We start from the raw sequence: 55,964 nt of genomic DNA on the forward strand, positions 1-55,964 counted from the left end.
TCTCCAGCAGCGGCGCGATCGACTGCGGCGCGCGATCGGCCCACGGGTCACCCAGCTCGGCCAGCCGGGCGGGCACGGTGGCGATGGTCAGTTCGTCCGGCACGACGGTGTCCAATTCCGACCAGTCGATCGGCGTCGACACCTGGGCGCCGACCTTCGGCCGCACGCACCACGCGCCGAAAACCGTTTTGTGCGGCGCGTTTTGGTTGAAGTCGACGAACACGCGGTTGCCGCGCTCTTCCTTCCACCACTGCGCGGTGATCTGCTCGGGATGCCGGCGTTCCAGCTCCCTGGCCAGCGCAACCGACGCGGCGCGCACCTGGTAGCCGTCCCAGTTCGGTTCCAGCGCAACGTAAATGTGCAAACCGCGCGAACCCGAGGTCTTGATCCTGGACTCGATGCCCAACTCGGCGAACAGTTCTCGGGTGAGCACGGCGGCGTGCTTGAGGTCGTCGAAGGTGATGCCGGGGGAGGGATCGAGGTCGATGCGCAGCTCGTCGGCGATCTTCAGGTTGTCCGCCCGGTTCGGCCACACATGAAAACCCAAGCAGCCCTGGTTGACTGCCCACAGGATATGCGCGAGATCGTGCGCGACGAGCGCGTCCGCGGTGGTGCCGTTCGGCGTGGATACCTCGACGGTGTGCAGCCAGTCCGGCGCGGATTTCGGCACCCGCTTCTGGAACCAGGACTTTCCGGAGGCGCCGTCGGGATACCGTTCCAACAGCAGCGGCCTGCCGCCGACCACATTCAGGAACGGTTCGGCGACCGCCTGGTAGTAATGCACCAGATCGAGTTTCGTATCGCCGCGCTTGGTGAAATACACCTTGTCGGGATTGCTGATGGCGACGGTGCGCCCGTCCACCTCGATATCGACCGAAGGACTCACTTCGACTTCGCCTCACTGAAGATCGCGCTCAATTCCGCGGGCGGCGCCTCGTCGAGCTGAGCATAGGTACACGATTCCGGCGTGCGGTCGGTGCGGAAGCGGACCAGCCTGCCGCCGTGGCGCAGCCGCCCGGACTGCACGTGTTCGTAGCGCACCTCCGCGACCAGCTCGGTGCGCAGCGCCTCCCAGGACAGGTCTTTGCCGCCGGTCCAGCGGCTGACCCCGCCCGGCATCTTGCCGTCGGCCCTGGCCTGCGCCGCGGCGTCGGCCCATTCGCGCCACGGGTGGTTTTCCAGGGCGTTCTCCCGCAGCGGGGCCAGTTCGTCGACCAGTTCCTTGCGCCGGGCCGCGGTGAAGCTGCTCGCGACGCCCACGTGGTGCAGGCTGCCGTCGTCGTCGAACAGGCCGAGCAGCAGTGAGCCGACGCCCTCGCCGTCCTTGTGCCAGCGGAATCCGGCGACCACGCAGTCGGCGGTGCGTTCGTGTTTGACCTTGAGCATGACGCGCTTGTCCTGGAGATAGGCCAGGTCGTCGGCCTTGACCATGACCCCGTCGAAGCCGGCGCCCTCGAACCGGGTGAACCAGTCCTCGGCGACCGCGGGATCCTTGGTGATCGGGGTGAGATGCACGCGCGCCAGCTCGGTGTCCAGGATGGTCTCCAGCAGCCGCCTGCGTTCGGCGAACGGCTCCTCGGTCAGGTCCTTGTCGCCGAGGGCGAGCAGATCGAAGGCGACGAAGCTGGCCGGCGTCTCCACGGCCAGCTTGTTCACCCGGGAGGCGGCCGGATGCAGCCGGTTCTGCAGGGTGTCGAAGTCCAGGCCCTCGTCGGTGACGATGACGATCTCGCCGTCCACCACGCACCGCTGCGGCAGCGCCTGCTTCAGCAACTCGGCGACCTCGGGAAAGTACCTGGTCAACGGCCGGTCATTGCGCGAGCCGAGCTCGACCTCGTCCCCGTCGCGGAAGACGATGCAGCGGAATCCGTCCCATTTGGGCTCGTAACTCAGCCCGGCCTCGTGTGGCACCCCGGACGTGGTTTTGGCCAGCATCGGTTTGACGGGCGGCATCACCGGTAGGTCCACGCGATCCTCCTCGGATTCGGTTCTCACCGGTACCGACGGCCTGACCGCGCAGAACTCATCGGTACTCGCCGATGATCGTAAGCGCCGCATCCGACAACCTGGCGGATGCGGCGCGACGAGGATCGCTCAGGCGTCCAGCCAGCCGTGTTGCTCGGCGAAGACGGTGAGCCGATCGCGGATGGTGAGGATCTCGCCCGCGGTCAGCGCCGGGCTCGCGTCGAGGAGTAGCTCGGTGATCAGGCGTTTGTGTTCGGCGGCGGTGAGCTGGCCGGAGTTCGCCCGATGCTTGGACTTGTGCGGGGCCTGCGGCGGGGCGGGCTGACTGCCGACCACGCTCAGATTCACCGCCTTCGGCCCGCGATCACCCTCCGTCATGTCGAATTCGAACACCCTGCCCTGGCGCAACTCGTCTTCATCCAGGCCGATGTCGTTGACGTGCACGAATACGTCCGGCCCGCCGTCCTCCGGTCGAATGAACCCGAATCCCCGAGAGCTGTCGAACGACACCAATTTCCCGATGGACACCAACACCCGCTCCTCGCCGCGCCGTCACTACCCGGTCACCTTAGCCCGCGTTTTCGTTGTCGTTGGACGAAAGCGCCTTTTGCAGTGAATTGAAAACGGTGAGTCCCTGCCCGACCATTCCGTTGACGAGTTCGCTCACTCCGTCCGGCCCGTTGAGCACGGTCAGATTCGCACCCGCCAGTCCGTTCGAGGCCTGCTTGACGATTTCCGGAAGTTGTTCGATCAACAACTGGTCCAACGCGATCCGGTTGTTCGACGCGGCCGCGGCGGCCTGGATCCTGGTCCGGTCTGCCTCTGCCTCGGCCAGGATGCGCACCCGTTCCGCTTCTGCCTGAGCGGGTTTCACCACTTCGGTCTGCAGCTGCTGCTCGCGCAGCTCCGCGGTCTTGCGGGCCTGCTCGGCCTGCGCGGTCAGCACCTCCTGCAACGCCATCGCCTCGGCGAGCGGACCCGCCTGTGCCGCTTCGGCATTCGCCTTGTCGATGTCGCGCTGATACTGCGCGCGCAGGATCGCGGTCTCCCGCTGATACTCCGCCTGCCTGCGCAGCGACTCCTGCTCGGCCTGTGCGGACAGCTGCGCCGCCTGCGACTGGGCGATCTGCGCGTCGCGTTGCACGGTCGCGTTGTGCGGCGCGGCGAGCGCCTGGATGTATCCGAGATTGCCGTCGTCGATGGACTGGATCTGGAAGGAGTCCACCCAGAGCCCGATATTGCCCATCTCCACCTTCGAGGCGACCAGCACCTCGTCGGCCAGCTTCTGGCGTTCCCGGATGATCTCCTCGACCGTCATCGAGCCGACGATCGAGCGCAGGTGACCGGAGAAGATGCGCCCGGTGAGCACCGACATCTCCCGTTCCTGCTCGGACAGGAAGCGCTGCGCGGCATTGACGATCGAGGTGGTGTCGTTGGCGACCTTGAACGCGATCACCGCCCGAACCTCGAGCTGAATCGCCTGCTTGGTGACGCAGCGCTCCTTGATCTCGGCCTCGAACATGGCCAGCGACAGGTAGCTGACCTTGCGGAACAGCGGGACCACCCAGCTGCCGCGCCCGATCACCACCTTGAACGGCGCGTTGTCCTTGCTCTTGGCGCCGCTGATCAGCATCGCCTCGTCCGGGTCGGGTACGTGATAACCCAGCACGGTTGTCTCCCTTACTGTTTCAAATGGTTTCGGCCGCGGTCGACGGCAGCGCGATCCGGGGCACCACGTCGGCGATGCGTCCCGGATCGACGCCGATGACCAGCACTGTTGTCCCTGCCGGAATCGCTTCGACGGCACGTGCGATGTACAGCTCCGTCCCCCCTCGAATTGCCACCAGGACCTCCCCGAGCATCCCCGCTCCTCGGATCGGCGATGTGAGCGTACCTGTCGAACCGACCACGGGGTCGCTCATGACGCGGATCTCCTTCCGCTCGGGTCCAGGCCCGCCACACTACGTCTCGCACAGCACCATTCGGTATCGAACCGGCGTCGGTGCCGGTGACGCAATCGTTGGTAAGCCGGAACGCCCAGGTTGCGGGTGTGTGATCTGCTGGCATAGCCCACGGGTATGTTGCTTGCATGGGAGGACGACTCGCTTTGGTGGTCGGGTCCGAGTGTGTGGCGCTGGGGGAACTGGGGTTCACCGGCGAACTCGCGACGGGGTTGTACGGGAGCCTGACCGAGGCGGGCGGGTGGCGATCCGCGACCGAGGCGGACGGCCCGGTGTTGAATCCGACTGCGGCGCAGCTGGTCACGGCGGTGGACGAGGCCTTCGAGGCGGCCGGGCAGCGGCAGGCGACGCTGCTGCTGGCGTTCATCGGGCACGGGGTCGCGACCAGCCCGGAGGACTTCTATCTGCTCGGGCACGACTCGCCCGCAGTGCCGAACTCGCACAACGCGTTTCATCTCACCCAGGAGATCAGGGAGCGGCTGAACCAGTCGGCCGTCGACGGTTTGGTGGTGCTGGTGGACGCCTGTGAGACCGGGCAGGGGGTGATCGGCGCGGCGCGGCGGTGGACCGATCTGCTCGCGCAGTCGGCGGGTCGGATGGAGATGCTGGTCGCGGCGGGGGACGGGCCCGCGTTCTCCGGGTGCTTCACCCGGACCCTGCTGTCCACCTTCGACGGTGGGTTGCCGTTGCGCGGGGAGAACCTGCTGCCCGCGGACCTGGTCGATCCGATCGCCGGGGAATGCGTTCATCAACAGCCGCAATATCTTTCGTTCACCTCGGGCGCGGTGTCGGCGGCGCACGGCGCGGACCCGGGCCTGTGGCTGGTGCCGAATACCGCGCGGCATCGCGATGCCGTCAGTGGGCGCTCCGCCGCGGGATTCGTCGATCAGCTGACCCGCGGGCTGCTCGTGACGCCGGATGTGCGTGAGCATCTCGACGCGATCGTGGATGCGGGCGGCAATCGGCTGCGGGTGGTGATCGGGCCGGCCGGCGCGGGTAAATCGACCCTGCTGGCCATGCTGATCCGGCCGAGTCTGGTGGAGGGGTTGTCGGTGACCCCCGAATACATCACCGCGGCAGTGTTTCTCACCGCCGCCAGCTCGATCGAGGCGGTCGCGGCCGAACTGGCCGCGCAGCTGAGCGCCCGGTTGCCGGGTTTCGCCGAGGCGGCGCAGGCGGTGCACGCGCATCGAGCCAGGGACGAGTTCGACATCTTCGACCTGTCGGTGCGGCATCCGCTGGCGCGGTTGTCCACCTCGGGGCGCCGGGTGACGCTCGTGCTCGACGGATTGAACCAGCCGCAGGAGGGCACGCGGCGGTTGCTTGTCTCGGCGATCGCTGACCTGACCAGGCGGGATGATCTGCGGCACGTGCGGGTCATCGTCGGCATCCGGGACGGCACCGGGGTCGAGGACGCGCCCGCGCTCGCGCACATGTACCGGATCGAGGTGGGTGAGCCGGCCGCCGACGACATCGCCACCGCGGTCGGTTCCGCGCGGGGCAGCGGTGCGCCCTCGGATCCGGCGGACTGGGTGAACTGGATCCAGTCGCTGCTGAGCCAGACACCAACGGACGTCGAGGGATCCCACGTCGTCTCCGGCGGCTGGCTGCTGGCCAAGATGCTGCTCGAGGTGGCGTCGAGCATCACCGACGGTGCGGTGGCCGAGGGGATCGGGCTGGATCGGATCGTCGCCCTGCGGGTCGACGCGGCCTCGCGCGGGATGTACGCCGAAACGGCCTGTGCGACAGGCACGTTCCTCAGCATCATGGTCGCCGCCGGGGTCGGTCCGGTGCTGCCGATCGAGCTGCTCGATGCCGCGTTGACGGCGCGCGGGTTCGATCTGCACATCGCCCGAATCCGGGATATGACAGTCGCTTTGGGGGCGTTGGTCACGCGGAGCAGGCCCGGCACGCCGCGCGAGTCGCTCGGCGTGACGCACGGCGCGTTGCTGCCCGGTCTGCGCGCCGAATGCCGCAAGCTCGGTGTGGAGCTGGAGGACGCGCATCGGGCGATCGTGACCGCGATCAAGCAGAGCCCGAGTGATCGTGCGGCCGACTATGCCCGCGGATCCGCTGTGCGCCACTGTCTCGCGTATCGGGACTCGGCCAGCGCCCTGCACTTCCTGGAGCTGTTGCAGACCACCCGATCCGCCGATAACCGCGACCTCTGGGCGGCCTGGGTGCCCGCCTTCGTCGAGACCCTCGGTCCCGACCATCCCGATACGTTGACCACGCGCAGCCGCGAGGCCTACCACCGCGCCGAGAGTGGCGATCTGATCGGTGCGATCTCGGCCTTCGAACTGCTGCTCGCCGACCGGCTGCGCGTGCTCGGCCCCGATCACCCGAAAACCCTTGGCACGCGGACGAATCTGGCCACCTGCCGGGCCCGCTGCGGTGACTACATCGGCGCGCGCGCCGACTACAAGCGCCTGTTCGCCGACCAGCGCCGCCTGCTCGGACCCGACGCGCCCGACACCCTGCGCACCCGAAACGATCTGGCGTCCAACCGGGCCGATCTCGGCGACCTACCCGGTGCCATCGCGGATTTCGAACAGCTACGCCTGGATCGCACGCGTGTTCTCGGCGCCGACGATCCGCAGACCCTGCGCACCCGCAACAGCCTCGCCTACTGGCACGGCGAGAACGGCGATGTCGCCAGCGCCAGAACCGAATTCGAACAACTGCTCGCCGACAACCTGCGCATCTTCGGCCCCGACCACCCCTCCACCCTCGCCGCCCGCAACAGCCTGGCCGCCTTCCGTGCCCGCAGCGGCGACCTGGCCGGCGCCGCAACCGAATTCACCCACCTGCTCACCGACCGCCTCCGGGTGCTCGGCCCCGACCACCCCGACACCCTCACCACCCGAAGCACTCTCGCCGCCTATCACGCCGACACCGGCAACCTCGCCGACGCCATCGCCGAACTCGAACAACTCCTCGCCGACCGCCTCCGCGTCCTCGGCCCCGACCACCCCGACACCTTCGCCACCCGCAACGACCTGGCCTCCCGCCAGGCCGAAAACGGCGACCTCCCCGGCGCCATAGCCGACCTGGAAGTCCTCCTGGTAGCCGAACTCCGCGCCCTCGGCCCCACCCACTCCGCCACCATCCGCACCCAATCCACCCTCGCCCACTGGCGAGCCCAACTGGTCAAGTAGGTATTCGCGCGCAGGTTCGTCATGAGGGACGCGGGTATCGTGCTTGCATGGGAGGACGGCTGGCGCTGGTGGTGGGGTCGGAGTGTGCGGCGTTGGGGGAGTTGGGGTTCGCCGGGGAGCTGGCGGTCGAGTTGGAGGGGCAGCTGCGCGGGGCGGGGGAGTGGGGAGCGGCTACGGGAGCGGCGGGGGCGGTGGTCAATCCGACCGCGGCGCAATTGGTCAAGGCGATCGACGAGGCGTTTGCGACGGCCTCGGCGCAGCAGGCCACGCTGCTGGTCGCGTTCGTGGGGCACGGTGCGGCGATCGGGGATGGGGATTTCTTTCTGCTGGCGCATGATTCGCCTGCGGTGCCCAACTCGCAGAATGCGTTTCACTTGGCGCAGGGGATTCGGGAGCGGATCGGCACGTCGGCACTGGATGGGCTGATCGTGCTGATCGATGCGTGTGAGACGGGGCAGGGGGTGCAGGGGGCGGCGCGGCGGTGGGCGGATCTGCTCGCCCGGTCGTACGGGCGAATGGAGATGCTGGTCGCCGCGGACGAGGATGCGGCGTTCGGGGGGTGTTTTACCCGGACCCTGCTCGAGACGTTCGAGCGCGGGTTGCCGTTGCGGGGGGAGAATCTGCTGCCCGGGGATCTGATCGCACCGATCGCACACACGTGCCGGTATCAATTCCCGCAGCATCTGTCGTTCACGGCGGGCGTGCTCTCGACCGCTCCCGGCAGCGATCCCGGCCTCTGGTTGGTGCCGAACAATGCCCGCCGGCGGGACGCGTTGACCGGCCGTCCGGCGGCGGGGCTGGTGGATCAGCTCACGCGGAGTCTGCTGCTCACCGACACCATCAGGGAACGTCTGACCGACATCGTGGAGTCGGGTGGGCATCGGCTTCGAGCGGTCGTCGGCCCCGCGGGTTCCGGGAAATCGACGTTGATGGCGTTGCTGATTCGTCCGAGTTTGTCCGACGGGGTGCCGATCTCACCCGAATATGTCACGGCGGCAATCTTTCTCACCGCGCACAGTGCCATCGAGACGGTCGCCGCCGAGCTGGCGGCGCAACTGTGCGACCGGTTGCCCGGCTTCGCCGACGCCCGTGCCGCGGTCCGGCAGCGCGCCGACGCCGAGGGCAGGGAAGGCGATGTCTTCGATCTCGAGGTCTGCCTGCCGCTGGCGCAGGTGCGCCGGCCGGGAACCCGGGTCACCATCGTGGTCGATGGCCTGGACCAGCCCGAGGAAGGCAGCAGGTGGCTATTGGTCACCGCGATCCGAATCCTGACCTCTCGCGACGACCTCGGGCACGTGCGGGTCATCGCCGGAATCCGGGAGGGAACCGGCGTGGAGCGCGATCCCGGGCTCGCGCACATGCACCGCATCGCCCTTGCCGCGCCGACCGGTGCCGAGTTCGCGGCCATCGTCCAGGCCGGCCGGGTACGGCCGCCGTTCGGTTCGGCGGCGTGGGATGGCGACGTAGTCACTCTGGGGCCGGAGAACCGACCCGGCGTCGGCGCCGACGCGGGTGGCTGGCTGCTGGCCCGGCTGCTGGTCGAGAGCGAGGCGACCCTCGCCGAGGCGGCGCAGCCGTTCGACATGGAGCTGAATGCCGTTGTCGCGCGGCGGGTCCGGCACGCGATGGCGACACCGATCACCGAGGTCGCGAGCGCGATCGGTCCGCTGCTCGCCGTGCTGGTCGCCGCCGGGGCGGGCCCGGTGTTACCGCTCGAGCTGCTGTGCGGCGCGATGTCGTCGTTTCAGGAGGACCTGAGTGCGGCCCGCATTCGTGACATCGCGGTGAGCCTGGGCGCGCTGATCACCCGCAGCCGACCCGGCACGGCGCGGGAATCATTGGGCATCGCCCACAACGCGCTGCTTCCGGCACTGGCGACCGAGGTCGCCCGGTCCGGCGTCCGGCTGGCGGACGCGCACCGCGCGATCATCGCGGCAGCGACCGAGAGCACCGGCGCCGAGGCGGCCGAATACGCGCGCGGATCGCTCGCCCGCCATCAGCTCGAGTGCCGGGACGGCGGGTAGGCCGAGGAGCGTATCAAGCCGTCCACTTCCCCCGAACACCGTCGAAGACCTGCGCCGCCGGATCCGCGGTGATCTTGTCGGAATCCGTGTCGTAGTCGTACAACTCGGCATAGCGACCCCAGTCGATGGCGATATCCAGTTGCCGCCGAGCGTCTTCCGGGCCGAAGCCGCGGCGTAGCAGGTCGAGGAAGAAACCGGCGCGCAGGCTTCCGTCGGAGCTGCCGGCCAGACCCTTGCAGATGGTGCGGACCAGCGGTGCGCGGTGGCGGGCCTGCTCGGCGAAGATGCGCTTGCTCTCCTGGATATCGGCGGTGGTGAAGCGGATGCCGATGTCGGTGAGCAGCACGTCGCCGTCCTCGACGGTGATGAAGCCGAGCATCTCGGCGGCGTCGACGAGCGGGAGCAGGTCGTCGATCTCGAAGTTGAGTTCGTCGGCGATGTCGGGCAGGTCGGCCCGGCCGTCGGTGGTGTAGACGAGTTCGACGAGGCCGGCCAGGCCGCCGACGGAGGCATCGGGCAGCGGCTGGGCGGTGGGGGTCGCCTTGTCCGGTTCGGTGACGACGGGTTCGTCGTCGCGGCCGGTGAGCAGTCCGTAGATCTGGTCGACCATGGCCTCGAACCACGGTGCCCGCCGATCGCGCGGACGGGCTTGCGGGACAGGGATTTCGGCGATGATGCGGCCGGGGTTCGAGCCGAGTACGAGCACCCGGTCGGCCAGCTGCACGGCCTCCTCGATGTTGTGCGTGACGACGCAGATCGCCTTGGTGGGGAAACCGTCGGTGGCCCACAGGTTCACGAGTTCGGTGCGCAGGTTCTCCGCGGTGAGCACATCGAGCGCGGAGAACGGTTCATCCATCAGCAACAGGTCCGGTTCCAGAACCAGGGCGCGGGCGAAGCCGACCCGCTGGCGCATGCCGCCGGAAAGTTCCTTGGGATAGGCGGATTCGAAACCGTCGAGGCCGATCATGTCGATGGCGGCCAGCGCGCGCTGCTTCCGCTCGGCCGGCGCCACGTTGCGCGCGGCGAGGCCGAGCTCGACATTGTCCTGCACGGTGAGCCACGGCATCAGCGCGAACGACTGGAACACCAGCGCGGCACCGGGATTGCTGCCGTTGAGCGGGGTGCCGCGGTAGGTGACCTCGCCGTCGGACGGCGCGATGAGCCCGGCGATGATGCGCAGCAGGGTGGACTTGCCGGAGCCGGAACGGCCGAGCAGCGCGACGATCTCGCCGCTGCGCAGCTGCAGGTCGATGCCGTCGAGCACCCGTAGCTCGTCGCCGGCCGCGCCGGTGAATCGCTTGCCGACTCCCGAGATGTCCAGCAGCACATCGCGGTTGGCCTCGGTGGTGGTCACGGTCATGATCGGTCTCCCGTCGAACGAGTGGAGAAGGAGCGGGCGTTCACAGCGAGTACCGCCGTTCGGCCAGTGCGTAGAGCCGCCGCCAGAACAGCCGGTTGATGCCGACCACATAAATGCTCATGACCAGTACGCCGATCAGGATTCGTGGTGAGTCACCGACCGTGGTCGCCTCGTGGATGTAGGAGCCGAGCCCGGCCGCCACCAGCGTGGTCGAGCCGTAGTCGACCACCTCGGAGACGATGGACGCGTTCCAGGCGCCACCGGCCGCGGTGATCCCGCCGGTCACATAGCTGGGGAAGATGGCGGGCAGGATCAGCCTGCGCCACCACAGTTTTCGCGGCAGTTGCAGGTTGTCGGCGGCCTCGCGCAGATCGGTGGGCACCGCGCTCGCGCCGGCGATGACGTTGAACAGGATGTACCACTGCGCGCCGAGCGCCATCAGAATGGTGCCCGCCCAGTTCAAACTGGCTCCGCTCCACACCAATACCGCGGTGATGAACGGGAACAGGAAGTTCGCCGGGAAGCTGGCCAGCACCTGCACCACCGGCTGCGCGAGCCGGGACACCCTGGGGTTCAACCCGATCCACACGCCGATCGGCACCCACACGAGCGTGGCGAACACGAGCAGCACCAGCACGCGCAGCAGGGTCAGGAAGCCGAGCCCGAACGCGTGCCCGACCTCGCCGAAGCCGGCGGTGGACTCGATGTAGCCGACCACCCGATACCCGCCGTAGGCGACCGCCGCCGCGACCACCGCGGCGAACACCAGATCACCCGCGCGCCGCCGGACCGGCGAGGCATGCAGCGGATATTCGGCCAGCCCGAACACGCTCATCACCCGATCCAGCGGCGACACCAGCGGGCCGAACACCTTGCCGAGCAACAGCGGAATGTGCGAGCGGCGCAACAGATCCAGCAGCACGCTGCGCGGCGCGTCGGCCGCACCGGTGTCCTCCACCCGGAACCGCTCCGCCCACGCGGTGAGCGGCCGCCAGAACAGGAAGTTCACCCCGACCACCAGCACAATCATCACGCCGATCGCGATGAACACCTTGCCGAGGTCGCCGTCCGCGGTGGCCGTCGCGACGTAGGAGCCGATGCCGGGCAACGCGTATTCGTGGTTGTTCACGCTGATCGCCTCGGACGCGACCAGGAAGAACCAGCCGCCGCCGAAGCTCATCATCCCGTTCCAGACCAGCGGGATCATTCCGCTCGGCACGTCGACGCGCCAAAACCGTTGCCAGCGTGACAGTCTCAGGTTGCGCGCGGCCTCGTCCAGCTCGCGCGGCTGCGCGGCCAGGCTGTGGTAGAAGGCGAACGCCATGTTCCACGCCTGCGAGGTGAAAATCGCGAAGATGGAGGCACTTTCGAGCCCGAGCTGGGAGCCGGGGAACAGTGCGATGAACCCGGCGACGGTGATCGACAGGAAGCCGAGGATCGGCACCGACTGCAGGATGTCGAGCAGCGGCAGCAGCACGGTGCGGGCCCGCCGCAGCCGCGCCGCCGCGGTCGCGTAGACGAAGGTGAACAGGATCGACAACCCGAGTGCGGCGAACATGCGCAGGAGCGAGCGGGCCGCGTAGTAGGGCAGCTGATCCGGATCGGTTGACACCGTGGCCGGTGCGTCGGCTTGGTCGAACGGCACGTTGGCGCTCGCCGAGACCCGGACGACCAGCCAGATCAGCACGGCCGCGCCGACGAACACCACGACGTCGGCGAATCGGTTGCGCGGCCGGTCGAGCGCGCTGCCGACCGGGTAGGAACGAAGCAGTGTCATGCCTGCGGGCCCTTCACATCCGAGGTGGCGATGTGCCAACCGACGCTGGTCACCGACGGCTCCAGGCTGAGCCGGCTCACCGCCGACTCCATCTGGCGATCGTCGCGCTGGTCGCCGAACAGTTCGGCGCGCACCTCGACCCGGCCCGGCGTGCCGGTGTTCGCGCTGGAGATCGAGATCAGCTGAAAGTCCGTGCGGGTCAACGCCTGGACGAGCAGGGCGCGCACGTGCGCCTCGTTGTCGTCGTTGGTCACGGCGGTGAACGCGTAGGACGCGGGCTGTTCGTGCCCGGCCTCGGGCTGCTTGTCCACGGCCCGTCCGGCGGCGCGCAGCGCGACGTTGACGCCGACCACCGCGACCGTGCCCGCCGCCGCGGTGCTGTACATCCCGGCGCCGGCCAGCGCGCCGACCGCCGCCGCGCACCACAGGGTGGCCGCGGTGTTGAGGCCGCGCACGTTGAGTCCGTCGCGGATGATCACGCCGGCGCCGAGGAAGCCGATGCCGGAGACGATCTGCGCGGCGACCCGGGTCGGGTCGGCGTCGCCGCCGGAGAAACCGTGGGCCGACAGCAGCACGAACAGTGTGGCGCCCGCGGCGACCAGCGCGTTGGTGCGGAGTCCCGCCATCCGGGCTCGGTATTGCCGCTCGAAGCCGATGGCCGCGCCGAAGCCGACCCCGGCGAGCAGCCGCAGGATCATCTCCACTGTTGTCATGACCGCACTCCCTGAACAATCGTCAGCGCACCGTCGAGAACAGCAGGTTACGGGGCTTTTCCCGAAATGAAATCGGCTGTTGAGGTGTCACCGGGTGAATACTTGGCAAACGAGGGATACGGATAATTACCGCCGGGCATCCGGCTCACCTCCTTCGTCCATCGGCGCACGGCAAATACCGCACGGTACGTACGTGATCGTTGCAGAGCGCAGCAGTGGAATCCGGCAAAAACGCCGGTAAAGCACTTCTCCTCGTAAGACCTTTGGCACTTCACGGCGTAAACCCGGGGACCGGGAGCCAATCGGGATCACCCCTTAAGCCGGGGAGATCTGTCCTGACCCGGGGCGTCTCTCGACGTTCGGGGTCGCTGGCCTGTTTCCGTGAAGGAGCCTCAGCGAACGATCGGCACCTTGCGCTGGTCAGTAAACACCCGAACGGAAGCATTGGCAACCCGGATGTGATCGCGGTCGCATCCGGCGCCGAATTGCGTTGTGCCCGAGCCCTGCTCGCGACCGGTCAGGATTTGTACAGCGAGCGGTACGCGGTGATCACCGCGACGCAGTGGTCGATGATCTCGTCACGGGTGGCCCGCAGCGAGCCGTTGAGCCAGGCGGAGAACATGCCCGCGTTGCCGCTGGCCATGGTGACCGCCGCCAGCCTGCGCTTGACCGGATCGTCGATGTGGGCGAACAGGTGATCCTGCATGAGCCGGGTGAACACCGGCATCACCGAGATGGTGGTCTGGCCGAGGCCGGTGCTGGAGTACGGCTCGACCAGGAACAGCCGGGATTTGCGCGGATCGTCCAGCACCTTGTCCACCAGGATCCGGGCCAGTTCGCGGTCCCGGGTCGGCTCGTCGGTCGCGGCGAACGCGGTCATCGGTTGCAGGAATTCCTCGGCGACCTGCCGGTAGAGCACGTCCAGCAGCTCGTCGCGGCTGGTGAAGCTCTCGTAAAAGTACCGGTCGGTGAGGTTGGCCCGGCGGCAGACCGCGCGCATGGTCACCCCGCTGGCGCCGGCCTCGCCGATCAGATCCAGCGCGGCCTCGAGTAGCGCGGTGCGGCGTGCCTCCCTGCGCTCGGTGAGGGTCGTGCCGCCCCAGATCCGTGGGCCCGCGTCGTCGTCTGCTTCCTGGCCTGATTGCACCGCACCAGACTAGTGCCTGGTCGGCGAAGAGCCCGACGACCTGCTGATCGCCGGGCTCGGTTCGCGTCGCGGGCGGTTGCCGCTCAGGGCAATACGAGGCAGAGGGGTCCGAGGGGGACGCCGTTGCCGACGGTCGCGGTGGTCGAGACGAACGCGCCGGAATTGTGCACGGCGAACACGGTGTGACTGCCGGGGACCAGCGGCGTCCACTTCGCGGTGACCGTGCCGGAGGACGGGACGGTGATCCAGCCGCCGGGATCGAGGACGCCGGTGGCGTCGAAGAAGCCGACGACGTCGCCGGGAGCGGCGGTGGCGGTAACGATGTAGGAGCAGGACGTGCCGAACGCGGTGGAACTGCCGAAGCTCAGGCCTGGCGCCACTCCGACGGCGGTGACCGCAGCCGGTGCGGCGGGTGCGGTGAGCACCAGCCCCCCGGTGATGGCACCGAAGGCGGTCAGTGCGGCGGCGACGGTTTTCTTCGACCGGTGCATGATGAATCATCTCTCTCGGGCGTGGACAGCGCTGGGTTGCGCGCTTGCTGAGTAGTCTCCGCGCGACGCGAAAGAGACACGCGCGGAATTGGCGGATGGCCCGCGCGCGTCACCCGCCACTTTCCAGCGGCAGTCCGGCATCCCGCCAGGCAACGATGCCGCCGGCCAGGCTGCTCGCGTCGTAACCGGCCTGCTTGGCCCTGGCGGCGAAGCGCAGCGACAGCTCGCCCACCGGGCAGACGAACACCAGCGGTCGCGAGCGCGGGAACGGGACGCCGTGCGCGAACATGTCGTCGAGCTGGTCGTCGCGGATGTTGAGCGCGCCGGGCACGTGCCCGATCCGGTAGGCCATAGAGCCCCGGGTGTCCACGATGGTCGGCTTGCCGGTGCGGTCCAGCTCGGCCAGCTCGGCGGGGGACAGGGTCGGGGTGGCGGCCTGTTCCGTGGCGGTCGGCGAGGGCCGGCGCACTGCGCCATCGAAGAGTTCCGGCCTGCGCTTCTTGATGTAGGACAGGTACGGTTCCAGCCGGTCGCAGACGATGAAGACGGCGACGATCGGTCCGTCCCTCCGCTGCGAAACATCCGCCGCCGCAAGGGTTTGCACCGCCGCCGCGTAGCTGGCTCCGCTGGTCGGTCCGGCCAGGATGCCGTATCCGGTCGCCAGCCGCAGCGTCGCGTCCACCGCGGTCCCGGCCTCGACGGTCACGATGTCGTCGTAGAAGTCGGCTTGGAACAGGCCGACATCCCACATCTCGCTCTCCGAGCGGATCCCGGGGATGAAGTCGGCCCGATCGGAAACCACCGCGACGGTGCGTAATTCGGGATTGTGCTTGCGCAGATAGGTGGCGGTTCCCCTGGTCGAACCGGTGGTGCCGAGGCCGCCGATCAGGTAGTCGACCCGGTTGATGCCGTCGGCGGCCAGGTCCTCGTGGATCTCCCGGCCGGTGCCGTGATGGTGCGCCTCGATGTTCTTCTCGTTGGTGTACTGCGACGGGTGATAGTAGGCGTCCGGTTGCTGGGCCATGGTCGCCTCGATCACCGAGTACACGTCGTTCGGCGTGGTCGGGTCTGGGCATTCGGACAGCCCGGGCAGCTCGACGATCTCGGTGCCCAACAGCTGCAACAGATCTCGCACCTCGGTGACTTTGATCCGGTTGGTCACCGCGCGCAATCCGATGCCGTGCAGCGCGCCGAGAATCCGCAACGCCTTCGCGGTGTTGCCGCTGGACGCCTCGATGAACGTCTGCCCGCCCGCCGCGATGGCATCGAGTTCGTCGCGGATCATGCCCCACGCCACCCGGTCCTTCACCGAACCGAAGGGGTTGCAGGACTCCAGCTTCGCGTACAACTCGATGTTCGGCAGGCCGTGCACCGCGGGGTCGAGTCGCAGCAGGGGAGTGTTGCCGATGAGTTCGGTGATGTGGTCGTAGCGCATCAGGACGCCTCGGTGGGTACGCGCGGGGCGCGCAGTGCTGCGGCGCGGTGCTCGATCGCCGGTTCCGGTAGGTACTCGGCATCGCGGCACACCTGGAAGTCGTTGCCGCGGCGCGCGACCGCGAGCTTGATCGGCGGCGGCCGCATGGAGGCCGTCGCCGCGGACAGATCCATGTGATAGGCGCCGGTGTTCGGGAACACCACCGGATCGCCGGGGCCGGGCAGATTCGGCAGCCACACTTTGTGATTGGTGATCAGGTCACGCTCCAGGCAGAGTCGTCCGGCGAAATACACACCGGCGGGCGAGGTTTCGTCCGGTTCCCGCCGCGGCAGGATGATCGGATCGACCATCACCTCCTGATCGGCCGGCGTCACCGAGTCGCGGCTCAGATCGAGATTGACCAGCACGGTGCCGTCGGCGAGTTCCTTGACGAAGTCGACCGTCGCCACCGTCACCCCCGCGTGATCGACCAGCGCCTTGCCCGGTTCCAGCCACAGCTCGAGCAGGTTGTCCGAGATCACCTCGGCGACGCTGCGCCCACCGTGCCGTTCCAGCGGGGTGGTGAACAGGTCGTCGAGCATCCTGGTCGGCGCCATCGTGTTGGCGTACTTGTGGAACACCGGGATCCCGTGCACCGCACCGCCGGCGACGTGATACCCGAAGGTATTGCTGCCCCAGCTCATCGGCTCCCCCCGGCCGAGCAGCGACTCGCGCAGCGCGTGCACGTAGGCGTCGAACCGATCGGCGTCCGCGGTGAACACCTGGCGATACCCGCCGCCGATATCGAGTACCGACGGCGTCAGCCCGTGGCCGTAGGCCCGCTCTACCAGCGTCAGGCAGGCGTCGATCGCGCGGACCCGTTCCCCCGTGTCACCGGAGTCGAGGTGAAACGCGAACCCGAGGAACGTGATTCGGTCGCGATGGGCCCGCAGCAGCTCGAAGGCGCGTTCGACGTGACCGAGCGGCACGCCGAACCGGCTCACCTGCGCCGCCTCGAATCCCGAAATGCGCAGCAGCACCGGCACGTCGGTGCGACCTCCGGCCAGCTCCGGGATGCGCGCCAGCTCCCACAGGTTGTCCACGTTGATCGTGATGCCGCGCTCGATCAGATCCCGCAGGAACGCCTCGCCTTTCGGTCCGGTCACCTCGATCCGCTCGGTCCCGAACCCGGCGGCGACCGCGCTCGCCACCTCCTGCGGCGAGGCGGCGTCGATGGCGATCCCGGCCCGCGCGGCGGTCCGCACGAACGCCGGGGACTGATTCGCCTTGTGCGCGTAGCAGATTCGATACCTGCCCGGCAGCCGATCGAGCACCGAGCGGAACTGCGCGAGGTTCTCCGCGTACACCTGCGGAAACACCAGGTGCACCGGCGAACCGAACCGATCCAGCGCCGCCGCCACGGCGCCCGGGGTATCGAGGAAGGCGCGCACCAGCGGATCGAGCTTCGCGGGCAGCGCCGGTGTCGGTGCCGTCATACCGCGGTTTCCGACGGCTGGGCGGCCGGCGCGTCCGCGGCGGCGGTCTCCGGTCGCTCGGCGACCGGGTTGTAACCGCCGTCCCGGATGGCCTCGAAGGCCCTGGCCCGGTTGCGCGGACTGCGGAACTCGGCGACCACCCGCTTGCTGAGCAGATCGATCTCCACCACCCGGATGTCCATCGACTCCAGCACCCCGCCGATCGTGCGGACACAGTGCTTGCAGGTCATATCCGGCACGTAGAACACCTGATCCTCGGCCGTTGCCGCCCGGTCGGCGGTGTCGCCGTCCAGCTCAGCGCTCACCTCGACGAGGTCGCAGCGCCCGGCGACCTGGGCGAACACCGCGACGAACTGATCGACCACCACCGGCAGGATGCTGTAGTGCCCGCCGCCGAGGTGATGCGGCATCGCGGCCAGGCAGGCCGGCCTGGTCCCGGCCGGCAGCAGCGCGTACTGGCGGGAGATGAGGTCGAGGTCGTCGTGGTACTTGGCCAGCGCCGCCGGGATGCTGAGCCCTTCGACGTGGGTCGCGCGGCGCATCACCGTGTGCGCGTCGGAGATCGTGGCGTCCTTCATCGCGCGCAGCGTCGCCACGGTTTCGGCGGAGTAGCGCACCGTGCCGTCGGGCTGCGCGATCAGCGTCACCGGAATCATCCCGCGCCGGTAGGTGGACGCCTGCAACTCCCAGTACCAGCGCGTGGCGACGGCCGAGAAGAGCCCGGATTCATGCATGCCCAGGGCGAATTCGGCCGCGCTGCGATACGGGGTCTGCCGGGCCAGCAGTGCGTGCTGGGCCAGCGCCCGGCCGGCCGCCTCGATCCCGACGCGGAAGATGTCCATCGGCTCGTGATCGGTGGTGGTGCCGTCCAATATCGCGTGCTCGCGCGGTCCCAGCGCGGAAATGCGTTCGGTGAACGCGGTATTCGCGCCGAGCGCGTGCCACAGCGCGAGCACGGTCTCACGCATGGCGATCGGGATCAGCGGGCCGAGGCCGTCGGCGCGATAGTGACCGGTGTTGGGCACGCCGTCGCTGTCGGTCCAGGTGATCCGGTGCGTGGCGCTGGTGACCTGGTACGGCCGGCACGGCCGCATGAACCGCTCCAGGTACAGCCGCTGCGAGTAGGTGAGGTGACTGTTCGGCTCGGTATGCAGTGCGGTGCAGGTGAATTCGAACCTGCGCCGGTCGGGGACGGGCACCGGCGCCGCGAACAGACCCGGCTGTGCCAGTCCGGCGAGCACCCGGGACGCGGCTCGCCGGTCGTAGCGCGGGGTGTCCATGGTCATCTGACCTCCTCGGCAATCGTCTTGACGCACTGGGTGAATCGGTCGATCTCGTCGGCGGTGTTGTAGATGTGCGTGCTGACCCGGACCGAATCGTCGGCGTCGGCGAGCAGTTCGCCGACGGCGCTGTCCTTGACCGCGACCGTGCAGTGCAGTCCGGTACGAACCAGGAAGCCCAGTTCGCTCAACACGAATCCGAGGTCGGTGGCGGAGATGCCGTCGAGGGTGAAGGAGGTGATGCCGTAGCCCACCGCGCTCGGCGCGTGGGCAGGCCCGGGCAGGAAGTCCAGGCCGCGGATCGACCGTAGACCGTCGATGAGGCGCAGGGTCAGCTCGCGGTTGTGCTCCTCGATGGCGCCGATATCGAAGGACTCCAGTACTTCCAGCGCGCTGCCGAGCGCGAGTATGCCCGGAATATTGTGCGTGCCGCCCTCCAGCAGCGCGGGCATCGCCGCCGGGATCAGTCCAGCCTCGCTCACCAGCACCCCCGAGTTGCCGCCGGGCAGGAATGGCACCAGACTAGCGTGGACTCGCCTGTGGCAGTACAGGATTCCGGTTCCCGGCGCGCCGAACATCTTGTGCGCGGCGAAGATCGCGAAATCCGCGCCGAGTTCGGTCACGTCCACCGGCACGTGCCCGCCGCTCTGGCTACAGTCGAAGCACAGCAGAATCGCCGGGTCGAGCCGCCCGCGCAGGGACGCGAGGGTGGTCAGGCCACCGTAGACGTGGTGCAGGTGGCTGGTGGTGATCAAGCGGGTTCGCGGGGTGATCTTGGCGAGGATGTCGGCGGTGTCGGCCTCGCCGTCACGGGTCACCCGGTAGGGGACCAGCTCGATCCGGCGCCCGAACCGGGCCAGCAGGCCGCGCAGGTGATACCAGGGATGCACGTTGGACGCGTGATCGGCTGGGCTGTACAGGATTTCGTCGCCGTCCTCCAGCGCGGCCAGACCCCAGGACAGGGTGACGGCATTGAGCGCCGCGGTCGCGCCACCGGTGAAGACCACCTCGTCCGGATGCCGCGCGCCGATGAACGCCGCAGTGCGCTCGCGGATCCGGCTCAGCCGGCTGGTGAGGCTGGTCGCCCACGGATAGGTGCCGCGTCCGGCATTGGCGGTGCGCGAGCTGTGATAACGATGAATGGTCTCGATGACCGGCAACGGCTTCTGCGTGGTCGCGGCGCTGTCCAGATAGATTTCGGTGGATTCGGCGAGTGCGGGGAAGAGCCTTCGAATGTCCGCCGGGGCCGGTGTGCGCGAAAAATGGGCACTCGAGGCATGGGATCGCAACGTGACGCTCCCTCCGCAAAACCCGTTCACAAGGTGCGTTGGACGCCACCCACGATACGCACTTTTACCGGCCTCTTCGAAGGTTATCGAGGGCAACGGCATTCACCCACTAGGGTGGAGGCCATGGCATTGACCTTGAAAGAGCGTCAAGAGTTCCTCGCCCAGCCGCACGTCGCGGCGTTGTCGGTGGCCGGTGGTGCCGGCCGGGGCCCGCTATCGGTACCCATCTGGTACCAGTACCGGCCCGGATCCGAGCCGTGGCTGATGACCGGGGCGGACTCCCGGAAACTCCGTTCGATCAAGGAGGCCGGGCGTTTCACCCTGCTGGTGCAGCGCACCGAACCGACCACTCGGTACGTATCGGTCGAGGGCCCGGTGTCCAAGATCGTTCCGCTGACCGATGAACTGCACGTGGAGATGGTCGAGCGCTACTTGAGCGGCGACGCCGTCGACAACTACCTGAAGCAGGCGGCCGGCTTCGGCGATCAGGTCGTGGTGTATCTGCGACCCGAGCACTGGCTCTCGGCCGACCTCGGCAGCGCCTAGCGGCCCGCCGGGCTCAGTACTTGCCCTGGAGGTACTCGACCAGGTGCTGACGCTCGGTGGCCAGCTCGGAGATCGCGCTCTTCACCACATCGCCGATGCTGACGATGCCGATCAACCGGCCCTGGTCGACCACGGGCAGATGCCGAATCCGGTGCTCGGTCATCGTGTTTCGTAGTCCGTCGACCCGGTCGTCGGGTGCGCAGGTGCGCACGTCGGTGGTCATGATCTCCGACACCGGGGTGTCGAGCAGCTCCGCTCCGCGCGCGTGCAGGTTGCGCACCACGTCGCGTTCGGAGATTATCCCGACGATCCCTTCCCCGTCACGTGACACGACAACCGCGCCGATATTGTGTTCGGCCAGCGTGGCCAACAAGCTTCGAATTGTCGTGTCGGGCGCGATCGTGGCGACGTCGCTGCCTTTTCTGCGCAATATCTCGGCTATTCGCATACTTTCACCATCCAGTGTCCGCGGCAGTTTCAGGATCCCAAGGTTGTGCCCTGGTGACCAGCACGAATCCGTTACAGGTCACGCGACGGTCACAACCGGCGGGTGACGCTGTTATCCAGATCGCGGGCGAGCAGCGCGATGGCGGCTTGCGAGATCCCGGCCGAGGTGGCGAGGTCGATGGTGGTGAGCTGGGCGATGCGGCGTAGCCGATAGTCGACGGTATTCGGGTGAACGTACAGCTGACGCGCGGTGAGCTGGCGATTCATATCGTTGCCGAGATACGCGCGCATGGTCTCGAACAGTTCGGCGTGCGCCTCGAGCGGATCGAGGATGGTGGCGATCCGCCGGGTGGCCGGGCCGCCGCGGGTCAGCTGGTACTCCACGGCCAGGTCGGCCATCTCGTAGAGGCCAGGGGGCTTGCCGCCGACCCGCACCAGATTGAGCAATTCGTGTGCCTGGTCGGCGGATTCGGGCACCTCGTCGGTGTCGCTGGCGACCACCGTCGCGGTGAGCGGCACCTCGGCGGCCTCGGCCAGCTGCGCCAGGGTCTCGGCGGTCATGGCGGCCTGCCCGTCGTCGCCGACCGGGATGAGCATGGTGCCGCCCTTGGTGCTGAGCAGCGCCAGCGCGCGGGAGGCGAACACGGTGGCGAGCGCGGATTGCAGCCTGCGTAGCTTGCGGCGGGCCGCGACGTTCGCGTCGACCCGGGAATCGCGCTCGTCCGGATGCTCCGAAAGCGACAGGGCGACTACCTGATACGCGTCCGCGATCGGGATGCCGGCCTGCCGGGCGAGGGCGGAGCTGCCGCGGCCGCTCAGCAGCGCCGAGGCCAGGGTTTGGGCGGCGGTCTGGTGTTCCTTGGCGACGAGATGCTGTTCGTCGACGTAGGCGTCGGCCACGGCGGCGGTGACGGCCTCCAGCAGCTCCAGCATCAGATCGGTGGCGACCAGCAGTTGGTCCACGTCACCCGCCCTGGCGGGTGCGGTGACCAAGCCGAACGCGATGCGCACGCCCTCGTGGTAGCCGCGCAGAATTGTGCTGAGCGGCACGCCTTCTCGGGCCCATTGGGCGGCGGCCTCGCGGACCTCGCCGAATTGTTCGTCGCCGGGAACGGTGCGCCGGTCGAACATTTCGGCGACCAAACCCAGGCAGCTGCGGGTGAGTTTGGTGACGTCGCCGCGCAATTGTTCGCCGGGCAGGGTGCGGCACGGTGCCATGCAGGTGGCGAAATAACCCACCATCCGGGAGGCCACCCGGTCGGTGTTCTGCAACGGCACCGATGCCGGCTGGCCGCCGATTTCGAGTGCCGTGTCGGATGAATCAGCGGGAAGATGCAGCGCGGAGAAGGTCATTCGGGTCGCTCCATTGCCACGTCGGGCGTAATAGAACTGTGCCCGAATCGTTCGGCTCACTATACGAAAGGGTTCTGCGCCGGGGGTGTTATCGGCGAGATCGATGGGAGCCTACGGCATTATCGAGTGACCTATTCGTGACATCGCACGGTACCGGGACGGTGCCGCGCATCCGCGTTATGCTGCATGGAATGTTCGGCAGGTGTGAACATCGATGCGGGCCAACGGATTCGAACGACTACTCGTCGTCGAGGCCGGCGGAGAGGTAGGCGGCCGCGGCCAGCCACTGCCTGCACTGCGGTCCGTGGACCTCGTGCGCGGACAGGATGTCGCGCGCCTGCCGATAGGTGAGGCCGGGTGGTTCGACAGAGCAGTCGGATACCGGAACCGGAGCGGGACATTGCCGCAGAGTCTCGACGCCGGTGCCGATGACGGCGACCCGGCGGGGAGTCCGGAATGGCTGGCTCATTCGACCGCCCCTCGCGTGTGGCGTGTGGGGAAGTTGCTGTGTAGGCGCCGCCGGCTCGAATCTCCCTGCGTACTTCCCCGATATGGGTCCGAGTCTAAGCCTCTGTCGCTTACAGATGCAAGTACATTTGCACTCACGGCGTGGATGAACCCGAGCCGAAATCGAGCGAAACGGCGGTCGTCGCCGACCGCCGTCCGGCTTAGCGATGGGACTACGGTTTGCGAGCTACTCCGCAGTAGGCAGAGATCGGCCTGGTCAGGGCGTTCTCGTCGGAGTCGTTGCGCCACTGGGTAAGTGAAACGAACCCTGGTGCAACGAGTTCGAGCTCGGCGAAGACGCCGCGGATATCGTCCTTGGATCGCGGGGTGTACGGCGCGCCGCCGGTGCCGGAGTAGTTGTCGCAGAGCTTCACGTAGTCGGCGCTGTCGTCGGTGCCGTCCCACAGGGTGAGGTAGCTGCCCGATGGCACGGCGGCCATGATCGTTCGCACGACACGCAGCAGGTCCGCATACGACGCGGCGTGTCCGAGTACTCCCATGAACATCACGCCGACCGGCCGGTCGAAGTTCAATACGTTCTGCGCGTCGGCGACGATGAGTTCGGGATCGTTGAAGTCGGCCTCTATATAGGTGGTGACGCCTTCGCGAGACGTGTTGGTCAACAGGGCCCTTGACTGAACGAGCACCATCGGGTCGTGGTCGACGTAGACGACCTTCGTCTCCGGGGCGATCGCCTGGGCGACCTCGTGGGTGTTCTGCATGGTCGGCAGGCCGGTGCCGATGTCGAGGAACTGGCGCAGGCCGGCCTCGCCGGTGAGGTAGCGGACGGCGCGGATCAGGAACTGCCGCGACTGCCCGGCCATGGTCACGATCTCGGGGTCGATCTCGATGCCCGCGTCGCCCGCGATCCGGTCGATCTCGTAGTAATCGTTACCGCCCATCCAGTAGTTCCAGATGCGCGCCGAGTGCGGAATGTCGGTCCGGATCACGGGGCTGTTGTCCGCTTCTGGCATGGGTGAGGCTCCTCTGGAACGCCGATGCGGGCCTGTGTCGGCGGTACGCACCGGGGGTTGTCGCGAATGACTGATTGATCCGATCTGCCTTGGGACAGTACAAGATTCAACGCTCCAGGATGGTCCTGATCACCTGCTGACCAGTCGGTTCGGTAGGCGAAACGCTCGTGCCTCACATTGCGGACCACGTGGTCCGAATTAGTAGGCGCGCAGTGGCGAACTTCGTGCTATCGTCCAAACTGTTGGTGCAAATGCAAGAACGTTTGAGCGTGCATCTGCACGAACTGATTGACACAGTTGGCACAACCGAGGAGTGGGGAACATGTCGGAAACATCCACCAACAAGGTCACCGGCGCATGGCGCAAGAGCACATACAGCAATCCGAGCGGGAACTGCGTCGAGGTCGCCGAGGCGAGCAATGGCCAGGTCGCCATGCGGAACTCCCGCGATCCCGAAGGCGGGGTGCTCTTCTACACCCGGCCGGAAATCGATGCGTTCGTGCGCGGCGCGAAGGCCGGGGAGTTCGACTATCTGACGAGTTGAGCGGTAACATAAGCGATCGGTGCGGTGTGTTTCGCGACAGGTGGTTGTGACACACTGTGGGCAACCCCCGAGTATCGGAGACGAACTCAATGATCGCTGAACCCGACGACGATGGTCAGGTGCATCCTGTTGTCGCGGAACGTGGTCCGACAGTGCTTCGTATCGCACTGGGTGGCCAGTTGCGCAGGCTGCGGGAGGCCAGAGGCATCACCCGAGAGGCGGCGGGCGACGCCATTCGTGGTTCGCACGCCAAGATCAGTCGTCTCGAGTTGGGCCGCACCGGTTTCAAGGAACGCGATATCCGGGACTTGCTGTCGCTATACGGTGTCGACGACATCGAAGAGCGGGAGCGGTTCCTCGATCTGGCCAGGCAGGCAAACGAACCCGGGTGGTGGCATCGCTACAGCGATCTGCTGCCACAGTGGTTCGGTACCTATCTCGGTCTCGAACAGGCAGCGAGCAAGATTCGCACCTACGAGGCGCATCTTGTTCCCGGACTACTGCAGACACCCGAATATGCCAGGGCGGTAGTGGCACTCGGGTACGAGGATGCCGACACCGATCGGCGGGTCCAGGTACGACAGCGCAGGCAAGAAATTCTGCATCGATCGGATCCGCCGATTGTGTGGGCGGTGATCGATGAGGCCGCGCTGCACCGGCCGGTCGGCGGACCTCGGGTGCACCGCGAGCAGATGGAGCACCTGATCAAGCTCGCCGAAATGCCGAACGTCACCGTTCAGGTGTTGCCGTACTCGGCGGGTGAACACGCCGCCGCGGGCAGCTCGTTCAGCATCCTGCGTTTCGCCGAGTCCGAACTGCCGGACATCGTATATCTCGAACACCTCACCAGCGCACTGTATTTGGATCGGCGGCAGGACCTCGCGCTGTACCTATCGGTGATGGATCGATTGAGCGTGCAGGCCGAGCGGCCGGAGAAGTCGATCGAGATCCTCGGGAAGTACGCCGAGGGCTACGGCTACTGACGCCGTGCAGAAGCCGGACCGCCACGCGTCACGAAGCCGGCGCTGGCCCGGGGGGAGTGTTGTTCGGCGCCGGAAGGTTCGAGGAAACCCGGCCGCTGTGCGCGAATCTGCGCAGCCAACCCTGCTACCAGGTGGGTCACGTGACGCCTCGCGGGCTGGGCGATCCTCTGCGTCCTCGGTCACCCGGAAGACGCACTCCCGGTCACTGTCCATGGAGCGGGTAAGTTCGTGCGACGCAGGCCGAATCGGTGGGGGAGGCCACGGTTGGGCCGCACGGATCACCCGGAGCGATCCGCCGCCGACGGCATGGCCGGTGCTACGCTCGGCCGGGCGCTGGGATTCGGCGCCGGGAATGCGCTCGGCGGTTTTGGTCAAATCGCTATGGGCGCAGCGTGATTCAGCGCGAATGCTGATCGATACTGCACGCGCACAAGCGGATTCGGCACCGGTGTGGTCTGATCCGACCCGGGCCCGGTGCACTTCTCGGGCGGCGCTGGGGGATTCGATCCGCATGCCGCGCAACTCGTCGCCGGTGCAGCCGGGTTCGCTGCGGGCGCAGTGCGATTCAACGCGGGGACATCATCAGGTATCACGTGCGCCGGCAGGCGGCCCGATCCGGTTCGGCACCTCGGTGCCTTGTGCCGCAAACCCTGGGCCGGAGGGTAGATCATCGCCAGTGGAGCTAGTCGGCTCAGTGCTTGCGGCACAAGGCAATTCGGCCTTCATCGGGCATCGGGATGCCCGGAAGTCTCACTGCCTGATGAAGCTGGAGGCTATCCGCCAGAACGTCGACGGCTGCATGGTATGGAAGTCCCAGTCGTCGACCACATCGTGCGCCGTGGTCACGATCCGGTCGATATCGAAATCGTGCCGGGTCGCCGCACCCTTGGACTCGACGGCATCGATGACGAACGCGACGGCGGTTTCCCGCGAGTACGCGGTGTTCCTTTGGCCGCTACGGGCCGAGGGTGTGCTCATTTTTGTACCGTTCGCTGGTTTGTCGACCAGTGTGGCGGCGGCTATTCCGAGCCGAGCGCCGGAAAGTGGTTGGTTCATTCGAACGCCCCTGACGTTTGGCGGCGGCGGACCCACGGCGGCTGCGGCCTTCGGCTCGACCATCCGGCCTCCCCTGGTTGTCCCCTGTAAAGCGTTGCGCGACTGAGTTTAGGTCGCTGCACCTTTCATATGCAAGTACATCTGCACGATCGATTTGCAAGCGCACGTGCGGGATTCGGCGTCTGCATGTTTGCTGACACCGTGTACCAATAAGACGATCAGTTCACAAAAAGAACGTCTGTGCTGTAGTGAATCTGGGTACCCGGTTCGACATATCGGTCGGCGGCCGCCCGCATCGCCAGGAAATGGTCGGTGAACCGATGCGCCTCGGCTGCTTCGTCATCGGTATATAGCTGGTAGAGGAAGAATCGATGCGGGTCGAGGCGGTCGGCGCAGACATCGAAGCGCAGGCAACCCGGTTCGTCCCGCAGCGCGGACAGGGCGCTGCGCGAGATGGCGTCGAGGAAGTCGGCGCGCGATCCCTCCCGGATCTTCATGGATACGATGCGGCTGAACAAGGTTGCTCGCTCCTAACGAGAAGGTGAACGTCAATCGGCAAGGGGGGCGGCATCGGCCGAAGTTGCCCGGTCGGCAAGTGTCGCGACGGCGCGATCGATCGACGTGTCGCCGGCGACGAGCTCGAGTGTCATGCGCGCGGTGTGCGGCGCGGGCAGTAGTTCGGCGATGACGGCGGCCACATCGGCCCTGGCGATATCGCCGCGTCCGACCGGCGGCGGGGCCAGCGTGACCAGTCCGGTGCCCGCGGTGTCGACCAGCCGGCCGGGTCGCAGGATGGTCCAGTCCAGCGCGCGCTTGCGCAGATCGTCCTCGGCCTGGGTCTTGGCGTCGATATAGGCGGCCCAGATGTCGTCGCTCCCGGGTGCGGGAGGTTGACCGGCGCCCATCGTGGAGATCTGCACGAAACGCCGCACCCCGGCCTGTTCGGCGGTGTCGGCCAGCCGGACGGAGCCGTCCCGGTCGACCGTGTACTTCCGTTCGGCGCTGCTGCCCGGTCCCGCGCCCGCCGCGAAAACCACTGCGCCCGAACCGGCTACGGCGGCGAGCAACTCGTCCGCGCCGGACCGTTCCAGGTCGAGTACCGCCGGTTCGGCACCGGCCGCGGTCACGTCGGCGGCGTGGTCGGGGTTGCGGATGAGCGACACCACCTGGTCGCCGCGCCGGGTGAGTGCCTCGGCGAGCAGCAGAGCGATCTTGCCGTGTCCGCCTGCGATGACAATGCGCATGGGGTCGGTCCTTTCGATCGGGGATGGGGCGGGATTCAACGTTCGGGGCCACCCGGGTTGCAGCGCGCGTCGACCGTGGCCGGATAGCCGACCGCCGGGCGCCAGGGTTCGAGATTCCAGCTCGGCTTGTCCGGTTCTACCAGCCGGGCCCATGCCCAGTGGCAGATGAACTGGTCGCGCATGCCGGGCGTGTCCGCGTCGGGTGCTTGCCGGAGTACCTCCTGCCAGGCGCGTTCGTCGGTGCCGGGAGTCGTGGTGCGGCGACCGGCCGTAGTGGGGTAGACCAGCAATCGCGTGCCGTCGATGGCCTGGGTCCAGTCGGTGTGATCGATGAGCGGCAGTCCGGCATAGGGATCGACGGTGGGTGTGCTGGTCGGCTTCGGCGGCGGCGTCGCGGAAACCGTTGTCGGGACCGGGGATACGGCGGCGGTGTCGGTGGACGTACAGGCCGTTGGCAGCAAAGCGGCGCACAGCAGTACGGTCGTTCGAGCGTGGAATACGACCTCGCGCCGCCGCGGGCGAAACGGCCGGTTCTGGTGTCGCACTCCGGCTCCTTTCGCGTCGTGCGGGCCGTGCACGAACCGGTCCTGCCCTTCGAGCCTAGCGACCGCCCGGTACCGTCGACAGCCACCCGGCCCGGCCTCGGGCGCGGGCAACCCCGTGGCGACGGCCGGGCAACCGGCGTGCAGCCCCCGCGTACGCCACTGATTGTGGTGGCTTGCCCCTGGCTGTCGCGGTGGGGATAGTCGTTCGATGATGTGTACACGGATCATGGCGGGGGCGGCCGGGGTCATGATCTCGGTGGGCGTCGCGTTGGCGCCGCAGGCGGTGGCCGGCGTGGGTGAGGCGCCGGGAACGGTGACCGACCAGGTGGAACTGACCGGGCGGTTCCGGGTCGACGGCGCGGAGACCGCGCAGCGGCTGACCTATTGGTCGCGCGGACCACGCGGACCCATGCAGAGCACCGGCGTCGTCTATGTGCCGCCGGGTCCGCCGCCACCGGGCGGGTGGCCGATCGTCGCCTACGCGCACGGCACCACCGGCATCGCCGATCAATGCGCGTTCACCCTGGAACCGCGGGTCTACTATCTGGATTCGCTGTACCCGGAGCTGTTGCGGGCCGGGTACGCGGTGGTGATCTCGGACTATGTCGGGCTCGGTACACCGGGCACGCATCCGTACCTCGACGGGCCCTCGCAGGCCCGCAGCGTGATCGACGGCGTGCGGGCGGCGCGGGCGGTGGCGCCGGCGCTCGGCACCAGGTGGGCGGTGCTCGGGCAGTCGCAAGGCGCGCAAGCGGCCCTGTTCACCGCGTCTCTCGGTCCGGCCGACGCGCCGGAACTCCAGCTGCGCGGCGCGGCCGCCACCGGTCCGCCGTCGAATCTCGAGCTGCTGATTCCGCTTGCCGGGCCGTGGATTCCGCGCCTGCCGCTGGAGAAGACGCCCGCCTATGTCGCCATGCTGCTGGCCGGATTGCGGGCCAGCGCACCGGAACTCGACGTGGACAGCTACCTGACCCCGGTCGGTCAGGAGGCGCTTCGGGTAGTGGAGACGGAGTGCATCACCGAGGCCAACGCCCGCCTGGCCGACGTGGCGATCGGTGCGATGCTGGCCAAGCCGCTCGATGATCCGGCGCTGTGGGCGGCGGCCAGGACGATGATGCGAATTCCGACCGCGGGCTATACGATTCCGCTGTTCGTCGGTCAGGGCTTGACGGATATGGAAGTGCCGCCGCCGCTGACCGCGAAACTGCTTGCCGAGCTGAGCCTGTCGGGCGCTGATCTCGAAACCCATCTCTACCCGGGCGATCATCTCGGCGCCGCGCGGGCGGCGCTGCCGGATGCCGTGGCCTTCCTGCGGCGGGTTCTGGCGCCCGCCTAGCGGAGTACTGTCGCCGGAATTGCCTTCGGTGCCAACCGGCATGGGGTGCCGACGTGCAGAAGGTGCCGGAAATCGGCCACTTCCGGCCCGGCGGCCGCGAAAGTCGGTCAGTGCCAGAGCGATCGGCAGGGGAGGCGGCGCAGTCCCGGCCGCAGCATGCCGTCCACCGTCACGGTGAGTCCGGCGTGCACCGCGGCGGAGGTGAACTCCCACGCCTCCGTGCTGCTGGCCGCGTACTCGAGGATCATCGCGTCGTCGGGGGTCGGGCCGTCGAAGTAGACGGTGACGCGCCGCGTCGGAATCTCCTCGATGTCTTCGCGGTATGCCAGTTTGCGCGCAGTGCCATCCATGCCCACCGTCTCCTTCCGAGCCCGGCGCGGCAACCGCGCCGGTACTGGTGAAAGGTAGAGCCGCGGCATGGAGGAGAACATGTTCCGTCTCGTTGGCTGGACATGTCACAGGACGGCGTCGCGGAGGTCGGGCTGTGTCACGAGCGAATGCGCATAACCGTCACAGACTGGTCGCTCCAAACTTGTGAGATTTCAACACGATCTCCGCCCTATCTGCCGCTCGGTGCCGAAATTGCCGAGGATGACTCACAACGTTGGACCATTCGAGAGGCACCTATCGATGAGTCAGGCCCTACGTTCGATGGGCAGGAGAGCGACCCGCACACGATTGACCCGCGCGTTCGGCGCGATGGCGGCCGGGCTGGTGCTCGTCGCCACGATGGCCGGGCCGGGCCACAGCGCGCCCCTCTATCCCGTACCGGACCCCGATCCCTTCTACGCGACACCGGCGGACATCGCGGACAAGCAGCCCGGCGAGGTGCTCGCGACCCGCGTGATGCCGCCGCTGCCGATCTTCCCGGACACCACGATCACCGTCGTCCGCTTCCGCTCCACCAGTTCGGAGAACAGGCCGATCGCGGCGACCACCACCGTGCTCACCCCGCGGTCGCACGCCAAGGACGGCCCGCTGCTGTCGTTTCAGCACATCATCAACGGACTGGGCGCCGAATGTTCGGTGTCCAAGGTCCTCTATACCAACGATCCGAATTTGGTCGTGCGCGAGGCGCCGGGCTGGAATGTGCTGCTGCAACGCGGCTGGACGGTCGCGCTGCCCGATCATCTCGGACCGAACTTCGCCTATGGCGCCGCGAAACTGGGCGGCCAGATCACCCTCGACGGCATCCGCGCGGTGCAGCGGGTGGCCGAATTGCAGGTGCGACAGAGTCCGGTGGCGATGGTCGGGTATTCCGGCGGCGGCATGGCCACCGCGTGGGCGGCCGCGCTCGCGCCGAAGTACGCGCCCGAACTGAACATCGCGGGCGCGGCCATGGGCGGCGTGCCGATGAACCTGGTGAAGATGCTGGAGTCGCTCGGCCTCAGCTCGCACCCGGTGTTCGGGCTCGCGCTGGCCGCCGGCCTCGGCCTGGAACGTGAGTATCCCGACCGCTTTCCGCTCAGCGAGCAGCTGAATGAGCGCGGGCTCGCGGCCCGCGCGCAGATGGCCAACAGCTGCACCAACGACATTCTCTCCGCGGGCGCCGGGCACGGCGCGCTCGACTTCGCGAAGACCACCTCGATGATCAACGACAACACCGCGCGCGGCGTGGTGGAGGAGAACAGCCTCGAGCTCTACGACGGCGTGCCGAAAACGCCGATCTTCGAATGGCATTCGCCGATCGACGGACTGATCCCGGTGGACGCCGTGGTGAACACCGACAAGCGCTGGTGCGCAGCCGGTGCAAAGGTGCAGACCGAGCAAATTCCGGTCCCCGACCACCTGACCGCCGCGGTGCTCGGAATCCCGGACGCGTTGAACTGGCTCGACGGCCGCTTCAGGGGGGAGCCGGCACCGAGTAACTGCTGAACCTCGACCGCGATGCCGCGCCGAACTGATTCGCGACCAGCGACATTCGGTGCGGTTGTTGCGGTTCGGCCACGTGTCACACACAACTCGGTCGTTTCAGCGCGGTGTTGCGCGCATGGCGGGTTAGCCTGACTGTCTGGTACAACCAGGGGCACTTTCGGGGGCGGAAGCCGCATCTCCCTGGCCGCCAGGTGAACCCGACGTCCGCACCCGAAGGCGTGTGCCATGAGATGCTTGCCTGCCATTGCCGTGGCACTGCTGATCGTCTGCCCGACAGTGACCGGGCAGGCGGCCGCCGAGCCGTTGCCCGCGCCGCCCGGCCTGCCTGCTCTCCCGCAATTGCCTTCGCTGCCACAGATTCCGGGCCTGTTCCCGCCGCCGCCGGACGGCGGTTCGCTGTTGCCCGGCGTGCAGAATCTGATCGATCAGGTGATTCCGCCGCCGCCGCTCGCGCAGGCCCCGGAACCGGGCCCGCCGGTGTGGGAGGCGACCAGTCTGTCGCCGCCGCTGGTCGCCCTGCGCGATGCGTCGTTGCCGGGCAATGTCGGTGATCCGATCTTCGATTCCTGGCCGTTCGATCTGGCGGGGTACGCCGAGGGGCAGGTCATCGAGTCACGTGACGTCACCGCGACCACCGCTCCGCTCATGCTGCTGCCGATTCAACGCGCGCAGCTGCTGAAGTACCGCACCACCGACGCGCACGGCGCGCCCTCCTTCGCCACCGCCACCCTGGTGGTTCCGGCCGCGCCCTGGCCGGGACCGGGGCCACGCCCGGTCGTGGTGAACAACCTGCCGATCGATGCGCTGGGCCGTAGCTGCACGCCGGGGTACACGCTGTCGCACGGCTTGAACCCTGACACCAGCGCCACCGATTTCGTCCCGCCCACCACCTATGTCGCCGCGCTGCGCGGATACGCGGTGCTCATCCCGGACCACGAGGGCCCGTGGATGGCCTACGCCGAACCGGTCGTCGCCGGGCACGCGGTGCTCGACTCGATCCGCGCGGTACGCGGCCTGCTGCCCGCGGAGTTCGGTGCGAGCAAATTCGGCATGGCCGGATATTCCGGCGGGGCGATCGCCACGCACGGCGCGGTGAAGCTGATCGACGGTTACGCGCCGGAATTGGCGGACGTCATCGTCGGCGCCGCGCTGGGTGGCGTGCCCGCGGACTACGAGATCCTGTCCCGCAGCATGAACGGCAACCTCGCCTCCGCGGTGTTCATGGCGGCGGTGTTCGGCATCGGCCGGGAGCGGCCCGAGATCCTGGCCAGGATGAACAATCTGGCGCAGTGGGTGGTGACCTCGCCGGCGAAGAACTTCTGCGGTAGTACCTACGGGTTGATCGGGGTGCTCATGCTGCCGATCGATATCGCCGCCAACATTCCCGATCCGCTGCATTCCGGGGTCGCCGAGGATATTTATCGGGTAACCAAAATGGCCGACATGAAGTCCGGCACGCCGCTGTATGTCTATAACGGCGAGCAGGAATTCTGGATTCCCGCCGAAGGCGCGCGCAATCTCTATCTCGAGCAATGCAGGCTCGGCGTGTCCGCGGTCTATCGCAGCGTGCTGGGGGAGCACGTCATCGCGGCCGCGCTCGGCTATCCAGAAGCGATGCTCTGGTTGGATCAGCGCCTGCAGGGTGTGCCGGCACCGAATGAATGCTGACGATTTGCCATCGCTCGGGTGCGTCGTCAAGGCCGCTGCGTAATCGGTGTTAGCGTTTCCGGCGTTTGCCGCGATCTACCACGGACGACCCCCACACCCGATGTCGGCTGGGCCGAGTCCGGGCCGGCTGCCCCTGCGCCGCGACCCTGTCGCGTTTCGGTATGGTGGGCCGGTCCGGGCGAGCTCGACGCCAGGATTCGCGAAAGAGGCACATGAACGACATCACGACCACCGCGTCCGAACAGGCATTGGCCCTGGTGGGACGGCATTTCCGGATGACCGAGCACTACGAGGTAGGGCGCGAGAAGATCCGCGAGTTCGCCCGCGCCGTGCACGACAAGCATCCGGCGCACTGGCATGAGGACGCCGCCGCCGAGCTGGGCTACGACGGCCTGATCGCGCCGCTGACCTTCACCTCGATCATGCTGATGCTGATGCAGCGCAACATGTTCGAGTCGGTGCTCACCGCCTACGACATCGGTCAGGTGTTGCAGACCGAACAGTCGATCCAGGTACACCGGCCGGTGCTGGCCGGGGATCAGCTGCACTGCGTCTCCTACATCGAGTCGTTCCGGCAGTTCGGCGACAAAGACTTCATGGTGACCAAGAACGTGCTCACCAACCAGCACAAGGAACTGCTGCAGACCGCGACCTCCACCGCGGTCGCGCAGACCGGCGTGGAAATCGCCAAGGAGCTGGTGACCGCGGTCGACGGGGTGATCATGACCGGCCAATCCGGCGCCGACCGCCACGATGCCGCGGCACAGCGCGCGGCCGTCGGCGCGGAGGCGGGCGTGGTCGAGTGCTTCGACGAGCCCGCGCAGGCCGATCCGCTGGACCGGCAGCGCCCGCCGCACACCGTGCCGAGCTTCGACGATCTTGCCGTCGGCCTGGAACTTCCGGTGCGCTCGATGCCGCTCTCCCGCGGCGATCTGGTGAATTACGCGGGCGTATCCGGTGATTCGAACCCGATCCACTTCAGCGATGTGGTCGCGCGCAGCGCAGGCCTGCCCGATGTGGTCGCGCACGGGTTGCTCACCATGGGCCTCGGCGCCGGCTACCTGACCTCGTGGCTCGGCGATCCGGCCGCGGTCACGAACTATGGCGTGCGCTTCGCCGGATTCGCGCCGGTCGCGGCGACGAAGGCGAGCGAGATCGAGTTCCGCGGCAAGGTGAAGTCGCTGGATCCCGAGCGGCGCACGGCCACGGTGTCGCTGACCGCGACCTGTGACGGCCGGAAGCTGTTCGGCCGCGCGACGGCGGATATCGCGCTGCGCTGAGCCGACGCGCTCGGCAGCCGCGTTGCGCGGGTGGCCGCCGCGCCGCGCCGAACGGTTGCGCGGAGAAGTTGCGCCGATCTCGGTCCGCACGCCATTCGCGTCTGGCGTCGCGGCCCGGGATTCCGCGTTGTGGGCGGCCGGTGGACTCGCGGTCCGGCACCGGCACAGGGTCTTTCGTCAGTAGAAACAAGTAACCCCGGCATGGCAAACTCGGAGAATGCGTCCTTCGGAGGTGCGAAAGCCGGCTGATTCCCGGCCGTTCGGCGGGGTGACGCCGGCGGGCGGACCGACCGTGCTCCGGATGATGCTCGGCAGCAGGCTGCGCAGGCTCCGTGAGGGCTGCGGGCTGACCCGCGAGGACGCGGGCGAGGCGATTCGCGGCTCGGAGTCCAAGATCAGCAGGCTGGAACTCGGCCGCACCGGCTTCCGGGTGCGCGACCTGGTCGATCTGCTCGACCTCTACCAGGTCACCGATCCGACCGAGCGCGAGGAATACCTGGAACTGGCGCGGCAGGGCAACGCCTCGGGCTGGTGGCATCGGGACAACGACTGGCTGCCCAAGTGGTACGACACCTATCTCGGCCTGGAACAGGCGGCGACGCTGGTCCGCGCCTACGAGCCGAGGGCCGTGCCGGAGTTGCTGCAAACCCCCGAGTACGCGCGCGCGTTGCTGTCGCTGGCTCATTCGGGCGAGCCGCAGCACGCCATCGAACGGCGTGTCGCGCTGCGGGTGCGTCGGCAGGAGATCCTCGACCGGCCGAATCCGCCGCAGCTGTGGGTGGTCGTCGAGGAAGCGGCGCTGTCCCGGCCGATCGGCGGCTCCACGGTGTGGAACGACCAGATCGACCACCTGTTACGGGTCGTCGCCAAGAACAACGTGATTGTCCAGGTGCTGGCCGATCACGTGGGCGGACCCGCACTGGCCGACGGCGCGTTCACCATCTTGCGCTTCGCCGAGGCCGACCTGCCCGACATCGTCTACCTCCAGCAGCTCACCAGCGCGCTGTACCTGGACAAGCAGGGCGATCTGGACGCGTATCGCGCTGTGGCGAACCAGCTTTCGGTGCACGCCGCGCCGCCGGAGTACACCGTCTCGCTGTTGCAGGCGCTGCGCCGCCGCCAGCCGCGGATCCTCGATCAGCCGTCGAGCATCCGCCGGGCTTGACCCCTCCGCCCGCCTTCATGATTCGGCTCGGCCGAATTGGGCATGCGATAACCACGCGAATCTCGTAGCGCGCTCGGCGGGAACCGGCCCACGTCGCCGAGCGACCCCGAACCGAGCCGTCTTGGGCCCGAAGTATTGTCCCATTGGGACAATAAGGTGGTAAGCTGAGGATATGAGCGACGACGGTGTCGATCTCGATGGCCGTCGACTGCGGACCAGGCGCAGCCGGGAAGCGTTGTCGCGCGCGGCCTTCGACCTGCTCACCGAGCGGGGCCTCGGCGCGGTCGCCGTCGAGGACATCGCGGTGCGGGCCGGCGTCACCCGGCGCACCTTCAGTCGCCATTTCACCTCCATCGCCGAAGCCATCCTCGGCGATGTCGACCAGGACGTTCACCTGTTCAACGAGGCGCTCTGCCGCCGCCCGCCGCACGAGTCGCCGCTGCTCGCCTACCGCAACGCCGTCCACGACTGGTTCGCCGTCGAATACGGCGGCGAACGCGCCGCGCTGCTGGCCCGGCGATGGACGCTGTTCCAGCTCTTCGAAGACGAACCCGATTTGTTCGCCGGATATCAGCGCATCCGCATCGAGGGTCAGCGAGAATCGGTGCGGATCATTGCCGCCCGGCTCGGTGTCGACCCGGAGCGGGACGTGCGCCCGGCTACCGCGGTGGCCGCCGGGGCGGGCCTGCTCATCTCGGCGTTGCAGACCTGGGCCGCCGGCGACGACCCGAGCGCTCTACCCGATCTCATCGAGGAATACTTCGCCACACTCGTCGCACTCACCACCGAATTCTGGACCGAGGAGTCACCGTCATGACCACAGGGTCGGTGAATATGTATCGCAGGACGTGCCGCCGCGTCGGGCTGGACCGAAACCCGATGCGCCGCAGAGAGGATCGCGTGCAGACCATGGTCGCCGCGGCGCTGGCGCTGGTGTTCCTGATCATTGTCCCGGTGCTGGTGCTGACCGTCGGAGTGAGCGTGTATCACACGGAAACCGCTGTGGTGCAAGCCAAGACGGCGCAGCTGCACCAGGTCGAGGCGACGGTGACCGAGACCGGCAAGGCGCCGCTGTACGCGCCGATCATGCCGGCCAAGGTGCAGTGGAAGGACGCCGACGGTGTGGTGCACACCGAGGACTATCAATCGACCACCCTGGTCCAACCCGGCCAATCCGTCACGATCTGGCTGAACGGCGCCGACAAGATCGTCGAACCGCCCTCCGGGACCCAGGCGCTCAGCAAGGCCGTCCTGCTCACCGGTGGCGCGCTGCTCGGCGCGACGATCGTGGTGGCGGGCAGCTACTTCGCCCTGCGTCGCGGCCTGGACCGCCGGCGCCTGCGGATGTGGGAAATGGAATGGGCCACAGCGGATCTGCGCTGGGGCAGCCACAGCTGACCGAGTGGTGCGGCGTGCCCGCCGGACGAGGGTAGGGTACAGGCTCGGCGGGCACGTCGCATGCCCGAGTCGCGGCGAACGACGGCCGGGCACGCACTAGACGCTAGGTCATCGCGCCCGAACCCGTTCGGCGCGAACGCGATCACCGGAAACCCCACGATCCGATACCCGGTTGCGTTGTGACTCAACACAACCGGGTATCTGCGTTCAGACCGGCAGCAGGCTGTGCTTGCGCGGATTCGGCTTGGCCGTGTTCTTCTCCCGCAGCAGGCGCAGCGCCTTACGGATCTCCAGCCGGGTCTGGGACGGCTCGATCACCGCGTCGATATAGCCGCGCTCGGCGGCGATCCACGGGGTAGCCATGGTGGCGTTGTAGAAGTCGATCATCTGCTGCCGCACCGCAGCCCGCTGATCCACCGGGGCCGCCTCCAGCTGCCTGCGGCCGACGATGCCGACCATGCTCTCCGCGCCCATCACCGCGATTCGCGCGGTCGGCCAGGCCAGGCTGATGTCGGCGCCGAGCTGCTTGCAGCCCATCACCGCGTAGCCGCCGCCGTAGGCCTTGCGGGTCACGACCGTCACGATCGGCACGGTCGCCTCGATCACCGCGCGGAAGAAGCGTCCGCCGCGCTTGATCACGCCGTTGCGCTCCTCCTCGATGCCCGGCAGCACGCCCGGCGTGTCGACCACGAAGATGATCGGCAGCCCGTACGCGTCGCAGAGCCGGATGAAGTGCGTCGCCTTGTCCGAGGCCTGCGCGTCGAGCGCGCCGCCCAGCGCCTGCGGCTGGTTGGCGACCACGCCGACGCTGCGGCCGTCGACCCGGGCGAAACCGGTGATCAGGTTCTGCGCGGTGCCCGCGCCCAGCTCGTGGAAGTCGCCGTCGTCGAAGATCCGGAGCAGGATCTGATGCATGTCATAGCCGACCTTGTCCGAATCCGGGATGATCGAATTCAGTTCGAGGTCATGGCTGGTCACCTCCGGCTCCAGGCCGGGATTCACCACCGGGGGCTGCTCCAGGCAGCTGGACGGCAGGTAGCTCAGGTAGTCGCGCACCCAGTCGAAGGCGGCCTGCTCGTCCGGCGCGACGTGGTGGACGGTGCCGTTGCGGGTCAGGGCCGCGGCGCCGCCGAGTTCCTCCGCGCTCACGTCGGCGCCGGTCACCTCCTTGGTGACCTCCGGCCCGGTGACGAACATGTACGACTTCTCGGTGGCGACCAGGACGTCCATGTTGACCGGCCCGTACACCGAGCCTGCGGCGCACTTGCCGAGCATGACGGCCACCTGCGGCACATAGCCGGACATGTCGCCCTGCCGTCGGCACATCAGCGCGTACCAGGCCAGCGAGGTGACCGCGTCCTGGATGCGGGCGCCGCCGGAGTCGTTGATCGCGACCACCGGGCAGGCGTTCTCGTAGGCGAACTCCATGGCGGCCGCGACCTTGCGGCCGAACATCTCGCCGACCGAGCCGCCGTGCACGGTCTGGTCGTGCGCGATCACCACGACGGGCCGGTCGTCGATGCGGCCGCGGCCGGTGACCACGCCATCGCCGTACATGGCGCCCGGCTGCGCGGACTGGCGCATGAGCGCGCCGATCTCGACGAAGCTGCCCGGATCGAGCAGCGCGCGCACGCGTTGCCGGGCGCTCGGTATCCCCTTGGCTTTGCGCTTCGCGATGCCGGTCTCGCCGGCGGGTTCCTCAGCAAGCTCCAGGATCCCCCGTAGCTCTTCCAGCTTCTCTCGCGTACCGCTCATGTGTGGTTTTTTGCCCTTCGAAAACTCTGCAGCGTCGCCGTACGGGGCGCAGCGCTCGATGGTATCCGTGGTGAGAGCTACTGCACAGTTGTTCGTCACATCTCATGGGAGAGCTCACAGGTTTGCCCGTGGCATCGATGGTTCCTGCGATATGGCACGCGGCCTGCGAAGGGGCACGATGCTTGTGCAACTTACCAGTCGGTGCGCGGCGCGCCGATGACCGCTCCCGAGGATCGCCGAGATGTCTGTCCGGTGGCCGGAACTTAGCGTTAGGGTGACCTCGACGCAGCGCCGGAATGCGCGGTCGGCGCTGCGTCACACATTATTTCGGGGTCGAGCGTTCGCATCGATGGGATAATCGCCGAGCGCGGCGTACGGTACGACTGCCGGAATTCTTGGCGTCCAGCACAGTTGACATGGCGAAAAACACTCCGGTGCTTGTGATTTCGCCCAATGTGCCACCGGCCGGCTGATGACTTTCCTGATTTCGCGGACGTATCCCGATTCGATCACGATCCGCCGTTAACCTTCGATAGTCATGACGGCTATGCGGGTTGGTTCGAGTTCCGAGAGTCTGGCGGCGAAACTGCTCGACTACCTGACGCCGAGGACGGGCGGTGAGCTGTCCGGCGAGGTCGCCGCGACCACGCGGGATTGCATGGCGGCGGCCGTCGAGTCGCTCGCCCCGCGCACCGGACGGCGGGTAGCGGAGCCGGCCGAAATCGCCGGTGCCGCAATGCGGTGGGCGCGCGAGGGGGTCGCCCTGGAAACCGTGCTGGCCGCCTATCATGACGAACTCCGTTCCGGCCTGGAATTCGTTGCGGCGCATACCGAAGACGACGACGGGGTGGCCGGCGCGCAGCTGATTCTGCGGGTGCTGGAAATGGTGACGGTCGCCGCCTCCACCGCCTATGTCGACGAACATCGCGTGGTGGCACGGGAACACCAGACGGCGGCGCAGACGATGGTGTCCGCGCTCCTCGGCGGGCACGCGGTCGGTGACCTGGTGAACCAGACCGGGATCGCCGTCGCGCCCGCGTATCAGGTGGTGGCGCTGAGCATTCCGGCTCACCCCGACGAGCGAAGACCCGGCGCGGGCACCGCGGCCGCCCGGCGCAAGCTGCGCAGAGTGCAAGCGGCACTGGCCGATCCGCTCGGTTCGCGCGCGCTGTCACTGCTGTCCGCGGCGGGCGGCACGGTGCTGGTACCGGCCGATATCCGCCCCGCTCGGGTCGGCGCGCCGTCGATGACCGCCGACGTCCTGACCGTGCTGACCGAGGCCGCCGAGGTGCCGCTGACCGCCGTGGTGGCCGCCGGTCCCACCGCACGCATCCCGGAACTCGCCGCCCGCACCCACGACCTGCTCGACCGCATCCGCGCCGCGGGCCGGGCGCCCGGCCTGTACCGGGTGGCCGACCCGCAGGAGGCGGCCGATTGTGATCCGGCCCAGCAAGTCCGGATACCCGTCGTCACCTCGACCAATGATCACGAAATAGGGCGTTCCGCCTGAACTTCGCGGCCTAGTGTCGAATTTCGCCGCGCTGCCCGCGCCGAGCATAAGGAGTATGTGTGCCGACCGCGTTGACCGATACCGATATTCTCCGCGAACTGGAACCCGTCGCCGAACGATTGCTCAACGAGCACCTGCGCAAAGCCAAAGCGTGGAACCCGCACGACTATGTGCCCTGGGACGACGGCCGCAATTTCGCCGCGCTGGGTGGAATAGATTGGGAGCCCGGTCAATCGAAGCTCACCGAGGTGGCCAGGACGGCGATGGTGACCAACCTGCTCACCGAGGACAACCTGCCGTCCTATCACCGCGAGATCTCGGAATCGTTCTCCCTGGACGGCGTCTGGGGCACCTGGGTGGGGCGCTGGACCGCCGAGGAGAATCGGCACGCCATCGTCATGCGCGATTATCTGGTGGTCACCCGCGCGGTCGATCCGGTGCTGCTGGAACAGGCCAGGATGGCGCATATGACCACCGGAATCGCGAAACCGGTGCGGGGGCCCCAGTTTCTGCGCTCGGTCGCTTATGTGACATTGCAGGAATTGGCCACCAGAATCAGTCATCGGAACACCGGAACCGCCTGCGCCGAACCCATCGCCGAGCGTATGCTCCAACGGATCGCCGCCGACGAAAACCTGCACATGATCTTTTATCGCAACATCAGCGCCGCCGCCCTCGACCTGATGCCGAACGAGACGCTTCGTGCCATCACCGACGTCGTCACGCGCTTCCAGATGCCCGGCCTCACCCAGCCGAACTTCCGCCGCAACGCCGTCGTGCTGGCCAAACACGGCATCTACGACCTACGCCAGCACCTGGACGTCGTGGTGCGGCCGGTGCTGCGGGCGTGGAATGTGTTCGAGCGCACCGACCTATCCGGCGACGGGGAACGGGCCCGCGATCAGCTCGGCGCCTACCTCGACGAATTGGCCGAGAAGGCAACCCGATTCGAGGAGCAGCGGGACCGGGTGGCGGCCCGCCAGGCAGAACGAGCCGCCGCGGCGCGATGAGCTACCGAGCGACGATCAGCGCGGCGGCGATGGCGGTCATCGCCGCGACGGTCGCGGTGCCCGCGGTCGCGGACACCCCCGGCGTGCCGAGCGCGCCGCCGCCCGCCGTCGACCCGGCCATGACCAGGACCGGGCTGATCTCGATCGACAGCGTCGGCGCGCACCGCGACCACCTGAAGATCGCGTCGGCGGCCATGCGCCGGATCATCGAGGTCGACGTGCTGCGCGGCACCGGTACCGGCCCGCGCCCGACGTTGTATCTGCTCGACGGGGTCGACGGCGAGACCACCTCGGGCTGGCTGAGCAAGGGCGGCGCCGCGGAGTTCTTCGCGGACAAGCCGGTCGACGTGGTGCTGACCAGCGGCGGCACCGGCAGCATGTACAGCGACTGGGACCGCCACGACGCCGCCCTCGGCCTGAACCGCTGGGAAACCTTTCTCACCGAGGAACTTCCACCGATCGTGGAATCGATGCTGAAGTCCAGCGGCCGCCGCGCCATCGCCGGCGTCTCGATGGGCGCGCAGGCGGCGATGATGCTGGCCCAGCGACATCCGGGCCGCTACCGCGCGGTGGCCGGTCTCAGCGGCTGCTACTCCACCGCGGACCCGCTCGGCCGCGCCGTCACCACGATCACCGTCGCCTCGCGCGGCGGCAACGTCGAGAACCTCTGGGGCCCACCGACTTCCCCGGAGTGGGCGGAACACGACAGCGTGCTCGGCGCGGCCGAACTGCGCGGCACCGCGATCTACCTATCCGCCGCGACCGGCGTGCCGACCGGCGCCGATCTGGTGGCCATCGCACAGTCGCCGACCATCGTCGAGGCACTGCGCTTGGCCGGCGGCGGCGCGGCGCTGGAGGCGGGCGCGCGCTCGTGCACCGAGCGGTTCGCCGGACGATTGAGCGAGCTGAACATTCCCGCCACCGTCGAATACGACGCCGCGGGCATGCACACCTGGCCCGACTTCGAGGCGGAACTGCCCCGCGCCTGGGCGGTGCTGTCGAAGGCGCTGGAGCTGCCGTCGCCGAAGTGACCGGCGACGCAGCGCGGAATCACCGGACGCGCGTCGCGTTGACACAGGTATGACCTCGGCACTTCCCTCCGTCCGGTTCTCCATCCTGGACCGCTCCCGCGTCCGGCGCGGTCAGAGCCATCCCGCGGCCCTGCGCGACACCGTGGAGTTCGCGCGTTCGGCCGAGGAGTGGGGCTATCACCGGTTCTGGGTGTCCGAGCACCACAGCGTGCCCGGCGTGGCCGGTTCGGCGCCGACCGTGCTCGCCGCGGCCGCCGCGGCGGCGACCGAACGCATCCGGATCGGCACCGGCGGGGTCATGCTGCCCAACCATCAGCCGCTGATCGTGGCCGAACAGTTCGGCGTGCTGGAATCGCTGTATCCGGGACGGATCGACATGGGCCTCGGCCGGTCCGTCGGATTCACCAACGGCGTGCGCCGCGCACTCGGGCACGACAAACGCGACGCCGAGGACTTCGACGCCCAGCTGAGCGAGCTGCTCGACTACTTCGACCACGGCCGCGACGGCGTGCACGGCTGGCCCGCCGAGGGCCTGCGTGTTCCGGCGTTCCTGCTGGCCACCGGGTCGGGCGCGGAGCGGGCCGCGCGGTTCGGGCTGCCGCTGGTGATCGCCGCGGTGGGCGGGCAGGACCGGATGGTGCAAGCGATCGAGCGCTACCGATCCGAGTTCCGGGCGACCGTGTGGGGCGCGGAGCCCTACGTCATGGTCTCGGGCTCGGTGGTCATCGCCGACACCACCGCGCAGGCGCATCAGCTGCTGCTGCCGGAGGCGTGGTCGAACGCCTACGCACGCACCCGCGGCGAATTCCCGACGCTGATCCCGCCCGCCGAGATCGAGGCGCTGACCATGACCGAGCGGGAGCGCCGGATCTTCGAGGAGTCGCTGCTCGGGCAGGTGCACGGCACCGAGGACGAGGTCGCGGATCAGCTGGAACGTCTGGTCAGCGCAACCGGCGCCGACGAAATCCTGGTGCACACCAGCACTTACGATCGCGCGGCCCGGCTGGACTCGCATCGCAGGCTGGCGCGGCTGGTCGGCCTGACCACCGCCGAGGGTGCCGGCGTCTAGTCAATCGCCAAGGGGGAAGCGGACTTCCGCCGCGGCGTAGCCGAAGAGCCTGCGCCCGTCGGAGCGGGCGTCGATCGCGATGGTGGCGCGCCGGCGGCGCGGGTCGATCGAGGTGACCCGGCCGGTGAACTCGATCGCGCTCGTCGCGAACGGCGGAATCCGCAGGTAGTGCGTGTAATGCGCGAACTGCGCGCGAAACCGGGTGACCGCGGCCGGATCACCCAGCCAGGAGCTCAGGAACGTCGCCGCCATACCGAGTTTCAGCATGCCGGGCGCGACCGCCGACGGCAGCCCGCTCGCGGTCGCGTCCGTACAACCGACCGGATCGAGGTCGCCGACCACCGCCGCGTAGTTCTCCAGGTCACCGCGGGCGAGCCGCACGGTCCGCGAAGGCAATTCCGTGCCTACCGTCAGCGCACCGAAATCGACTGTGGTGAACGGTATTCGGGAGTCGCACGGCGGCGCGACCCGATCCGCGTCGGCCACCGTGAGCTGGCCGGGCCCGGCGGGGGAGTAGCCACGCACGGCGATGTCGCGCACGGTCTCGGCCAACCGCGGATCGGCCGGCCCGGTCCGGGCGAGCAGGGCGGTCGAGCCGGTCTGCACCGTCTCGCCGTGCTGATCGACGAGCACGCTCTTGATCGACAACACGTCGTAGTCGGCGAAATGCCGGAAGGATTCGAAATAGATGTCGCAGGTCAGCCGGTCACCCGCGACGACAGGGCGGCCCAGGTCGAGGACTTGGTCGGCATGCAGAATACGGGACGACCGATAGCCGGTGAGCACCGTATCCAGTATTTCCCGCTGCACCCGATGCAGAATGATCGAGGAGAACGTGGCGGGTGCGACCAGTCCGGGAAAACCCAGATCGGCCGCGGCGTCTGCGCTCCAATGCGCCGGATGATAATCCTGGACAGCGCGGGCGAATTCCCGAATCTTTTTCCGGCTGACGTCATACGGTGTCGTCGAACGATAACGGCGATCGACCAAGGCCCGCACCTGCTCGGCGGCATTCATCGACATATCGCGCATGATTTGCTCCTTTTACGAACCGGGGCCGAATTGCCACGTGAGGCGTGGCACCTGATCGGGTGTGACCGCGCCGACCACCTCGACGCCCGCCGCGGTGAAGGTGCCGACGGCCCGGTCGATGTGGTCGGCCGAGGTGACCACCACGGCGTCGCGCGCGCCGATCGCGCGCATGATCCGCGCCGAGCGTTCGGCGTTCTGCACGGTCGAGTCCGCGTCCGGCTCCAGGTGGATCCGCTCGGCTGGAATGCCGTGCTCGACCAGCCAATCCGCCATCGCCGCCGCCTCGGTGACGCCGTTGTGCGGGTTGCCGCCGGTGACGATGATCGGCGACGCGGGCGCGAGCAGGGCCTGCACGAATCCGGCGTGCAGGCGGTCGACCAACTCCGGGCGCATGGTGCCGTCGGGCAGTAGGCCGTAGCCGAGCACCACGATCGCGGTCGCCGGGCCGTGCAGTGCGGGAAGTGGTTGTGGCGCAGGCGGAACCAGGCTGCGCAGGACATCCGGCAGCGCGACGTCGGCCGAGCCGGTGCTGTCGGCGACGGCGGCGGGCAGGTGCACCAGGGCGGCCGCGACGGCGACGGCGCCGAACAGGGTGCGGGCGGTGCGCCGTACCGGGCACGCGCTGCCGCGGTAGTTCGAGCGGACGGAGGCGAACATGGCGGTCTCCCAGGGTTTGCCACCGGCTTCGCGCCGACGGCTGGAAAAGATTCACCCATGGTCGGCCGCCGCGCTTATTCGCTCCATGATTCCGTCATTAGTCTGGATACCTCACCGTCCCGCACGGCCACCGCTTAGAGAAAGGCACGTGCCCTTGTGCGCGGCGGTAAGCGGCCCGTCGATTGCACTGTGACTATTCCTCACCGAGCTGTTTTCCGGGGGCGGACTGTGCCGTTTAACTAACCGCGACAGCGGCTTTGGTGAGCTGTCCAGGAACCGCGACGTCTGGTGGGTTGCCCGCCGGTTCGGTTTTAGCGTTGGCGCAGTTTCGGTGTCGTCGACCGGCATACCTCGACGCCGCTACTCGAATTCTGTGCTCGACGTAGGAAGGCATGCAATGAAACGAAGTACCTTCGGCCGTTCATCGCTGACGGCGGCGGTGATCACGGGTGTCTCGGTGCTGGTCATGGGGATCGCCGGTGCCGGTGCGAGTGCCGAGCCATCCGCGCCATCGACGGAGCAGGAGCTCGCCGACTACATCGCGGCAGGCCGCCCGGCGGCACCTGTCGCGGATTCCGGCAGTTCGTCCGGCTCCGCGTGCACCTCCGGCAGCGGCGCCGGCTCGGGCAACGGCTCGGGCAACTGCTTCGGCGGCTCCGGCAGCAGCTCCGGGCTCTCCGGTGGATATGCCAGCGACACAGTCGGTTACGGCCCGCCCGCCACCGCGTTCCTGGCCGCGTTCGGCTACAGCCTGTTCAATCCCGACGCCGCGCCGCCCGGCACCAACGATTGGAACTGCAAGCCGACCGCCGAGCACCCGCGGCCGGTGGTGCTGGTGCACGGCACCTGGAGCAACGCCTACGACGCGTTCGCGTTCATGAGCCAGCCGATCAAGGACGCCGGCTTCTGCACGTTCACCTTCAACTACGGCCGCTCGAATCTGGTCCAGGGCGGCGGGCTCGGCTCGGTGCTGCCCGGGGTGAACGGCACCGGCTACATTCAGGACTCGTCCAAGCAGCTGGCCACGTTCGTCGACCGGGTGCTGGCCGCCACCGGCAGCAGCGAGGTGGACATCGTCGCGCACTCGCAGGGCGGCTCGATGTCCAACTGGTACACCAAGTTCGACGGCGGCGCGGCCAAGGTGAAGAACCTGATCACCCTCGGCGCCACCCACCACGGCACGTCGCTGGACGGGATCGGCGCGCTGGGCCGGGCGATCAACAACTTCGGCATCGACATCCTCGGCTTCATCGAGATCTTCGTCGGCCACGCGGGTATCCAGCAGACCATCGGCTCGGACTTCGTCAACCAGCTCAATGCCAACGGCGACACCATCTCCGGCGTCGACTACACGGTCATCGGCACCAGATACGACGAGGTCACCAACCCCTATGACCTCACCTTCCTGAAGCAGGGACCCGGCGCGACCGTGCAGAACATCACCCTCCAGGAGGGTTGTGAGCAGGACGTTTCCGATCACCTCACGATGATGTACTCGCCGCGCGCGCTGTCCATCGCGCTGCGTGCCCTGGATCCGGTGGGTCATCCGAACCTGGCCTGCACCTTCAATCCCTGGGTGATCGGCGGGGGCGGCGGGCTGTAGTACCCGAGGAGAACGTGCATCGCCGCGGAACCGGCCGAACCCTAACCCGCACAGCCGGTTCCGCCGCGATGCGCCACCGTCACGGTGCTCGCGGGGACAGAACGGGACCTCAACCCCGCCCCCGGTTCGGTACCCCGGTCCGTGACGAAAGTGCCCATCGGGCGGCGACCGCACGCGCCGCCCGGTGGGCACCGTGGCGTTTCGATCAGCGCGTTTTCACCGCAGCTGGAGGAGGTTTACCGCAGCTGGACGAGATTTACCCGCCATTGGCGACGTGGTTGTATCCGCTCCATGACTCGCTGTTTGCCTGTATCGATGCAACGACAGACCTCCGGCCGATCACCGATCCTGGCCGTCCTGCTGGCCGTCACGGCACTCGTGCTCGGCGGCGCGGGTCCGGCCGCGCACGCCGCACCGCGGGACGAGTCGATCGAACAGCGCATCGCCGATCGCATCGACGCGCGCGGGCGTGGCACAGCCATCACCGACTACGGCTTCAGCGCGGGCTTGTCCGGCGGATTCGCCAGCGACACAGTGGGTTCCGGTCCCGCCCAGCCGTCCTGGCTGGCCGCGTTCGGCTACGGGCTGTTCCACCCGGACGCCGCCCCGCCGGGGGCCAACGATTGGAACTGCAAGCCCACCGCCGAGCATCCGCGCCCGGTGGTGCTGCTGCACGGAACCTGGATGAACGCCTACAACAGCTTCGCGTTCATGAGTCAGCCGATCCAGGACGCGGGCTTCTGTACCTTCGCGTTCAACTACGGCCGCGCCAACCCGGCCCAGGGCGGTGGGCTGCCACCGCTGCTGCCCGGCGTGATGGGCACCGGCAACATCGAGGACTCGGCCGAGCAACTGGCCGCCTTCGTCGACCGGGTGCTCGCGGCCACCGGCGCACCCGCCGTTGACCTCATCGGCTACTCGCAGGGCGGCGCAATGGCCAACTGGTACACCAAGTTCGAGGGCGGCGCGGACAAGGTGCACAACCTGATCACCTTCGGCGCAACGCATCACGGCTCCACCATCGACGGCATCGCCGCATTGGGCCGCGCCATCAACACCATCGGCATCGACGCGGTCGGCACCAGCTCGATCGTGGTCGGTCACGCGGTCGCCGAGCAGACCATCGGGTCGGACTTCGTCAATCGGCTCAACGCCGGCGGCGACACCGTCCCCGGCATCGACTACACGATCGTCGGCACCCGCTACGACGAGATCATGACCCCCTACAACCTGACCTTCCTGCGGCCGGACCACGGCGCGTCGGTGCAGAACATCACCCTCCAGGACGGCTGCGAACTCGACCTGTCCGATCATCAGACGCTGATGTACTCACCGCGCGCCCTTTCCATCGCGCTGCGCGCCCTCGATCCGGCCGGCCACCCCGACCTCGCCTGCACCTTCAATCCGTGGCTGATCGGCGGCGGCGGGCACCTGTAGGTCCGCGTCGGCGGCGCCCACGTACCCGGCCGACAGGCTGGTGGTGATGCCGGTCGCGATGAGCGCCGCCGACGTCTTGGTCGACAGATACTCCGCCCAGGTCCGCTCCTGTGCCAGGGTGATCTCGGAGTGCGTTGTCGCGCAATGGAACAGCGCGCAGGCGACGTCGTCGTCCAGGGTGAAGATGACGTCCACGGCGACGGTGCGGTGCAGCGCGGCGGTGATCGCCGCGACCGGCCTGCGCGCGACGACGTGCTTGGCGCGCACCGTCGCCAGCGGCAGGTCACGCACCCGTGGCGTGCTGATGCCGACGACGTTGCCGTGCCGCCAGCGGCGCGCCGAAGGTCCCTCCGACTGTCCGGCCGCCTCGTGCACCGCCAGGATGAGGGCCGCTAGCTCGGCGGCCGACACGGTCACCTCGTAGGTTTGTCGTCGATTCACGATCCGTCCCCACACCTTCCGCATGCGGTCTTCTAGCCCGAGAAGATCGTGGGCGCAACAGATCTGCACGTCGACGCGGTGCCGGCCGTCGTCGTGGTCCTTTTCGTCCGCGAACCCTGACGATGTCACGATTCTGCATCGTTGTCTGTCGGTCAATCGTCCGACAGCACAAACGGGGTGGCAGCGGGTGACGCTGCGCCGCACATCGGTCGTTCGAATGATGTCGGCGTGGCTATCGCGGTGTTAGCGTCGGAGCGAGAAGAGCGGCGCGACTACAGATCGTCCAGCTCGACCAGGCCGTCCTGGAGGGCCCGCGCCACCAGCGCGGCCTTGGTATTCGCCGCACGGCCGACCGCAGCGTACTTCCCGCGAATGCGGGTGATATGCGTGTTGACCGTGCCGATCGAGAGGTAGAGCTGTTTTCCCACTTGGGTTTTCGAGTCGCACCTGACCCAGGCGACCAGGACTTCGAGTTCCCGCGCCGACAGGTGCGGGTCGCGCCACACCCCGATCCGGTTCGGGTGTGATCGGGGATCCGGAACGATGGAGGTCATCAGTTTTCCCGCTTCATGCAGTGTCCGTCGGTCCCGGTGCCGCACCTCCCCGAAGGTTGCAGACCAATAACCGATGTGCCCACTGAATATATGATCCGTTTGCGCTTCTGGGAATTCCCCAGCTCTCAGCCCGCAGGTCTGGGGTCTTGCTTCGCTTCGCGAACAAGTTGCCGGTCGTCCAGGTCGGACCGGACCGCCCCGGTGGACTCGACCTCGATCCGCAGTTCAGCGCTGTCGCGCAACAGAATCGACGCGAGTGTGGTGCGCCCGGGTGGCAGTATCCGCGCGGTGACGGTGCCACCGTCGGCGTAGTCGAGCGCGTCGCGCAGGACGGTGCGGACCTGTTGCCGAAGCTCCGGGTCGACCTCGTCGAGACCGCCGCCGTCGTCCAGCACGACGGTGACTCCGCGCTGCCGCGCACACCGTGCCGCGGCGCCGACCGAGTCATCGATCATCACACCGCCCAGGATGTCATCGCGCAACTCGGCCTCGACGAGCCGGCACTCCGCCTGCTCGTGCGCGGTGAGCGCACGGCCGGACGCGATGATCTCCAGCAGCGGCCGCGCGGCGCTGTCCAGCCGGGCGACCCGCTCGTCGCGCTCCTGCTGGGCGGCCTGCGCGGCGGCCTCGGCGGCGGCCCGCTCGGTGTCCTGCTGGCGCAGCGCGAGAATCGAATGCGCCATCGGGCGGACGACTCTGGCGAAGAAGGTGGCCATGAGCAGCGGGGTCAGGTTGATGAAGGAGAATCCGACGCCGGTGAGCCAGCCCTGACCGGTGTGCATGGTCCACGACGCGCAGACGACGATCTGGCCGAGCACGCCGGTCCAGGCCCAGAGTGGAGCGCCGCGCACGCACAGGAAGTTCAGGAACGCCGACGCCGCACCGAGGAACCAGATCTGGGTGGAGTTGGCCATCGGCACCGGCAGTTGCCAGATGGCCAGCGCGGCGGCGAGCGGGGCGGCCGCCGCGGCGGGCACGGCGAACCGAGCGGGCAGCGGATCGCCCGGCGCGCGCAGCACGGTGGTGCCCGCGGCCAGGATGAGGACCACCGCGACCGCGGTGAACCGGATGTCCCGGATGCCGTCGTCGGCGGCGAACGCCTCCGAGGTGATCGCGACCGCGAACAAGGCGCACAGCAGCCACGCCGCCATGGTTCGCATGCCGAGGATGTCGCGGACGTCGTCGCGCACGGTCCGGTCCGCCCTCACGACGCCACCCACCCGGTGCTGACCCGGCAGCCGCGGCCCGGCGCGGCATCGACGGCCGACCAGCCGCCAGGCAGCTCGGCCATCCGGTCGATGATGCTGGCGCGCAGGCCGATCCGGTCCGGCGGGACCAGCGCGGGATCGAAACCGACCCCGTCGTCGACGACATCGACCCGCACCGATTCGGCGTCGGCGCTCACCAGCACCGCGCAGGCCGCCGCCCGCGCGGTCGAACCGGCGTGCCGCTGCCAGTTGCGCAGCGCCTCGCCGACCGCGGCGGCCAGCGCGTTGGCCACCTCGCTCGGCACCGTGAGCGCGACGCCCGCCACCTGGTCGGTGTGCAACTGGACCGAGTCGTCTACCTCGGCCGCGGTCGCGCGAATGCTCGCCACCACCTGCTCGAGGTCGAGATTGTCCTGGGCCGGGCGCCCGGTGCGCAGCCGTTCGAGGTCGCGCAGGGTGATATCGGCGTGGTGGGTCAGCACGGCGGAGTTGGGTGCGCGGGAGGCCTCGAGCAGCGTCGCGATCACCCAGTCGTGCGCCAGGGCGTCGAAGCGTTTGCGTTCGAAGCGGCGCGCCTCGGCGGCGGCGGCCGCGGTGGCCTTCGCGCGCACCGTGTGCGAGGTCTGGTCGAGCGCGCGCCCGACCTGGACGAGGACCACGCACGCCGCGCAGGGGAGGGCCGAATAGGCCACGGCGAACAGGAAATCCGGCACGATCGGGTTGTGCGCGTCCGGCCCGCGGGCGTAGGCGGCAGCGATCTGGTCGACCGCCGCGGCGAGGACGAGATAGCCGAAGGGTAGGCGCCGCCAGAACAGCGCGAGCGCCACCGCGGGCAGGCCGGGTATCCAGGTGATCCACAGCGATTGCTCCGGCGGCACCACGGCGTCGACCCGCACGCTCAGCCAGCTGATCGCGGCGAACAGGTAGCCGAACGCGAAAACCACCACCGCGCAACGCATCAGGTCGAAGCGCCAGGCCAGCGCCGCGACCGCGATGAACGCGGCGGGCAGATAGATCACGATGATCGCGGACGGCGTCCACCAGGACGCGGCCAGCGATGCCTGGGTCAGCGCGGTCGGCACGGTGAGGGCCGCGTAGAACAGGCCGCCCGATCCGACGAAAAGGCCTGCGCCACGGACGAGGCGGTCCTCGGCGCTGCGCCGGGGCACCGCCGATTCGATCATCGGGGGCGTGGGTCGCCGCCGAGGAAGCCGTCCCGCTTGGCCTCGCGGTAGAGGTCGACCCTGGACCGGACCGGTCGGCCCGCCTCGGCGTAGCGCCGCCGGATGCGGCTCAGGTAGTCGTTGACCGTGTGTTCGGACAGGCCGAGCTTGTGCGCCACCGACGCCGCGGTCTCGCCGTTCGCGTAGTGCTCCAACACGTCTCGCTGCCGCGGCGGCAGATCGATGTTGGTCAGCGCCGGGTCGCTGTCGATGGCCGAGGCCCAGGCCATCGTGGCGACCTGCCGGCCGGAGGCGGCGGCGCGGATCATCGCGGTGGTGCGCTCGGCCGGGTCGCTCTTCAACGCGACGCCGAGCACGCCGGCCCGGGCGGCGGAGCGGATCAGGTCGCGCCAGTCGCCGGTGGTGTAGACGAGGACGGGGATGTCCAGGTCGTGCAGCATCTCGACATTCGCCCGCGGGCTGGAGCCGTCGGGCAGGCGCAGGTCGAGGACGGCGAGGTCGAGATCGGTTGCCTGCTTGATCAGTTCGGGCACCGTGGGCGCGATCGCGACGACGGTCAGGTCCGGCTGGTCTGACAGGATCGCGGCCAGGCCGACCGCGACCGCCTGGTGGTCTTCGACGATGCCGATCCGGCGCACCGTGCCCGGCGTCGCGTACGGGCCGGGTAGGTCGGTGACGGCCACCCCCGCCATAGTGAGCAGTCTCCGGATCACCATGAATGGAATTAAATCACTCGGTTCCTGAGGTGCCAAGTCGGGCGGTTCACTTATTCGCTTTGCGCACTAGTCCCGGGTTCGATCGAATGGTGATCGAATAGCGGTCCGGTATCGGAGTTCGTACGGCGTAAGCAGATGTCGACCGGTCGGTTCCATGATGCAGTGTCCGAATCTGCTTGTGCCAGTGGTGATCAGAGATCCGCGCCGGTGCCGCGACGTCAGTGTTCGTACTGTCCGAAACTTCACGACGGCCAATTATGCATTGGCCCGCGCAATATGGTATTCACTCACCTGGTCGTTATTTCACAGAATTTCTTCCATTTACCCATTTTGACTTCGCCGACGCGGGAATGGTTGTCGCCGGAATCCTCGATCATGGAGTGATGTCGAGTGTTCGGCGTACAGACAGCAGGCATCGGCGCCAGGCGGCTCACCAGGTGAGCACGCGGGGCGCTCCGCCGGCCCGCGGCGAGACTCAGGAGAGATGAACGTGCACTCCAGCCGGCACCCGGACCGCGCGACGATGCTGTTGTCGCACCTGCGTTTTCCGGTCGGAAACATCGGCTACGGAATTCGGGCCGGGATTTGGCTGCCGGGCTGCCGGCTCTTCTGTCGCGCCTGCCTCGCCGGAAACACCTGGGTGTTCGACGAATCCACCCGGTGCGGGGTCGAGGCGATAGTCGACTGGTTGCGGGGGTTGCCCGCCGACCAGCTCGACGGCGTGACGATCTCGGGCAGCGAACCGACCGGCCATCCGGTGGCGCTGCGGGCGCTGATCGACGGAATCAACTGCTGGCGTGCGGACTTGACCCGGCCCACCGATCTGCTGCTGTATTCGGGCCGTCCGGCCGCTGTGCTGGCCGAGCGGTTCCCGTGGCTGGGCGCGTCGGTGGACGCGCTGGTCGCCGAGCATCCGCTCGAGTCCGAGGCCAGCTGCCCCACGCTGCGCGGCGTGGCGAACCGGGAGGTGGTCGCCGGCTCGTCGCTCGGCGCGCGCCGCTACGCCACCGTCGAATTCGAGCGCGACCTCATGTCGTGCGATAGCTGCGCGCGACCAGAGCCGATCGCAGGTACCACAGCCCCGACGGTTGCGACGGGTCGAAGCCGGTGAGCTGGCCGATCCGCTTGAGCCGGTAGTCCACCGTGTTGGTGTGCACATGCAGGACCCGGGCAGTGCGCTGCCGATTGAGGTTGTTGGCGATGTGGCGCTGCAGGGTCTCCAGGAGTTCCGGGTGCTCGTCGAGCGGGTCGAGCAGCTGGCCGAGGTACTCGCGGCCGGGGCCGGGACGGGTGAGCTGGTATTCGAGCGCGAGTTCGTCGAAGCGGTACAGGCCGGGCACCGCCTCCAGGCGCTGCACCATGTCGAGCAGCTCGTGCGCCTGGTCGGCGGCGTTGGGGATCTGTTCGGGGGTGCCGTCGATCATGGTCGCGGTGATGCCGACCTGCGCGGCGTGCGACAGCTGGATGATCAGGGCGTCGTAGCCCGCGTTGTCGAAGGTGCCCGCGGGGATCAGGATGGTGCCGCCGTCGACGCTCAGCAGCGACAACGCGCTGTCGCCGCAGCGGGTGGCGAGTTCGGCCTGCACCCGTCTGAGTTTGCGGCGCGCGACGACCTGACTGTCCAGCATCGGATTGTGCTCCTCCCGATGCGGCGGAATCGCCACGGCGAGCACGGCATAGGAGGTCGCGATGGCGATCCCGCACTCGCGCGCCATGGTGGAGGTGCTGTGCCCGCCGAGCAGCGCCGAGGTCAGCGTGTGCACGGCGGTGTGGTGCTCGCTGACCACCGCGCGCAGTTCCCGGATGTAGGCGACCGAGACCGCGGAGCTGATCATGTCCAGCATCTCCAGCACCATCTTGGCGCCGTCGACCAGGCTGTCGTAGTCCTTGATCGACGCGTCCGAGATCACCAGGTCCAGGCCCATCTTGAAGCCCTCGTGGATGGAGTGGTGGATGGTGTCGATCGGCACCCCCTCGCGCGCCCAGCTCGACGCGGCGTCCTGGAGGCGCTGCAACTTCTCCGGGATGTCCTGGCCGTCGAGCATGCTGACCGCGAACTCGAGGCAGACCCTGGTGATGGTGGTGACGTCGCCGGAGATCGCGTCGGCGGGCAGCGTGCCGCAGGGGATGACGTTTTCGACGAAGTGCCCGACCATCTGCCGCGATAGCGCGCGAACGTCCTTGAGCGGGGACGACATCGGCCGGCCCGCGAGAGTCAGGCTCTGGCGCGCTGAGTTGTCGATCGACATTGACGACTTCCTTCCGCCCCCGGGAGATAGCTGTGCGGCGCATTCACACTAAACGGTCCATACCGGCTGCGGATCGATTACGCGGGTTCTATGACGGCCATCAGAGACTGGTCGGTTGGTGGTTGTGTTGCGTCACAGCATTTGTCCGCTGAATCCGGTACCGCCGGTTCTGTCGGTTGCCGGGAGTGCGGCTAGCGCTTTGGGTAGGATCGCTGCGCCGGGCCCAGTCCCAGGAACCAGGGGCTTGCCGGGCATGTGCCGCGCTGGAGAGGGTGTGCTGTACCCATCTGCCGTGCGCACGCCAGGGAAGGCAGAGACGACGCGATAGGGGGCTAGGACACATGAGACCGGCTCTGAGATGTCTTGTCTGGGAACTGGACAACACATTGTGGGACGGTGCGGTGAGCGACCGGACCAGCGGCGCGCTGCGCCCCACCGCGCTGCGCACGCTACGACTGCTCAGCGAGCGGGGCATCTGGCACGCCGTCGCCAGTCGCGGTGACCGCGAGTGGACGCTGGACAAGCTCTACCGGCACGGCGTCTACGAGATGTTCTCCGCCCTCGAAATCGGCTGGGGGCCGAAGTCTTCGGCGATCGGCCGGATCGGGCTCACGCTGGGCCTGACGCTGGACACCATCGGCTTCATCGACGACGAACCGGTCGAGCGCGCCGAGGTACTGCGCGCACTGCCCAAGGTCCGGTGCTACGCGGCGCGCAACGTGGACGTGCTGCCCGCGCTGCCCGACTTCCGGCCGGTCCTGCGCACCGGACCCAATCCGACGCCGCCGGTCGGCTTCGCCAGGGTGCCCGCGCTGTAGTAACCGCGTTGTCGCCCACGGCTATCGGGGGAGCACCGCCAGATCGAGGTGGCGCAGGCGGGCCGGATCGGCGATCACCTCGTAGCTCGCGACCCGCCCGCCGCGCACCGTAACCGCAAGGGCGAGCAGCAACCTGCCGCGCGGCGCGACCACGATGCCGACCGCGCCGCCGACCAGCGCCAGCGCCGCCACCCGCGAACGACGTTGCAGCAGTACGGTTTCCTTCGCCACCTCGGCGGCACCGCGGACCACCGCGGGCAGGCCCGCAGGCAGCGCGGCGGGATCGGCGAACCGGATCACCTCGGGTGCCAGCACGGCGAGCAAAGCGGTGAGGTCGCCGCCGCGAGCCGCGGCCAGGAACGCCTCCACCACCTGTCGTTGCTCGGCGAGTTCCGTTGCCGTAGCGGTTGATTCACCCCGCACCCGCCGCCGCGCGCGACTGGCCAGCTTCTTCGCGGTGGGCGCGGTCCGCCCGACGATAGGCGCGATCTGCTCGAACGGCAGCGCGAACAGATCGTGCAGCACGAACGCCACCCGCTCGTCCGGGCCGAGCGTATCGAGCACCACCAGCAGGGCCCGGCCGACCGAATCGATCAGCATCGCCTCGTGTTCCGGGTCGCGGTCGTACGCGGCGTCGCCGAGTTCGGCGAGCAGGTCGAGGGAATCCTCGCGGCGGGCGGCGCGCGAGCGCAGC

At 68.1% G+C, this 55,964-nt stretch carries 53 protein-coding genes and 1 riboswitch (2 of these 54 cut by a window edge); of the genes, 20 read left to right on the forward strand and 33 right to left on the reverse strand.

Going from position 1 to position 55,964, the window contains the following annotated elements:
• From ligD to ACFQ9K_RS29870, 5 genes are all read right to left on the reverse strand, one after another.
• Window positions 1-886: the 5' portion of a non-homologous end-joining DNA ligase gene (gene ligD / locus ACFQ9K_RS29850; RefSeq protein WP_378720066.1), read on the reverse strand. The gene continues 116 nt to the left of window position 1, outside the view; only the first 886 of its 1,002 coding nucleotides appear in the window; the start codon lies at window positions 884-886; its stop codon lies off the left edge, out of view.
• The gene (locus tag ACFQ9K_RS29855; protein WP_378720134.1) at window positions 883-1,968 is read right to left on the reverse strand and encodes an ATP-dependent DNA ligase; all 1,086 of its coding nucleotides are present in this window, start codon (window positions 1,966-1,968) and stop codon (window positions 883-885) included. The genes ligD and ACFQ9K_RS29855 overlap by 4 nt, the downstream gene beginning before the upstream one ends.
• Window positions 1,969-2,094: 126 nt before the next feature.
• Complete coding sequence (locus ACFQ9K_RS29860; RefSeq protein WP_378724429.1) at window positions 2,095-2,493, reverse strand: cold-shock protein; 399 nt, start codon at window positions 2,491-2,493, stop codon at window positions 2,095-2,097.
• 40 nt (window positions 2,494-2,533) lie between these two features.
• A complete protein-coding gene (locus ACFQ9K_RS29865) occupies window positions 2,534-3,634 on the reverse strand; it encodes an SPFH domain-containing protein (protein WP_378724427.1) in 1,101 nt (366 codons plus the stop codon).
• A gap of 19 nt (window positions 3,635-3,653) precedes the next feature.
• Window positions 3,654-3,887: a hypothetical protein gene (locus ACFQ9K_RS29870; protein ID WP_378724425.1), complete on the reverse strand. Its 234-nt coding sequence runs from the start codon at window positions 3,885-3,887 to the stop codon at window positions 3,654-3,656.
• Window positions 3,888-4,054: 167 nt separating this feature from the next.
• Between ACFQ9K_RS29870 and ACFQ9K_RS29875 the strand changes: the two genes are divergently transcribed.
• Together ACFQ9K_RS29875 and ACFQ9K_RS29880 are read left to right on the forward strand one after the other, a co-directional pair.
• On the forward strand, window positions 4,055-7,084 hold the full coding sequence (locus ACFQ9K_RS29875) for a tetratricopeptide repeat protein (RefSeq protein WP_378724423.1): 3,030 nt from the start codon (window positions 4,055-4,057) through the stop codon (window positions 7,082-7,084).
• A gap of 47 nt (window positions 7,085-7,131) precedes the next feature.
• Window positions 7,132-9,108 carry an ATP-binding protein gene (locus tag ACFQ9K_RS29880; RefSeq protein WP_378724420.1) on the forward strand — a complete coding sequence of 659 codons (1,977 nt, stop codon included), beginning with the start codon at window positions 7,132-7,134 and terminating at the stop codon, window positions 9,106-9,108.
• A gap of 13 nt (window positions 9,109-9,121) precedes the next feature.
• Here ACFQ9K_RS29880 and ACFQ9K_RS29885 read toward each other — a convergent pair whose 3' ends face one another.
• The 9 genes from ACFQ9K_RS29885 to ACFQ9K_RS29925 all read right to left on the reverse strand — a co-directional run bounded on the left by ACFQ9K_RS29885 (window position 9,122) and on the right by ACFQ9K_RS29925 (window position 20,075).
• Window positions 9,122-10,468, reverse strand: a complete 1,347-nt coding sequence (locus ACFQ9K_RS29885; RefSeq protein WP_378724418.1) for an AAA-associated domain-containing protein — start codon at window positions 10,466-10,468, stop codon at window positions 9,122-9,124.
• 40 nt (window positions 10,469-10,508) lie between these two features.
• Window positions 10,509-12,245, reverse strand: a complete 1,737-nt coding sequence (locus ACFQ9K_RS29890) for an ABC transporter permease (protein WP_378724416.1) — start codon at window positions 12,243-12,245, stop codon at window positions 10,509-10,511.
• Window positions 12,242-12,958, reverse strand: coding sequence for an MgtC/SapB family protein (locus tag ACFQ9K_RS29895; protein WP_378724414.1), 717 nt, complete (start codon window positions 12,956-12,958; stop codon window positions 12,242-12,244). The genes ACFQ9K_RS29890 and ACFQ9K_RS29895 overlap by 4 nt, the downstream gene beginning before the upstream one ends.
• Before the next feature lie 241 nt (window positions 12,959-13,199).
• A riboswitch (M-box (ykoK) riboswitch) is annotated at window positions 13,200-13,369 on the reverse strand.
• Window positions 13,370-13,475: 106 nt separating this feature from the next.
• Complete coding sequence (locus ACFQ9K_RS29900) at window positions 13,476-14,105, reverse strand: TetR/AcrR family transcriptional regulator (protein ID WP_378724412.1); 630 nt, start codon at window positions 14,103-14,105, stop codon at window positions 13,476-13,478.
• Window positions 14,106-14,188: 83 nt separating this feature from the next.
• On the reverse strand, window positions 14,189-14,596 hold the full coding sequence (locus ACFQ9K_RS29905) for a hypothetical protein (RefSeq protein ID WP_378724410.1): 408 nt from the start codon (window positions 14,594-14,596) through the stop codon (window positions 14,189-14,191).
• Between the two features lie 109 nt (window positions 14,597-14,705).
• Window positions 14,706-16,031 (reverse strand): pyridoxal-phosphate dependent enzyme, encoded by a 1,326-nt coding sequence (locus ACFQ9K_RS29910; RefSeq protein WP_378724408.1) that lies wholly within the window; start codon window positions 16,029-16,031, stop codon window positions 14,706-14,708.
• Window positions 16,031-17,506, reverse strand: coding sequence for an alanine racemase (locus ACFQ9K_RS29915; RefSeq protein ID WP_378724406.1), 1,476 nt, complete (start codon window positions 17,504-17,506; stop codon window positions 16,031-16,033). Before ACFQ9K_RS29915 ends, ACFQ9K_RS29910 begins: the two co-directional genes overlap by 1 nt.
• Complete coding sequence (locus ACFQ9K_RS29920) at window positions 17,503-18,792, reverse strand: heavy-metal-associated domain-containing protein (protein WP_378983870.1); 1,290 nt, start codon at window positions 18,790-18,792, stop codon at window positions 17,503-17,505. Before ACFQ9K_RS29920 ends, ACFQ9K_RS29915 begins: the two co-directional genes overlap by 4 nt.
• Window positions 18,789-20,075, reverse strand: a complete 1,287-nt coding sequence (locus ACFQ9K_RS29925; RefSeq protein WP_378719242.1) for an aminotransferase class V-fold PLP-dependent enzyme — start codon at window positions 20,073-20,075, stop codon at window positions 18,789-18,791. The genes ACFQ9K_RS29920 and ACFQ9K_RS29925 overlap by 4 nt, the downstream gene beginning before the upstream one ends.
• 123 nt (window positions 20,076-20,198) lie before the next feature.
• Between ACFQ9K_RS29925 and ACFQ9K_RS29930 the strand changes: the two genes are divergently transcribed.
• The gene (locus tag ACFQ9K_RS29930) at window positions 20,199-20,621 is read left to right on the forward strand and encodes a pyridoxamine 5'-phosphate oxidase family protein (protein WP_378719240.1); all 423 of its coding nucleotides are present in this window, start codon (window positions 20,199-20,201) and stop codon (window positions 20,619-20,621) included.
• Between the two features lie 13 nt (window positions 20,622-20,634).
• Here the strand turns inward: ACFQ9K_RS29930 and ACFQ9K_RS29935 are convergent, their stop codons facing one another.
• The 4 genes from ACFQ9K_RS29935 to ACFQ9K_RS29950 form a co-directional block, all read right to left on the reverse strand.
• The gene (locus ACFQ9K_RS29935; RefSeq protein ID WP_150401599.1) at window positions 20,635-21,069 is read right to left on the reverse strand and encodes a CBS domain-containing protein; all 435 of its coding nucleotides are present in this window, start codon (window positions 21,067-21,069) and stop codon (window positions 20,635-20,637) included.
• A gap of 89 nt (window positions 21,070-21,158) precedes the next feature.
• On the reverse strand, window positions 21,159-22,421 hold the full coding sequence (locus ACFQ9K_RS29940) for a PucR family transcriptional regulator (protein ID WP_378719237.1): 1,263 nt from the start codon (window positions 22,419-22,421) through the stop codon (window positions 21,159-21,161).
• Window positions 22,422-22,659: 238 nt separating this feature from the next.
• Window positions 22,660-22,890, reverse strand: coding sequence for a hypothetical protein (locus ACFQ9K_RS29945; RefSeq protein ID WP_378719236.1), 231 nt, complete (start codon window positions 22,888-22,890; stop codon window positions 22,660-22,662).
• A 211-nt stretch (window positions 22,891-23,101) separates the two neighbouring features.
• A complete protein-coding gene (locus ACFQ9K_RS29950) occupies window positions 23,102-23,902 on the reverse strand; it encodes an SAM-dependent methyltransferase (RefSeq protein WP_378719234.1) in 801 nt (266 codons plus the stop codon).
• 322 nt (window positions 23,903-24,224) lie between these two features.
• On the opposite strand from ACFQ9K_RS29950, the gene ACFQ9K_RS29955 reads away from it, so the two are divergent.
• Window positions 24,225-24,446 (forward strand): DUF397 domain-containing protein, encoded by a 222-nt coding sequence (locus tag ACFQ9K_RS29955; protein WP_378719233.1) that lies wholly within the window; start codon window positions 24,225-24,227, stop codon window positions 24,444-24,446.
• An 89-nt stretch (window positions 24,447-24,535) separates the two neighbouring features.
• Window positions 24,536-25,429 carry a helix-turn-helix domain-containing protein gene (locus ACFQ9K_RS29960; RefSeq protein ID WP_378719231.1) on the forward strand — a complete coding sequence of 298 codons (894 nt, stop codon included), beginning with the start codon at window positions 24,536-24,538 and terminating at the stop codon, window positions 25,427-25,429.
• 750 nt (window positions 25,430-26,179) lie between these two features.
• Here the strand turns inward: ACFQ9K_RS29960 and ACFQ9K_RS29965 are convergent.
• The 4 genes from ACFQ9K_RS29965 to ACFQ9K_RS29980 form a co-directional block, all read right to left on the reverse strand.
• A complete protein-coding gene (locus ACFQ9K_RS29965; RefSeq protein WP_223884972.1) occupies window positions 26,180-26,407 on the reverse strand; it encodes a hypothetical protein in 228 nt (75 codons plus the stop codon).
• A 296-nt stretch (window positions 26,408-26,703) separates the two neighbouring features.
• Window positions 26,704-26,982 carry a putative quinol monooxygenase gene (locus tag ACFQ9K_RS29970; protein ID WP_378719229.1) on the reverse strand — a complete coding sequence of 93 codons (279 nt, stop codon included), beginning with the start codon at window positions 26,980-26,982 and terminating at the stop codon, window positions 26,704-26,706.
• A gap of 51 nt (window positions 26,983-27,033) precedes the next feature.
• The gene (locus ACFQ9K_RS29975) at window positions 27,034-27,729 is read right to left on the reverse strand and encodes an SDR family oxidoreductase (RefSeq protein WP_378719227.1); all 696 of its coding nucleotides are present in this window, start codon (window positions 27,727-27,729) and stop codon (window positions 27,034-27,036) included.
• A gap of 35 nt (window positions 27,730-27,764) precedes the next feature.
• On the reverse strand, window positions 27,765-28,274 hold the full coding sequence (locus ACFQ9K_RS29980; RefSeq protein ID WP_378719225.1) for a DUF2599 domain-containing protein: 510 nt from the start codon (window positions 28,272-28,274) through the stop codon (window positions 27,765-27,767).
• A 211-nt stretch (window positions 28,275-28,485) separates the two neighbouring features.
• On the opposite strand from ACFQ9K_RS29980, the gene ACFQ9K_RS29985 reads away from it, so the two are divergent.
• On the forward strand, window positions 28,486-29,610 hold the full coding sequence (locus ACFQ9K_RS29985) for a lipase family protein (protein ID WP_378719251.1): 1,125 nt from the start codon (window positions 28,486-28,488) through the stop codon (window positions 29,608-29,610).
• A gap of 107 nt (window positions 29,611-29,717) precedes the next feature.
• On the opposite strand, the gene ACFQ9K_RS29990 is transcribed toward ACFQ9K_RS29985, so the two are convergent.
• A complete protein-coding gene (locus ACFQ9K_RS29990) occupies window positions 29,718-29,960 on the reverse strand; it encodes a hypothetical protein (protein WP_378719224.1) in 243 nt (80 codons plus the stop codon).
• 301 nt (window positions 29,961-30,261) lie between these two features.
• Here ACFQ9K_RS29990 and ACFQ9K_RS29995 point away from each other — a divergent pair, with 301 nt between their 5' ends.
• The 6 genes from ACFQ9K_RS29995 to ACFQ9K_RS30020 all read left to right on the forward strand — a co-directional run bounded on the left by ACFQ9K_RS29995 (window position 30,262) and on the right by ACFQ9K_RS30020 (window position 36,996).
• On the forward strand, window positions 30,262-31,485 hold the full coding sequence (locus ACFQ9K_RS29995; protein WP_378719222.1) for a lipase family protein: 1,224 nt from the start codon (window positions 30,262-30,264) through the stop codon (window positions 31,483-31,485).
• A gap of 225 nt (window positions 31,486-31,710) precedes the next feature.
• Entirely contained in the window at window positions 31,711-33,153 is a 1,443-nt protein-coding gene (locus ACFQ9K_RS30000; RefSeq protein WP_378719220.1) for a lipase family protein, read from the forward strand.
• A gap of 212 nt (window positions 33,154-33,365) precedes the next feature.
• The gene (locus ACFQ9K_RS30005) at window positions 33,366-34,433 is read left to right on the forward strand and encodes a fused (3R)-hydroxyacyl-ACP dehydratase subunits HadA/HadB (RefSeq protein WP_378719219.1); all 1,068 of its coding nucleotides are present in this window, start codon (window positions 33,366-33,368) and stop codon (window positions 34,431-34,433) included.
• A gap of 217 nt (window positions 34,434-34,650) precedes the next feature.
• Window positions 34,651-35,598: a helix-turn-helix domain-containing protein gene (locus ACFQ9K_RS30010; RefSeq protein WP_378719217.1), complete on the forward strand. Its 948-nt coding sequence runs from the start codon at window positions 34,651-34,653 to the stop codon at window positions 35,596-35,598.
• A gap of 172 nt (window positions 35,599-35,770) precedes the next feature.
• A complete protein-coding gene (locus tag ACFQ9K_RS30015; protein ID WP_378719215.1) occupies window positions 35,771-36,415 on the forward strand; it encodes a TetR/AcrR family transcriptional regulator in 645 nt (214 codons plus the stop codon).
• A complete protein-coding gene (locus ACFQ9K_RS30020) occupies window positions 36,412-36,996 on the forward strand; it encodes a hypothetical protein (RefSeq protein ID WP_378719214.1) in 585 nt (194 codons plus the stop codon). The genes ACFQ9K_RS30015 and ACFQ9K_RS30020 overlap by 4 nt, the downstream gene beginning before the upstream one ends.
• A gap of 207 nt (window positions 36,997-37,203) precedes the next feature.
• Here the strand turns inward: ACFQ9K_RS30020 and ACFQ9K_RS30025 are convergent, their stop codons facing one another.
• Entirely contained in the window at window positions 37,204-38,751 is a 1,548-nt protein-coding gene (locus ACFQ9K_RS30025) for an acyl-CoA carboxylase subunit beta (protein WP_378719212.1), read from the reverse strand.
• Window positions 38,752-39,289: 538 nt separating this feature from the next.
• Here ACFQ9K_RS30025 and ACFQ9K_RS30030 point away from each other — a divergent pair.
• From ACFQ9K_RS30030 to ACFQ9K_RS30045, 4 genes are read left to right on the forward strand one after another with little or no spacing between them, the layout of a single operon-like run.
• Window positions 39,290-40,261, forward strand: a complete 972-nt coding sequence (locus ACFQ9K_RS30030) for a transcriptional regulator (RefSeq protein WP_378719210.1) — start codon at window positions 39,290-39,292, stop codon at window positions 40,259-40,261.
• A gap of 59 nt (window positions 40,262-40,320) precedes the next feature.
• The gene (locus tag ACFQ9K_RS30035) at window positions 40,321-41,271 is read left to right on the forward strand and encodes an acyl-ACP desaturase (protein WP_378719209.1); all 951 of its coding nucleotides are present in this window, start codon (window positions 40,321-40,323) and stop codon (window positions 41,269-41,271) included.
• Window positions 41,268-42,302, forward strand: a complete 1,035-nt coding sequence (locus ACFQ9K_RS30040) for an alpha/beta hydrolase (RefSeq protein ID WP_378719207.1) — start codon at window positions 41,268-41,270, stop codon at window positions 42,300-42,302. The genes ACFQ9K_RS30035 and ACFQ9K_RS30040 overlap by 4 nt, the downstream gene beginning before the upstream one ends.
• 49 nt (window positions 42,303-42,351) lie before the next feature.
• A complete protein-coding gene (locus tag ACFQ9K_RS30045; RefSeq protein ID WP_378719206.1) occupies window positions 42,352-43,371 on the forward strand; it encodes an LLM class flavin-dependent oxidoreductase in 1,020 nt (339 codons plus the stop codon).
• Here ACFQ9K_RS30045 and ACFQ9K_RS30050 read toward each other — a convergent pair whose 3' ends face one another.
• A complete protein-coding gene (locus ACFQ9K_RS30050) occupies window positions 43,372-44,403 on the reverse strand; it encodes a fused (3R)-hydroxyacyl-ACP dehydratase subunits HadA/HadB (protein WP_378983875.1) in 1,032 nt (343 codons plus the stop codon). It abuts the gene before it with no gap.
• A 12-nt stretch (window positions 44,404-44,415) separates the two neighbouring features.
• Entirely contained in the window at window positions 44,416-45,060 is a 645-nt protein-coding gene (locus ACFQ9K_RS30055; protein WP_378719204.1) for a YdcF family protein, read from the reverse strand.
• A 397-nt stretch (window positions 45,061-45,457) separates the two neighbouring features.
• Between ACFQ9K_RS30055 and ACFQ9K_RS30060 the strand changes: the two genes are divergently transcribed.
• Both ACFQ9K_RS30060 and ACFQ9K_RS30065 read left to right on the forward strand, forming a co-directional pair.
• A complete protein-coding gene (locus tag ACFQ9K_RS30060; RefSeq protein WP_378719202.1) occupies window positions 45,458-46,663 on the forward strand; it encodes an esterase/lipase family protein in 1,206 nt (401 codons plus the stop codon).
• 315 nt (window positions 46,664-46,978) lie between these two features.
• Window positions 46,979-48,100 (forward strand): esterase/lipase family protein, encoded by a 1,122-nt coding sequence (locus tag ACFQ9K_RS30065; RefSeq protein ID WP_378719200.1) that lies wholly within the window; start codon window positions 46,979-46,981, stop codon window positions 48,098-48,100.
• Here the strand turns inward: ACFQ9K_RS30065 and ACFQ9K_RS30070 are convergent.
• The 5 genes from ACFQ9K_RS30070 to ACFQ9K_RS30090 form a co-directional block, all read right to left on the reverse strand.
• A complete protein-coding gene (locus ACFQ9K_RS30070) occupies window positions 47,993-48,670 on the reverse strand; it encodes a hypothetical protein (RefSeq protein ID WP_378983878.1) in 678 nt (225 codons plus the stop codon). The genes ACFQ9K_RS30065 and ACFQ9K_RS30070 overlap by 108 nt on opposite strands.
• Before the next feature lie 143 nt (window positions 48,671-48,813).
• Window positions 48,814-49,095 (reverse strand): response regulator transcription factor, encoded by a 282-nt coding sequence (locus ACFQ9K_RS30075; protein ID WP_378719196.1) that lies wholly within the window; start codon window positions 49,093-49,095, stop codon window positions 48,814-48,816.
• A gap of 125 nt (window positions 49,096-49,220) precedes the next feature.
• The gene (locus tag ACFQ9K_RS30080) at window positions 49,221-50,303 is read right to left on the reverse strand and encodes a hypothetical protein (protein WP_378719194.1); all 1,083 of its coding nucleotides are present in this window, start codon (window positions 50,301-50,303) and stop codon (window positions 49,221-49,223) included.
• Window positions 50,300-51,487 carry an ATP-binding protein gene (locus ACFQ9K_RS30085; protein ID WP_378719193.1) on the reverse strand — a complete coding sequence of 396 codons (1,188 nt, stop codon included), beginning with the start codon at window positions 51,485-51,487 and terminating at the stop codon, window positions 50,300-50,302. Before ACFQ9K_RS30085 ends, ACFQ9K_RS30080 begins: the two co-directional genes overlap by 4 nt.
• Entirely contained in the window at window positions 51,484-52,179 is a 696-nt protein-coding gene (locus ACFQ9K_RS30090) for a response regulator transcription factor (RefSeq protein ID WP_378719248.1), read from the reverse strand. Before ACFQ9K_RS30090 ends, ACFQ9K_RS30085 begins: the two co-directional genes overlap by 4 nt.
• Window positions 52,180-52,687: 508 nt before the next feature.
• On the opposite strand from ACFQ9K_RS30090, the gene ACFQ9K_RS30095 reads away from it, so the two are divergent.
• On the forward strand, window positions 52,688-53,314 hold the full coding sequence (locus tag ACFQ9K_RS30095; protein ID WP_378719191.1) for a 4Fe-4S cluster-binding domain-containing protein: 627 nt from the start codon (window positions 52,688-52,690) through the stop codon (window positions 53,312-53,314).
• Here the strand turns inward: ACFQ9K_RS30095 and ACFQ9K_RS30100 are convergent.
• Window positions 53,232-54,452 carry a PucR family transcriptional regulator gene (locus ACFQ9K_RS30100; protein ID WP_378719189.1) on the reverse strand — a complete coding sequence of 407 codons (1,221 nt, stop codon included), beginning with the start codon at window positions 54,450-54,452 and terminating at the stop codon, window positions 53,232-53,234. The genes ACFQ9K_RS30095 and ACFQ9K_RS30100 overlap by 83 nt on opposite strands.
• Before the next feature lie 341 nt (window positions 54,453-54,793).
• Here ACFQ9K_RS30100 and ACFQ9K_RS30105 point away from each other — a divergent pair, with 341 nt between their 5' ends.
• Window positions 54,794-55,270 carry an HAD-IIIC family phosphatase gene (locus ACFQ9K_RS30105; protein WP_378719187.1) on the forward strand — a complete coding sequence of 159 codons (477 nt, stop codon included), beginning with the start codon at window positions 54,794-54,796 and terminating at the stop codon, window positions 55,268-55,270.
• Window positions 55,271-55,291: 21 nt separating this feature from the next.
• Here the strand turns inward: ACFQ9K_RS30105 and ACFQ9K_RS30110 are convergent, their stop codons facing one another.
• On the reverse strand, window positions 55,292-55,964 hold the 3' portion of the coding sequence (locus ACFQ9K_RS30110; RefSeq protein ID WP_378719185.1) for a sigma-70 family RNA polymerase sigma factor. The gene runs 206 nt beyond the window's last position; the window shows 673 of its 879 coding nt (coding positions 207-879); its start codon lies off the right edge, out of view; it ends in the stop codon at window positions 55,292-55,294.

It is taken from the genome of Nocardia sp. NPDC056564, assembly GCF_042793755.1.
Lineage (GTDB): Bacteria > Actinomycetota > Actinomycetes > Mycobacteriales > Mycobacteriaceae > Nocardia.

Coding starts and splice junctions, on each gene's coding strand:
- ACFQ9K_RS29870 (WP_378724425.1), bottom strand. CDS start 3,887: ATGAGCGACCCCGTGGTCGGTTCGACAGGTACGCTCACATCGCCGATC.
- ACFQ9K_RS29875 (WP_378724423.1), top strand. CDS start 4,055: ATGGGAGGACGACTCGCTTTGGTGGTCGGGTCCGAGTGTGTGGCGCTG.
- ACFQ9K_RS29880 (WP_378724420.1), top strand. CDS start 7,132: ATGGGAGGACGGCTGGCGCTGGTGGTGGGGTCGGAGTGTGCGGCGTTG.
- ACFQ9K_RS29885 (WP_378724418.1), bottom strand. CDS start 10,468: ATGACCGTGACCACCACCGAGGCCAACCGCGATGTGCTGCTGGACATC.
- ACFQ9K_RS29890 (WP_378724416.1), bottom strand. CDS start 12,245: ATGACACTGCTTCGTTCCTACCCGGTCGGCAGCGCGCTCGACCGGCCG.
- ACFQ9K_RS29895 (WP_378724414.1), bottom strand. CDS start 12,958: ATGACAACAGTGGAGATGATCCTGCGGCTGCTCGCCGGGGTCGGCTTC.
- ACFQ9K_RS29905 (WP_378724410.1), bottom strand. CDS start 14,596: ATGCACCGGTCGAAGAAAACCGTCGCCGCCGCACTGACCGCCTTCGGT.
- ACFQ9K_RS29910 (WP_378724408.1), bottom strand. CDS start 16,031: ATGCGCTACGACCACATCACCGAACTCATCGGCAACACTCCCCTGCTG.
- ACFQ9K_RS29915 (WP_378724406.1), bottom strand. CDS start 17,506: ATGACGGCACCGACACCGGCGCTGCCCGCGAAGCTCGATCCGCTGGTG.
- ACFQ9K_RS29920 (WP_378983870.1), bottom strand. CDS start 18,792: ATGACCATGGACACCCCGCGCTACGACCGGCGAGCCGCGTCCCGGGTG.
- ACFQ9K_RS29930 (WP_378719240.1), top strand. CDS start 20,199: ATGGCATTGACCTTGAAAGAGCGTCAAGAGTTCCTCGCCCAGCCGCAC.
- ACFQ9K_RS29935 (WP_150401599.1), bottom strand. CDS start 21,069: ATGCGAATAGCCGAGATATTGCGCAGAAAAGGCAGCGACGTCGCCACG.
- ACFQ9K_RS29940 (WP_378719237.1), bottom strand. CDS start 22,421: ATGACCTTCTCCGCGCTGCATCTTCCCGCTGATTCATCCGACACGGCA.
- ACFQ9K_RS29945 (WP_378719236.1), bottom strand. CDS start 22,890: ATGAGCCAGCCATTCCGGACTCCCCGCCGGGTCGCCGTCATCGGCACC.
- ACFQ9K_RS29950 (WP_378719234.1), bottom strand. CDS start 23,902: ATGCCAGAAGCGGACAACAGCCCCGTGATCCGGACCGACATTCCGCAC.
- ACFQ9K_RS29955 (WP_378719233.1), top strand. CDS start 24,225: ATGTCGGAAACATCCACCAACAAGGTCACCGGCGCATGGCGCAAGAGC.
- ACFQ9K_RS29960 (WP_378719231.1), top strand. CDS start 24,536: ATGATCGCTGAACCCGACGACGATGGTCAGGTGCATCCTGTTGTCGCG.
- ACFQ9K_RS29965 (WP_223884972.1), bottom strand. CDS start 26,407: ATGAGCACACCCTCGGCCCGTAGCGGCCAAAGGAACACCGCGTACTCG.
- ACFQ9K_RS29970 (WP_378719229.1), bottom strand. CDS start 26,982: ATGAAGATCCGGGAGGGATCGCGCGCCGACTTCCTCGACGCCATCTCG.
- ACFQ9K_RS29975 (WP_378719227.1), bottom strand. CDS start 27,729: ATGCGCATTGTCATCGCAGGCGGACACGGCAAGATCGCTCTGCTGCTC.
- ACFQ9K_RS29985 (WP_378719251.1), top strand. CDS start 28,486: ATGTGTACACGGATCATGGCGGGGGCGGCCGGGGTCATGATCTCGGTG.
- ACFQ9K_RS29990 (WP_378719224.1), bottom strand. CDS start 29,960: ATGGATGGCACTGCGCGCAAACTGGCATACCGCGAAGACATCGAGGAG.
- ACFQ9K_RS29995 (WP_378719222.1), top strand. CDS start 30,262: ATGGGCAGGAGAGCGACCCGCACACGATTGACCCGCGCGTTCGGCGCG.
- ACFQ9K_RS30000 (WP_378719220.1), top strand. CDS start 31,711: ATGAGATGCTTGCCTGCCATTGCCGTGGCACTGCTGATCGTCTGCCCG.
- ACFQ9K_RS30005 (WP_378719219.1), top strand. CDS start 33,366: ATGAACGACATCACGACCACCGCGTCCGAACAGGCATTGGCCCTGGTG.
- ACFQ9K_RS30010 (WP_378719217.1), top strand. CDS start 34,651: ATGCGTCCTTCGGAGGTGCGAAAGCCGGCTGATTCCCGGCCGTTCGGC.
- ACFQ9K_RS30015 (WP_378719215.1), top strand. CDS start 35,771: ATGAGCGACGACGGTGTCGATCTCGATGGCCGTCGACTGCGGACCAGG.
- ACFQ9K_RS30020 (WP_378719214.1), top strand. CDS start 36,412: ATGACCACAGGGTCGGTGAATATGTATCGCAGGACGTGCCGCCGCGTC.
- ACFQ9K_RS30025 (WP_378719212.1), bottom strand. CDS start 38,751: ATGAGCGGTACGCGAGAGAAGCTGGAAGAGCTACGGGGGATCCTGGAG.
- ACFQ9K_RS30030 (WP_378719210.1), top strand. CDS start 39,290: ATGACGGCTATGCGGGTTGGTTCGAGTTCCGAGAGTCTGGCGGCGAAA.
- ACFQ9K_RS30040 (WP_378719207.1), top strand. CDS start 41,268: ATGAGCTACCGAGCGACGATCAGCGCGGCGGCGATGGCGGTCATCGCC.
- ACFQ9K_RS30045 (WP_378719206.1), top strand. CDS start 42,352: ATGACCTCGGCACTTCCCTCCGTCCGGTTCTCCATCCTGGACCGCTCC.
- ACFQ9K_RS30050 (WP_378983875.1), bottom strand. CDS start 44,403: ATGCGCGATATGTCGATGAATGCCGCCGAGCAGGTGCGGGCCTTGGTC.
- ACFQ9K_RS30055 (WP_378719204.1), bottom strand. CDS start 45,060: ATGTTCGCCTCCGTCCGCTCGAACTACCGCGGCAGCGCGTGCCCGGTA.
- ACFQ9K_RS30060 (WP_378719202.1), top strand. CDS start 45,458: ATGAAACGAAGTACCTTCGGCCGTTCATCGCTGACGGCGGCGGTGATC.
- ACFQ9K_RS30065 (WP_378719200.1), top strand. CDS start 46,979: ATGCAACGACAGACCTCCGGCCGATCACCGATCCTGGCCGTCCTGCTG.
- ACFQ9K_RS30075 (WP_378719196.1), bottom strand. CDS start 49,095: ATGACCTCCATCGTTCCGGATCCCCGATCACACCCGAACCGGATCGGG.
- ACFQ9K_RS30085 (WP_378719193.1), bottom strand. CDS start 51,487: ATGATCGAATCGGCGGTGCCCCGGCGCAGCGCCGAGGACCGCCTCGTC.
- ACFQ9K_RS30090 (WP_378719248.1), bottom strand. CDS start 52,179: ATGGCGGGGGTGGCCGTCACCGACCTACCCGGCCCGTACGCGACGCCG.
- ACFQ9K_RS30095 (WP_378719191.1), top strand. CDS start 52,688: ATGAACGTGCACTCCAGCCGGCACCCGGACCGCGCGACGATGCTGTTG.
- ACFQ9K_RS30100 (WP_378719189.1), bottom strand. CDS start 54,452: ATGTCGATCGACAACTCAGCGCGCCAGAGCCTGACTCTCGCGGGCCGG.
- ACFQ9K_RS30105 (WP_378719187.1), top strand. CDS start 54,794: ATGAGACCGGCTCTGAGATGTCTTGTCTGGGAACTGGACAACACATTG.